Annotated in this window: 48 protein-coding genes and 1 pseudogene (1 of these 49 cut by a window edge); 17 read left to right on the plus strand and 32 right to left on the minus strand. The window is 71.5% G+C overall.

The features are described from left to right. Window positions 1-561: 561 nt before the first annotated feature. From AC07CM_RS22150 to AC07CM_RS22210, 13 genes are all read right to left on the minus strand, one after another. Complete coding sequence (locus AC07CM_RS22150) at window positions 562-1,308, minus strand: 2OG-Fe dioxygenase family protein (protein WP_478878141.1); 747 nt, start codon at window positions 1,306-1,308, stop codon at window positions 562-564. Between the two features lie 270 nt (window positions 1,309-1,578). Next, entirely contained in the window at window positions 1,579-2,847 is a 1,269-nt protein-coding gene (locus tag AC07CM_RS22155; protein ID WP_478878142.1) for an ATP-grasp domain-containing protein, read from the minus strand. A gap of 219 nt (window positions 2,848-3,066) precedes the next feature. Then, entirely contained in the window at window positions 3,067-4,899 is a 1,833-nt protein-coding gene (locus tag AC07CM_RS22160; RefSeq protein ID WP_478878143.1) for an AfsR/SARP family transcriptional regulator, read from the minus strand. Between the two features lie 111 nt (window positions 4,900-5,010). Beyond that, the gene (locus AC07CM_RS22165; protein WP_478878144.1) at window positions 5,011-6,036 is read right to left on the minus strand and encodes an isopenicillin N synthase family dioxygenase; all 1,026 of its coding nucleotides are present in this window, start codon (window positions 6,034-6,036) and stop codon (window positions 5,011-5,013) included. Then, on the minus strand, window positions 6,033-6,722 hold the full coding sequence (locus AC07CM_RS22170; RefSeq protein WP_478878145.1) for a 7-cyano-7-deazaguanine synthase: 690 nt from the start codon (window positions 6,720-6,722) through the stop codon (window positions 6,033-6,035). The genes AC07CM_RS22165 and AC07CM_RS22170 overlap by 4 nt, the downstream gene beginning before the upstream one ends. Window positions 6,723-6,824: 102 nt before the next feature. Beyond that, window positions 6,825-7,805, minus strand: a complete 981-nt coding sequence (locus AC07CM_RS22175) for an aspartyl/asparaginyl beta-hydroxylase domain-containing protein (protein ID WP_478878146.1) — start codon at window positions 7,803-7,805, stop codon at window positions 6,825-6,827. A 494-nt stretch (window positions 7,806-8,299) separates the two neighbouring features. Beyond that, entirely contained in the window at window positions 8,300-8,890 is a 591-nt protein-coding gene (folE, locus tag AC07CM_RS22180; protein WP_478878147.1) for a GTP cyclohydrolase I, read from the minus strand. A gap of 37 nt (window positions 8,891-8,927) precedes the next feature. After that, entirely contained in the window at window positions 8,928-9,290 is a 363-nt protein-coding gene (locus AC07CM_RS22185) for a 6-pyruvoyl trahydropterin synthase family protein (RefSeq protein ID WP_478878148.1), read from the minus strand. Window positions 9,291-9,325: 35 nt separating this feature from the next. Beyond that, window positions 9,326-10,039: a 7-carboxy-7-deazaguanine synthase QueE gene (locus AC07CM_RS22190; RefSeq protein WP_478878149.1), complete on the minus strand. Its 714-nt coding sequence runs from the start codon at window positions 10,037-10,039 to the stop codon at window positions 9,326-9,328. Between the two features lie 13 nt (window positions 10,040-10,052). Next, a complete protein-coding gene (locus AC07CM_RS22195; RefSeq protein ID WP_478878150.1) occupies window positions 10,053-10,835 on the minus strand; it encodes a class I SAM-dependent methyltransferase in 783 nt (260 codons plus the stop codon). Next, window positions 10,835-10,975, minus strand: coding sequence for a hypothetical protein (locus tag AC07CM_RS22200; RefSeq protein ID WP_478878151.1), 141 nt, complete (start codon window positions 10,973-10,975; stop codon window positions 10,835-10,837). Before AC07CM_RS22200 ends, AC07CM_RS22195 begins: the two co-directional genes overlap by 1 nt. A 311-nt stretch (window positions 10,976-11,286) precedes the next feature. Further along, complete coding sequence (locus AC07CM_RS22205) at window positions 11,287-14,202, minus strand: AfsR/SARP family transcriptional regulator (protein WP_478878152.1); 2,916 nt, start codon at window positions 14,200-14,202, stop codon at window positions 11,287-11,289. Between the two features lie 402 nt (window positions 14,203-14,604). Continuing rightward, complete coding sequence (locus tag AC07CM_RS22210) at window positions 14,605-15,573, minus strand: GlxA family transcriptional regulator (RefSeq protein WP_478878153.1); 969 nt, start codon at window positions 15,571-15,573, stop codon at window positions 14,605-14,607. A 723-nt stretch (window positions 15,574-16,296) separates the two neighbouring features. On the opposite strand from AC07CM_RS22210, the gene AC07CM_RS22215 reads away from it, so the two are divergent. Then, entirely contained in the window at window positions 16,297-19,056 is a 2,760-nt protein-coding gene (locus tag AC07CM_RS22215; RefSeq protein ID WP_478878154.1) for a helix-turn-helix transcriptional regulator, read from the plus strand. Window positions 19,057-19,526: 470 nt separating this feature from the next. Here the strand turns inward: AC07CM_RS22215 and AC07CM_RS22220 are convergent. The 6 genes and pseudogenes from AC07CM_RS22220 to AC07CM_RS22245 all read right to left on the minus strand — a co-directional run. Then, window positions 19,527-19,691, minus strand: a pseudogene (locus AC07CM_RS22220) (response regulator transcription factor); the annotation flags it as partial. A 1,093-nt stretch (window positions 19,692-20,784) separates the two neighbouring features. Continuing rightward, on the minus strand, window positions 20,785-21,750 hold the full coding sequence (locus AC07CM_RS22225) for a pirin family protein (RefSeq protein ID WP_478878155.1): 966 nt from the start codon (window positions 21,748-21,750) through the stop codon (window positions 20,785-20,787). A gap of 90 nt (window positions 21,751-21,840) precedes the next feature. Then, the gene (locus tag AC07CM_RS22230; RefSeq protein WP_478878156.1) at window positions 21,841-22,182 is read right to left on the minus strand and encodes a hypothetical protein; all 342 of its coding nucleotides are present in this window, start codon (window positions 22,180-22,182) and stop codon (window positions 21,841-21,843) included. Further along, window positions 22,179-22,682 (minus strand): RNA polymerase sigma factor, encoded by a 504-nt coding sequence (locus AC07CM_RS22235; protein ID WP_478878311.1) that lies wholly within the window; start codon window positions 22,680-22,682, stop codon window positions 22,179-22,181. Before AC07CM_RS22235 ends, AC07CM_RS22230 begins: the two co-directional genes overlap by 4 nt. A gap of 241 nt (window positions 22,683-22,923) precedes the next feature. Continuing rightward, on the minus strand, window positions 22,924-23,412 hold the full coding sequence (locus AC07CM_RS22240; RefSeq protein WP_478878157.1) for a hypothetical protein: 489 nt from the start codon (window positions 23,410-23,412) through the stop codon (window positions 22,924-22,926). A 199-nt stretch (window positions 23,413-23,611) separates the two neighbouring features. Further along, the gene (locus AC07CM_RS22245) at window positions 23,612-24,307 is read right to left on the minus strand and encodes a type 1 glutamine amidotransferase domain-containing protein (RefSeq protein WP_478878158.1); all 696 of its coding nucleotides are present in this window, start codon (window positions 24,305-24,307) and stop codon (window positions 23,612-23,614) included. 139 nt (window positions 24,308-24,446) lie between these two features. Here AC07CM_RS22245 and AC07CM_RS22250 point away from each other — a divergent pair, with 139 nt between their 5' ends. Continuing rightward, on the plus strand, window positions 24,447-25,352 hold the full coding sequence (locus AC07CM_RS22250) for a LysR family transcriptional regulator (RefSeq protein ID WP_478878159.1): 906 nt from the start codon (window positions 24,447-24,449) through the stop codon (window positions 25,350-25,352). A 9-nt stretch (window positions 25,353-25,361) separates the two neighbouring features. On the opposite strand, the gene AC07CM_RS22255 is transcribed toward AC07CM_RS22250, so the two are convergent. Both AC07CM_RS22255 and AC07CM_RS22260 read right to left on the minus strand, forming a co-directional pair. Continuing rightward, window positions 25,362-25,541 (minus strand): hypothetical protein, encoded by a 180-nt coding sequence (locus AC07CM_RS22255; RefSeq protein ID WP_478878160.1) that lies wholly within the window; start codon window positions 25,539-25,541, stop codon window positions 25,362-25,364. Between the two features lie 65 nt (window positions 25,542-25,606). Beyond that, window positions 25,607-27,481: a glycoside hydrolase family 47 protein gene (locus AC07CM_RS22260; protein WP_478878161.1), complete on the minus strand. Its 1,875-nt coding sequence runs from the start codon at window positions 27,479-27,481 to the stop codon at window positions 25,607-25,609. A gap of 395 nt (window positions 27,482-27,876) precedes the next feature. Between AC07CM_RS22260 and AC07CM_RS22265 the strand changes: the two genes are divergently transcribed. Continuing rightward, window positions 27,877-28,236, plus strand: coding sequence for a cupin domain-containing protein (locus AC07CM_RS22265; protein WP_478878162.1), 360 nt, complete (start codon window positions 27,877-27,879; stop codon window positions 28,234-28,236). Between the two features lie 79 nt (window positions 28,237-28,315). On the opposite strand, the gene AC07CM_RS22270 is transcribed toward AC07CM_RS22265, so the two are convergent. From AC07CM_RS22270 to AC07CM_RS22280, 3 genes are all read right to left on the minus strand, one after another. Continuing rightward, window positions 28,316-29,290 (minus strand): pyridoxal-phosphate dependent enzyme, encoded by a 975-nt coding sequence (locus AC07CM_RS22270; protein ID WP_478878163.1) that lies wholly within the window; start codon window positions 29,288-29,290, stop codon window positions 28,316-28,318. A gap of 82 nt (window positions 29,291-29,372) precedes the next feature. Continuing rightward, a complete protein-coding gene (locus AC07CM_RS22275; protein WP_478878164.1) occupies window positions 29,373-30,722 on the minus strand; it encodes a VWA domain-containing protein in 1,350 nt (449 codons plus the stop codon). Then, complete coding sequence (locus AC07CM_RS22280; RefSeq protein WP_478878165.1) at window positions 30,719-31,576, minus strand: AAA family ATPase; 858 nt, start codon at window positions 31,574-31,576, stop codon at window positions 30,719-30,721. Before AC07CM_RS22280 ends, AC07CM_RS22275 begins: the two co-directional genes overlap by 4 nt. A gap of 151 nt (window positions 31,577-31,727) precedes the next feature. On the opposite strand from AC07CM_RS22280, the gene AC07CM_RS22285 reads away from it, so the two are divergent. From AC07CM_RS22285 to AC07CM_RS22300, 4 genes are all read left to right on the plus strand, one after another. Continuing rightward, window positions 31,728-32,309, plus strand: coding sequence for a TetR/AcrR family transcriptional regulator (locus AC07CM_RS22285; protein WP_478878166.1), 582 nt, complete (start codon window positions 31,728-31,730; stop codon window positions 32,307-32,309). A 95-nt stretch (window positions 32,310-32,404) separates the two neighbouring features. After that, window positions 32,405-33,085, plus strand: coding sequence for an ABC transporter permease (locus AC07CM_RS22290; protein ID WP_478878167.1), 681 nt, complete (start codon window positions 32,405-32,407; stop codon window positions 33,083-33,085). Continuing rightward, the gene (locus tag AC07CM_RS22295; RefSeq protein WP_478878168.1) at window positions 33,082-33,753 is read left to right on the plus strand and encodes an ABC transporter permease; all 672 of its coding nucleotides are present in this window, start codon (window positions 33,082-33,084) and stop codon (window positions 33,751-33,753) included. Before AC07CM_RS22290 ends, AC07CM_RS22295 begins: the two co-directional genes overlap by 4 nt. After that, on the plus strand, window positions 33,750-34,691 hold the full coding sequence (locus AC07CM_RS22300; protein ID WP_478878169.1) for an ABC transporter substrate-binding protein: 942 nt from the start codon (window positions 33,750-33,752) through the stop codon (window positions 34,689-34,691). The genes AC07CM_RS22295 and AC07CM_RS22300 overlap by 4 nt, the downstream gene beginning before the upstream one ends. A gap of 21 nt (window positions 34,692-34,712) precedes the next feature. Here the strand turns inward: AC07CM_RS22300 and AC07CM_RS22305 are convergent, their stop codons facing one another. From AC07CM_RS22305 to rhaI, 7 genes are all read right to left on the minus strand, one after another. Continuing rightward, window positions 34,713-35,867 (minus strand): ABC transporter ATP-binding protein, encoded by a 1,155-nt coding sequence (locus tag AC07CM_RS22305; protein WP_478878170.1) that lies wholly within the window; start codon window positions 35,865-35,867, stop codon window positions 34,713-34,715. Between the two features lie 67 nt (window positions 35,868-35,934). Then, entirely contained in the window at window positions 35,935-36,585 is a 651-nt protein-coding gene (locus tag AC07CM_RS22310; RefSeq protein WP_478878171.1) for a LutC/YkgG family protein, read from the minus strand. Next, a complete protein-coding gene (locus AC07CM_RS22315) occupies window positions 36,582-38,069 on the minus strand; it encodes a LutB/LldF family L-lactate oxidation iron-sulfur protein (protein ID WP_478878172.1) in 1,488 nt (495 codons plus the stop codon). Before AC07CM_RS22315 ends, AC07CM_RS22310 begins: the two co-directional genes overlap by 4 nt. Next, a complete protein-coding gene (locus AC07CM_RS22320; RefSeq protein ID WP_478878173.1) occupies window positions 38,066-38,821 on the minus strand; it encodes a (Fe-S)-binding protein in 756 nt (251 codons plus the stop codon). Before AC07CM_RS22320 ends, AC07CM_RS22315 begins: the two co-directional genes overlap by 4 nt. 72 nt (window positions 38,822-38,893) lie before the next feature. Continuing rightward, window positions 38,894-40,342 (minus strand): rhamnulokinase, encoded by a 1,449-nt coding sequence (locus tag AC07CM_RS22325; RefSeq protein WP_478878174.1) that lies wholly within the window; start codon window positions 40,340-40,342, stop codon window positions 38,894-38,896. Further along, the gene (locus AC07CM_RS22330; RefSeq protein ID WP_478878175.1) at window positions 40,339-42,378 is read right to left on the minus strand and encodes a bifunctional aldolase/short-chain dehydrogenase; all 2,040 of its coding nucleotides are present in this window, start codon (window positions 42,376-42,378) and stop codon (window positions 40,339-40,341) included. Before AC07CM_RS22330 ends, AC07CM_RS22325 begins: the two co-directional genes overlap by 4 nt. 131 nt (window positions 42,379-42,509) lie before the next feature. Continuing rightward, window positions 42,510-43,670, minus strand: coding sequence for an L-rhamnose isomerase (gene rhaI, locus AC07CM_RS22335; RefSeq protein ID WP_478878176.1), 1,161 nt, complete (start codon window positions 43,668-43,670; stop codon window positions 42,510-42,512). 262 nt (window positions 43,671-43,932) lie between these two features. On the opposite strand from rhaI, the gene AC07CM_RS22340 reads away from it, so the two are divergent. From AC07CM_RS22340 to AC07CM_RS22385, 10 genes are all read left to right on the plus strand, one after another. Beyond that, on the plus strand, window positions 43,933-45,450 hold the full coding sequence (locus AC07CM_RS22340) for a sugar ABC transporter ATP-binding protein (protein WP_478878177.1): 1,518 nt from the start codon (window positions 43,933-43,935) through the stop codon (window positions 45,448-45,450). Next, window positions 45,447-46,517: an ABC transporter permease gene (locus AC07CM_RS22345; protein ID WP_478878178.1), complete on the plus strand. Its 1,071-nt coding sequence runs from the start codon at window positions 45,447-45,449 to the stop codon at window positions 46,515-46,517. Before AC07CM_RS22340 ends, AC07CM_RS22345 begins: the two co-directional genes overlap by 4 nt. Then, window positions 46,510-47,484, plus strand: a complete 975-nt coding sequence (locus AC07CM_RS22350; RefSeq protein WP_478878179.1) for an ABC transporter permease — start codon at window positions 46,510-46,512, stop codon at window positions 47,482-47,484. Before AC07CM_RS22345 ends, AC07CM_RS22350 begins: the two co-directional genes overlap by 8 nt. 95 nt (window positions 47,485-47,579) lie before the next feature. Further along, window positions 47,580-48,659 (plus strand): rhamnose ABC transporter substrate-binding protein, encoded by a 1,080-nt coding sequence (rhaS, locus tag AC07CM_RS22355; RefSeq protein ID WP_478878180.1) that lies wholly within the window; start codon window positions 47,580-47,582, stop codon window positions 48,657-48,659. Between the two features lie 17 nt (window positions 48,660-48,676). After that, window positions 48,677-48,997 carry an L-rhamnose mutarotase gene (locus tag AC07CM_RS22360; RefSeq protein ID WP_478878181.1) on the plus strand — a complete coding sequence of 107 codons (321 nt, stop codon included), beginning with the start codon at window positions 48,677-48,679 and terminating at the stop codon, window positions 48,995-48,997. Between the two features lie 29 nt (window positions 48,998-49,026). After that, window positions 49,027-50,427 carry a BNR repeat-containing protein gene (locus AC07CM_RS22365; protein WP_478878182.1) on the plus strand — a complete coding sequence of 467 codons (1,401 nt, stop codon included), beginning with the start codon at window positions 49,027-49,029 and terminating at the stop codon, window positions 50,425-50,427. Window positions 50,428-50,504: 77 nt separating this feature from the next. Further along, window positions 50,505-51,530: a LacI family DNA-binding transcriptional regulator gene (locus tag AC07CM_RS22370; RefSeq protein ID WP_478878183.1), complete on the plus strand. Its 1,026-nt coding sequence runs from the start codon at window positions 50,505-50,507 to the stop codon at window positions 51,528-51,530. A gap of 98 nt (window positions 51,531-51,628) precedes the next feature. Then, complete coding sequence (locus AC07CM_RS22375; protein ID WP_478878184.1) at window positions 51,629-52,930, plus strand: alpha/beta fold hydrolase; 1,302 nt, start codon at window positions 51,629-51,631, stop codon at window positions 52,928-52,930. A 366-nt stretch (window positions 52,931-53,296) separates the two neighbouring features. Continuing rightward, complete coding sequence (gene sigJ, locus AC07CM_RS22380) at window positions 53,297-54,190, plus strand: RNA polymerase sigma factor SigJ (protein ID WP_478878185.1); 894 nt, start codon at window positions 53,297-53,299, stop codon at window positions 54,188-54,190. Between the two features lie 50 nt (window positions 54,191-54,240). Then, complete coding sequence (locus tag AC07CM_RS22385; protein WP_478878186.1) at window positions 54,241-55,089, plus strand: pentapeptide repeat-containing protein; 849 nt, start codon at window positions 54,241-54,243, stop codon at window positions 55,087-55,089. Here the strand turns inward: AC07CM_RS22385 and AC07CM_RS22390 are convergent. Further along, on the minus strand, window positions 55,051-56,484 hold the 3' portion of the coding sequence (locus AC07CM_RS22390; protein WP_478878187.1) for a cytochrome P450. The gene runs 93 nt beyond the window's last position; only the last 1,434 of its 1,527 coding nucleotides appear in the window; the start codon falls outside the window, past its right edge; it ends in the stop codon at window positions 55,051-55,053. The genes AC07CM_RS22385 and AC07CM_RS22390 overlap by 39 nt on opposite strands.

A 56,484-nucleotide genomic window follows, 5' to 3' on the forward strand; every position in this document is an offset into this window, starting at 1 on the left:
AGGCGGGGGGAGGCGTGGGTGGGGGGATATGGATGGGGGCGGGCGGCGGGCGTGGAGGGGGGTGCGTTCTCGCGAGGGTGCGGGGTGTTTCTCCTCCGGGAGAACACACCCACCCCCCCCCCCCGGGTCCATGGAAGTGGCACCACTTCCATCTCGTGGTGCTCATGGCCGCGTCCGTGTACGAGCTCGCCGTTGGTTTCAGACCGCCGGAGAAGGCCGCCGCCGACACCGGTATTGCCGGGAAGGCTCCGGCGTACTGGTGTCGGCGGCGAGTACGTGGTGCGCACGGTCCGTGTTCTGGAGTGCTTCGGCGGCGTTCTGGAGAGCTTCGGCGGCATGGAGAGGTTCGTCCGGCCCGGCGACACTGACGTCAGGGGAACTCCGTCATCTCGCTCTCGCTCGGCACCTGGCACCGGCGCGCGACCGCCGAGCATCCCAGGAGCTCCGGCTCGAGGACCTCATCGCCCCGGCCCTGGACGCGTTGCTCGCCTGGGGCCTGCCGGGCGAGCGGTGGCGCACCCTGTCGCGTCTCAGCGCCAGTGTGGCGCCCGGTCCGCGGGCTCAGGCCATCGGGTTCATGTCGATGATGAGCATGTCGCGCACTCCCGAGGCACCCTCGGGGACGATCGGCGAGACCTCGTGGGTGATCATGTTGTCGTCGATGAACATCGTGTCGAGCGGCTGGACCAGGGTGGTCTGCACGATGTCGCCGCCGTCGTTGGGGTGGATGGTGGAGAGGCCGCCGGTGACGCCCTCGCGGCGCATCAGGTGCATCCCGACGTAGGAGTGCCCGTCGCGGTGGCGGCCCTCGGGAGTGGGGAGGCCGTCGGCGTCGGCGCGGGCGACGACGCGGACCAGGTGGACCCCGGTCCGCCACGAGTTGTTGCCGCCCGCCGCGGTCGCCATCCGGGCGTTGAAACCGACCAGGGCGCGCATGGTGGGGCTGAGCAGGAGGTCCTTGTCGACCGGTTCGAAGAGCCGGTCCTTGCCCTCCCACAGCGGGATGGAATCCTGACGGAAGACGGCGTGGGGCAGGACCTCGTATGTGACGGTGTCGCCGTCGACGACGACGCACAGCCGGCTGTAGCGGCGCTCGCGGTACACGCCGACGCCGTCGACCTGGGTGTCGACCGGCAGGTCCTCCCAGGCGCCGCGGAGTTCTTCGAGGTCGGCGTCGCTGATCAGCCCGGCGAGTTCCTCCTTGGGTATGACGACGAAGCCGGTGCGGCGGACCTGTTCCGCGAAGGCGGGTACGCCGTCATGGAGCTGCCGTCCGGTGGTCGGCGTGTCGCTGGTACTGGCGGTCATGGTGTTTCCCCTTCGCACGGGTGTCCCGGTGGCGCCGGCGTGTACGGCCCGGCCGGGTGCGGTTGATGTCGGGTGCGACCGATGGTCCGGTCACGCCCGGTGACGGCGGTCGCCGAATCGGCCGTCTCGGGTCTTGCCGACCGGGAGATCGCCGGTCGACTGCACATCTCGGTACGTACGGCGGCCGGCCATCTGTACCGGAGGTTCGACAGGATCGGAGCGAGGTCCTGCGCCCGGCTGCCGTGGCCGGCCGCCTTGCCACGCTCCAGGTCAGTCCCGCTCCTCGTACTCGACGTGCAGCGTCCGTGCGAGGTGGGCGAGGTAGGCCGCGGCCTCCGCATCCGACTCGTGGTGCGAGAGCACGACCGCCGGGTTTCCGGTCCAGTCCGGGTAGGGGCGCAACAGTGCTCCGGGACCCGCGGTCTCCACCACGTAGTCCACCCGCGGGTCGGCACGCACCGCCTCCAGGCCGCGTATCCGCTTGACCCGTCCGCCGCTGCCGATCGGCACCAGATAGGCCGCCGCGTGGCCAGCCGGGGCCGGCTCCTCGCGCCAGCAGAGCGGCTCCTGGCCGAGGTGGATGCGCAGCGCCTCGGCGGCCAGGTCGATCCCGCTGCTGACGTGGGTGAGGTGGTGCATGTTGCCTCCGCCTCCGAGGCGGGCGGTCATCTCCAGCAGCACCGGCCGTACTCCGCCCACCAGCCGCAGTTCGGTGTGCGTGGTGCCTTCTGTGACGCCGAAGGCGCGGTGGGCGCCGATCACCTCCGCCTCGATCGCGGCGAGTATCTCGGCCGGCAGCTGGGCGGGGGCCCGCAGCGTGGTCTCCTCGAAGTAGGGCCCCGTCAGTTCTCCCTTCCAGCTGATGGCGCAGACCCGCACCTGACCGTGGAACACGAGGGATTCCGCGGCGATCTCCGGCCCGTCCAGGTATTCCTCGACCAGCACACCGGTGTCCGAGTTCGAGCCGTCGGCGGCGCCCATGTGGGTCTCGACGAGACTCCAGGTGCGGGCCACGGCCTGCTCCAGGCTGTCCCTGTCGTCCGCACGGATGACTGCGAAACTGGAGTGGCCGTTCGCCGGCTTGACCACGACAGGGAAGTGCAGGGTCAGCGCGTCGGTCCAGTTGTCCGGATCCTTGACGACCACGAAACCGGGCACGCCCAGCCCCACTTCCAGGAGGCGTTGACGCATGCTGCGCTTGTCGCGCACCACGGCCGCCGCCTCCTCGGTCAGCCCGGGGAAGCCCAGCTCCCGCGCGGCGCGCGCCACGAAGGGAATGACCCTTTCGTTGCCCGACATGATGCCGTCGAAGGGCTCTTGCCGGTAGCGGTCGGCGAGCGCCGACAACGCACCGTCCGGGTCGTCGTCGATGTCCAGTGGCAGCAGTTCGACCACCGCGTCGGGTCGCCCGGCGGACTCCAACGTGTCGTCCCCCCTGGGGACGAGGATCAGGTCGATACCGGCACGCTCGGCGGCTTCGAATGCCCAGGGAAACACGGACAACTGACCGACGAGGACGAGTTTCGGGCGCTTCGACATGACGGTTCTCCAAGGATCGGCTGTGTGGAAGGGTCTGAAAGGGCCGCGCCGGTCGGAGCGGTTCTGTGTGAGGTCATCCCGGCGATCACGAGACCGAGGAGGCTGATCAGCCTGTGGAGGGAGTCACACGCGGCTGAAGCGTCTGCCGCGCACCGCGTGCAGAAGACGCGCGATACGAGAGGCCGGATGGCACCGGCATCGGCATCGGCACCGGGGCCGTCAGGCGGAGCGCATGACGGGCGCGCTGCCCGGCCGTGCCGCGAACGGGCTTGCACCAGGCTCCCATTCGTAGGAGAACCGGCCGTTCACACCCGGACGTTGCGGGCGCAGCAGGTAGTTCTCCGCCAGTTCCTCCAGCAGGTCCTCGGCGCGCTGGTCGCTGACCCCGAGGGTCGCGGCGGCAAGCGTCGGCGTGAGCCGGTCGGCGGTGACGGATGACGACAGCGCGTGGGCCAGGGACCGCGACTCGGCGGACAGTGTTGCGAGCGTCCGGTCGAATCCGGCCCACACGCCCAGCGGATCGCTGTCGGCGCCGCCGGACGCGAGGACCCAGGCGGTGGCCTGCCGAGCCGTCCAGTGCGGACGGCGGCGCAACTGCGCGGCGATCGCGAAGAGCGCGCCCGGCAGCCCCCGGCACAACCGGGCGAGCTGTCGCAGTCCTTCGGGGTCCAGGGCGATGGGGTGTCCCGGCAGGGAGGATCCCAGCAGTCGCAGACAGTCGTCGAAGGGCAGTCCGGCGAGATCGACGTGGACCGCCGTCGAAGACACGAACAGCCGTCTACGACTGCCGATCACCACGCCGCAGTCGGCACCTGACGGCAGCAGCGGCGTCAGCTCCCTCACGTCGCACACGTCGTCGAGCACCACCAGAACGCGGAGGTCGGCGGTCCAGGTACGGAACAGCAGGCTCAGATCGGTCGTGCTCAGCCGCAACTGCTCCTCTGTCGCGCCGAGTCCGCGCAGGAAGGAACGGAGGATCTCGGCGGGCCGCACCCGCCGGCCGGCGCCGTCACGCAGACGTGCGTGGAGTCGCCCGTCCGGGTAGTGACCGCTCACCTGATGCGCGGCGTGCAGACACAGTTCGCTCTTCCCCGTGCCGGGGGCACCGCCCACGACCACGAGCGGCCGGTCCTCCCGGGCCCGGCCGGCCAGTACCTCTGTGAGGCGCGCCAGCTGGTCGGCGCGTCCGGTCAGACGCTCGCGCGGGGCCGGCAGATGGCAGGGGGCCCGGGTGGCCGCGGTCACGACCGTGAGCCGCCCGCCGGGACGCAGCAGCGCCTCGTCCGACGTGAGCACGGCCGTGTGCAGGGCCTGGAGTTGGGGGGAAGGATCGAGTCCGAGCTCGGTGGCGATCCGCTCGCGTGCCCGCCGGTAGACCTGAAGCGCTTCCGCCCGTCGGTCCATGCGGTAGAGCGCCGTCATCAGATTGCCTTGGGCCCGCTCGTCCGTCGGTTCCTGCACGGCCATCGAGGTGAGTTCGCCGAGCACTTCGTGGTGCCGACCGAGGTGCAGGTCGGATTCGATGCGCAGATGGTGCGCGCTGGTGCGCAGTTCCTTCAGCCGGATGGCCTCGGCCTTCAGCATGGGCCCCTTGCGTACGTCCACCAGGGCGTCGTCCCGCCACAGCCGCAGCGCCGCGGTGGCCGTGTCACGGGCCCGTGCGAAGTCTTCGTCGTAGAACTCCGCTCGGGCACGGGCGAGCAACGGCTCGCAACGGAAGACGTCTACGTGGTCGGCGGGCAGCGACAGCTGATAGCCGCCGTCGACCGTGCCGAGCAGGGGCCCGGCCGCACGTACCGCGCCGCCGCTCCTCGGATTGCCGAGAGAGAACCGCTTCCTGAGCTGGTACACATACGTCTGCAACGCGGTGGGCGCGCTGGCCGGCGGGTTGTCGTTCCACAGCTCGTCCATGAGGTGCTCGAAGGGCACCACCCGGCCCGCGTTCAGTACGAGCACCGCCAGTGTCTGACGTACTTTCTGGGCGGCCGGCGCCATGTCGACGTGGTGATCGTCCCCATAGGCCTGAAGCGGCCCGAGAAGGTTGATTCTCATTAATTTCGCCTTGCCTCAGGTTCGTGCGGTCCCCGTCGGACCGGCCGGCGGCGCCACCGCCGGGCCCGACCACTCGGGCCAAACGGTGAGGGTGTGCTCTGCCCCCCGGTGTCAGGAGTTCCTGGACCCGGCCACCGCGGCCAGGTGGGGATGGTGTCGGGCGACGATGTCGGGGAAGGAGCGGACCAGCCCCTTCATGACGTTGTCGCCGTAGAGGGCGAACAGCGGGTTGCCGACGACGTCGATGACTCCGTTGGCGCCCTCGACATACGGGCTGGGCAGCGGCTGCATCGTGGCGTCCAGCCGGGGGTTGTAGAAGAAGGGAATGGAGTAGCGGTTGACGCCCGGGGCGGGCCGGACTACCCGGTGGAGGGTGGCGCGCACATAGCCCCGCGTCGCCACCTCCAGGAGTTCTCCCAGATTGACCACGAACGCCCCCGGGATCACCGGTACGTCGGCGAACCGGCCGTCCTCGACCGCGACTTGGAGGCCGCCGTTGTCGTCCTGGACGAGCAGAGTGAGCAGCCCGAGGTCGTTGTGAATGCCGGTCCCCTGGTCGGAGCCGGTGTCCTTGCTCGTCTGCGTGGGACCGGGGTAGTGCAGGAGCTTGAGGTGGATCTGTGGATCCGGATCGACCACGTCGTCCAGGAACTCGGCGGGGGCGTCGAGCGACTCGAGCAGGAGCCGCAGCAGTCGATGTGAAAGATCGGTCAGCCGGGTGATCCATGACTCGGCAGCCGGGCGCAGCTCGGGCATCGCGGCGGGCCACTCGTTCGGGCCGATCAGGCACCGGTAGGTGGGATCCCCGGGCTCGGACGGCCTCGCGGGCTGCTCCGGGCCGATGTCGAGCTGCTGGCGCTGGTCGGGCACGCCTCGTGTGTGTTCGCGGCCGAGTTCGGAGTAGCCGCGGAACAGTGGCGAGTCGAGGATGTTCAGCGCGAGCCGGTCGGCCTCGGGCAGCTCGAAGAACCGGCGGGTGAGGTCGAGCATGTCGTCGGCGTCCTCGATGCCGTGGCCGACGAGCTGGAAGAAGCCGATCTCGTGCACGGCCCTGCGCAACCGGTGCAGGAACTCTGCCCGGGCTTCTTGCGAACCGGCGGCGTCCCGGAGATCGAGCACGGGAAACGGGTCGGTCATGACAGCTCCTTCGAATCGCTGTTCTGGTAGGTCGTCGGGTCGGTCACGCCGGCGTCCCGGAACGCTTGCCGGCGCTCCTCGCAGGCGGCGCACCGCCCGCACTGGAGCGCGTCGCCGCGAAAGCAGCTCCAGGTCTCGGTCCAGGGGACGCCGAGTTCCTTGCCGAGCGACACCACGTCGCTCTTGCGCAGCTTGACCAGCGGTGCTGTCAGGGTCAGGTCGGGGTGCGCGTATCCGTGGGTCGCGATCCGCTCCATGGCGAGGAAGGAATCGATGAAGGCGGCATTGCTGTCGGGTGCGGCCTGCAGGTCGTCGACCACTCCGACGGCCACCGCTTGCGCCTGCTGGGCGACGGCGATGGCGAAGGCGACGGACAGCAGGAGGGCGTTGCGGTTGGGTACGACGTTCGGGCTGCCGCCGGACGAGCCGCTCCGGTGATCCGGCACGTCGACGGTCGGGTCGGTGAGCGAGGAGCCGCTCAGGAGCTTGCCGACGGGGCTGAGATCGACGACGTCGTGGGGTACCCCGAGGGTTCGAGCCGCCTTCGCGGCGAACTTGTGCTCGATGAGATGACGCTGTCCGTAGTTCACGGACAGCAGGTGGAGTGTGTGTCCTTGCGCCTGGAGGTGGTAGGCCATGGTGACCGAGTCCAGGCCGCCGGACACGATTGCGACGGTTTTCGGCATGTGTCGACTTCCGGCAGACGGAAAGGGATGGAGGATCAGTACGTGAGGGTCAGGACAGCGGTGTGCTGTGCGCCGGAACAGCGGCGGACGCAGGGGCGTCCGTCACGGCGCCGGCGTGGCCGGGACGACAAGGCGGGTCGTCTCCCGGCCCTTGCGGTAAGTCAGTTCGACCTCGGGCCGCGGACCGTCCAGCCTCGTGGTGATGGTTCGCTCCTCGCTCCACCCGACCAGGCGGTATTCGTTTCCGCCGAGGGCCACCAGCGGGAAGAGGTGGTCCTGGGGCGAGCGAACGGCCAGTTCCATGGCGGTGTCGACGATGCTGAAGCCGGCCTGCGGCTGCGCGCCGGTGAGCGACCCGAACACCTCTATCTCCAGCAGGTGATCCGGCGCGTCGAACGAACACCGCGCGGCATTGCGCTCCTGGTCGGTCGTGGCCAGGCCCGGACGGTTGTAGAGCACATCCGGGCCGTTGAAGTAGTCGGCCCAGTCGGCCGGGAACAGTCGCGCGAGCTCCGGTGTGACGAGCACGTCCACGACGAGATGCACCCGATGCTCGGGTCCGAGGTTCTGGATCTGGTGCTTGCGGCTGAAGTCACCGAACCAGAACTCACCGGGCTGCCAGCGATGAATTTTTCCGTCGAGGTCGAGCGAGGCTTCCTCGTGGGTGATGACGGGGATGTGAAGCCGGGCCAGACCCCAGTCCGGGGCGAACTTGGCGTCGCAATGGCGGTATCCGACGACTCCGGGGCCGAGGTCCAGGAACCGGGCGGCGTAGAGGGGGCCGGGAATCGAGTGCAGGACCTCCTGCACGTACGGCATGTGGTCCAGCCACTCGGTGTCGGCGAACTCCGCGCTGCCGGGGCCGCCTGGGTCGGTGCGTGTCTTGTCACCACCGGGGCTGCGCACCGGGAGACAGCGCCAGTCCTGTTCGGCCCACCTGGAGACTCGCCCGTTCTCGTGCGAGCTTTGTTCGTCCCACAGGTGGTCGCGTGCGGTCATGAGGTCGGCCAGCAGCCGCTCGGCGTCCAGCTCGGGAAGCAGCCGGGCCGCTTCCGCAGGCGTGGAGGAATCAATGGTGTTCATCGTTGTCCTTTCATGTCGACCGGACCGGATTCGCGGATGTGTCGAAGAGAGCGGCCTGTTGTTCGCCGCTCCGCGACCGGGATGCGGCCGACGGCCGCCGCGCTCGCGGCACGGCGGGCAAGGCGAATGCGGGGGCCGGCGTGGAGGCGATCAACGTGCCGGGGGATGACCCGATGGCGAAGCCGGCGGGAACCACGTTTCGACAAGGAACGCCTGAAGCGGCAGCCGGTGCCGAGACCCTCCTGCGGAGCGCGCTCGCCGGAACTACGAAGCCCGTCGCCGGTGGGCGGCGGAACGGCGGGAGCGCGGTGAGAGTCCGGTACGGCGCTGCCGGGAAGTGTGGTCACCCGCCGCCGGCGTCTTGCCGGGGCCGATGATCCGGCAGCCGCTGGACCACGCGATCCGAGCGACACGACGACGTCCGCGGTCGGCCCCGGTCGGTGGGCCGGAAACCGGGCACCGACCAGCTCTCACTTGCGGAGTCGGACGGCTCGTCAGGCCCGGAGCAGGTCGAACAGCTCGCCCCGGAGCCCGGGGTCCGTGCTGAATTCCCCGCGATACGCGGTCGATGTCATCTGCGCGGGAGCCTTGATGCCGCGCATCGACATGCAGAGGTGCTCGCCCTTCGCTATCACCGCGACGTCAGGGGTGCCGCTCAGGGTGCTGATCTCCAGCGCGATCTGGTCCACGAGACGCTCCTGGACCTGCAGCTTGTGCGCGTACTGATGGGCGACCCTGGCGAACTTCGACAGGCCGAGCAGTTGCCCCGTCGGGCGGTACGCGATCGTCACGGAGCAGTTGAACGGCAGGAGGTGGTGCTCGCACAGCGACCAGACCTGAATGTCCGAGACGGCCACGAGCTGGCTCGTGCCGATGGACTCGAAAAGCGTGCCCAGGGAACCTGGGTCGTAGTTGATGAACTCTCGCCACCAGCGGGCGAACCGCGCGGGGGTGTCGCGCAGTCCGTCGCGATTGGGGTCCTCGCCGATTTCCTCCAGCAACTGGCGGGCGATCCCGACCAGTGGGTCCTCGGTCGTCCTGGTGGCCGACGGGTCATCATCGAGGGCCACGTTTGTCACCGACATGCGGCTGCCTTTCGTCCGGGCTTTGTCGTCACTGGCCTCACGGCCGGTACTCGGCCCACGTCTTGGGAGTTTCTGAGATACGGACACAGGTCAACTCGGGAAACTCCATCACCCATGTCTTGTAGACCCAGGCGGCCATGTTCTCAGCCGTCGGGTTTTCGTCCATCACATCGTTCAGATGCCGGTGATCAAGTTGCTTGTCCATCCATTCCTTGAACGAGGACAGATCTCCGTAGTCTCGAACGAAGCCCACGGGCAGCAGACTCGTGTCATCGGCTTCGAGTTCCAGCTCGATCACATAATTGTGCCCATGCATCCGGGCGCACTGGTGTTCCGGAGCAAGGCCGGAGAGCCGATGGCTGGCCGAAAATTCAAATTTCTTCGTGATCCGAAATGTCATCGATCGAGTTCCCTTCTTCTTGTGCGGGCCGTGGGTCACACGCCGCGCTTTTCGCCCCACAGCAGGGTGTGGAGTCTCGTCGTCAGGTTCCAGCCGCGCTCCACCACCGCGTCGGCCAACTCGCTCATGTGTTTGGTGACGTCGTCGGCGGTACGCCCGATCGGCATGATCCATACCGAGGGCAGGTCGAAGTCGGCGACCAGCTGGGCCACTTCGTCCAGGTCGCGGGTGTTCTGGCAGACGAACTTGAACGTGCTGCCCGGCAGGGCCGAAAGACTGGCGAGTGCGGTGGGGACGATCCTGCGCCGCAGGGGGTCACCCGAGTGCGACAGCTTCGGCGAGACGTTGAACCTGACGCCGGCGGCGACGAGTTCGGGGTGCGCGGAATGCGTTCCGTTCGTCTCGATCTCGATCTCTTTACCGCGTTCGGTCAGCGCTGCCACCACAGGGATCAGCCGTTCCTGCTGGCCCAGGGGCTCACCGCCCGAGATCACGATCAGCTCGGTGTCGAAGGCGAGCAACTCTTCGACGACGTCTCCGACCGGGCGGCGGTGCAGCTCCTGGCGCGGATCGTGGGCGATCCCGCCGTCGGCGGCTCCGACCCAGTCCCACGTGTATGGCGTATCGCACCACGAGCACGACAGATTGCACCCGCCTAGTCGCAGGAACGCGCACCTGCGTCCCATGGACCGACCCTCACCCTGGACGGTCGGACCGAAGATTTCGTTGACTACGAGATCCTGTTCCATGGCGCACCGCCTCCTATGGGTGGGACGGCTCGACGGCCGCCGGCTTCTGCGCCTGCACGATGAACCAATGCCGGCTCAGCCGGACGCCCTGATCGACGGAGACCGCGGCGATATATCGATCGAACGCCTCCTTGTCCGCCGCGGAATCGTAGTTGTCGACGATCGGCACTTGGTGCAGAAATGTGTTCAGGTCGTCCGGCGAGTGGTAGTACTCCTCGAACCGGAACGCCTGGTTTCGTGTCACGACGAAGCCCGCGTCGGAGAGTTCTCGGGCAACCTCGTCCGCCAAGGGCCTGCCGTTCCAGCTGTCGAAATTCTGGCCGCGGCCGAACGTCTCCTTCAGTTCGCGCGCGTCCTGCTCGCCGATCCCCATGTAGATCACGACCCCACCGGGGCGCAGCACCCGCTCGAACTCGCCGGCGATCAGCGGACCGCGGCGGGACGTGACCACATCGGCGTATCCGTCGGGCAGCCCCGTATGTGCGGCGTCGCGCAGCTCGAACGTGACATGCGACAAACCTGCCTCGGCTCGATACCGCCCGGCGCAGTCCAGCATCGACGGCGACAGGTCGATCCCGGTCACGGCGCCGTATGGTCGTGAGATGCGCAACAGGCTGCGCCCGTCGGCACAGCCGACATCCAGCAGTCGGGCCTGTGGCGTTCCCAGTGCGGTCGCCAGTTCGTCGAAGACGGCGTCCGGGCGGCCGTCCGCGAACACGTCGGTGCTGCGCGCATCGCTGAAGTAGCCGCCGAACTGCTCGGCCACCCGGGAGTAGAACTCCGCGTCCATCGTCATCAGTCGTGCACCTCCTCCTGGGACACGGTCAAGAAGAGGCTCTGGTGCGCACGCACCGCTTCTCTCGTGCCGCGCCGCGATTCGGTATTCGGGACGCCGAACGCGGCAGGTGTCACCGCGTCCCGGGTCACTACGGTCATTCGGACCACTCCTTGAGGGCTGTCCCCCCGAAGGGGCGCCGAGGTCGGCAGGACCCACTTTCCGGTGTCGCCCTATCGGCACGGCATCACGGCGCATCCACGGCACGGACAGGGCCGGGATAGGGCGGTGATAGCGCGGTCATGCGGCCGCGATGGGCACCTGGTTCACGCTGGTGTCAGTGACGCCCGGACGGACTGCCGAAGGGGTCGCGGAGGAAGGAGAACCGAGATGGCCATCAGGAAGTCGCCGGCCGATGAGACACCCGCCCTCAACACGCCGTGGACGTGACGGACCTGTCTGCCTCCTGGTGTCAGCCGACAGACGTCATGGGCCTGCCCAGGATGGCAACGATGTCGGACCGCACGGCGGCGGCCCCGCTGTGGTCCAGGATCCGCTCCCGGATCTTGGCCGATCGCGAGTAGTACTGGACGGCCTGTTCCCTTCGGTGCAGGTAGGCATTGACTCGGCCGAGGTCGTGCAGCACATACCCCTCGCCGACCAGGTCGCCGCTCGCCCTCACCATGGCGAGGACCTCGAGCAGGGTTTGTTCCGCGGTCTCGTAGCGTTGCTGGTACGTCAGCATCTGGCCCAGCCGCCGCAGTACGAGGGCCTGTCCCCGGACGAAGCCGGCCGACCGGCAGATGCCGAGGGCTTCGTCGAGATGGGAACGGGTTCGCGTGAAGTCCGCTCGCCGCATCGTGATGTGTGCCATCTCGCCGAGCACGTACGCCCGTCCGATCACGTCCCGCGCCCGCAGGAAGCCGCGCTCGGCGCTCGTGTAGAGGGCCAGTGCCCGATCGTCGTCTCCACGGTGTCGCTCGATGCGCGCCAGGTCACGCAGGCACAGCGCCTGACCGCGTACCTCACCGATCCGCTTGAAGATCTCCAGAGCGGTGCTGAGGTAGGGGCCCGCAGCCTCGTGTTCGCCCCGGTACAGGTGCAGGGTCCCGAGCGAGCCGAGTACCGCCGCCCGGCCCCGTTCGTTGCCCGCCTCTTGCACCGCGGTCAGCGCCACCTGATGGGTGCGCTCCCAGAGTTCGGGATAGCCGCGGGCCTCGAAGAGTGTCACCAGGGTTGTGGCCAGCTCCCAGCAGAATTCGTCCAGGCCCGACCTTGCCGCCAGCTCGACCGCGTTCAACAGGTTGGTCTGCTCGCTCTCCAGCCACCCGAGCGGGTCGCGCACGCACCGCTGGACATGGCTTTGCGACGGATGCCATCGCTCGCCCCGGCCCGCCACGATGGTGTACGTACCGCCGTAGACCTCTCTGTGCGCCCTCTCCGCGAGCGCCATCCAGCCACCGACCATGCGCCGCACCGCTCCGGCGCGATCCGCCTCGGAAATCTCTGCGGGCAGCCGTTCGTGCGCGAACATCCTGACGATCTGCGACAGTCCGCATCGGAACTCCCCGCCCTGATCCATGGCGGTGATGTCGAGGAGCCGCATATCGATGAGGGGTTCCAGCAGGTCGGTGGAGTGCGGCGTGCGGTCGTCGACGAGGGCGGCACCCAGCCAGCTCGGGATCTCGGTCCCCTCGGCCAGGCTGAGCAGACACAACAGGCGGCGGTCGGCCGCCGCCAGGCCGTCGTAGCTGAGCGAAAGACTTGCCCGGATCGACAGTTCGCCGTGCGCCAGCTCGTCCAGCCGGCGGTGCTCGTTCTCCAGCCGGTGTCCCATGGAGGCCAGCGACCAGTGCGGGCGCGCGGCCAGGCGCGCGCCGATGATCCGCAGAGCGAGGGGTAGCCCGCCCACCAGATGTACGAGGACCCGCGCCGCCTCCGGTTCGCTCTCCACCCGGTGTTCTCCGATGATCCGCCCCAGGAACTGGACGGCCTGTTCCGAGCTCAGCGGTTCCACGCCGAATCGGCGTGTGCCCGGCAACGCCGTGAGCTGGCCGCGACTGGTGACCAGCACGCCGCTGCTGCTGGTTCCGGGCAGCAGCGGCATCACCTGCGACTCGCTCACCGCGTCGTCCAGCAGCACCAGGGTCCGGCGACCGGCCAGCAGACTTCGGTACATCTCCGCGCGCTCGTCGAGCGCGTCGGGTATGGCCTGGCCCGGCACGCCCAGCGCCCGGAGGAAGCGCCCCAACGCCTCTGCGGGGCCGACCGGTTGTCCGCTCGGCCCGCGGAGGTCGCAGTAGAGCTGTCCGTCCGGGAAGTGCTCGGTCGCCACTCGGTGCGCCACATGCCTGGCCAACGTGCTTTTGCCGACACCAGGTCCGCCGAGCACCAGGACCACGTTCAGTTGCCCCTTGTCCTGGCCCTCGGTGACGGCGTCGCAGACCGCTGAAATGAACCGGCCGTCGGCCACCAGGTCGCCGGTGTCTGCGGGAAGTTGCCTCGGGGTCACGACCGGGTCGGGATCGGCGCTTCGTTCTTGAGCCGCCTCGGAGAACGGCGTCGCCACGACAGGACGTGGTTCGGCCGGCTCGGCCAGGGCCAGGTCGGGGTCGTGGGTCAGGATCGCCTGTGCCAGGTCGCGCAGTTCCCGCCCCGGGTCCAGGCCCAGTTCCTCGGTGAGTATCGCGCGGCCCTGGTGGTAGACGTCCAGCGCCTCCGCCTGCCGGCCCGAACGGTACAACGCCACCATGAGGTGACTCCGCAGCCGCTCACGCAACGGATGGCAGGCGACAAGCTGCATCAGTTCGCCGACCAGGTGCTCGTGGCGACCGAGTTCCAGCAACAGCCCCATGCAGGTTTCCACCGCCTCCAGGCGCCTCTCGTCCCACTGCGCCGCCGTGCCGGCCAGGACCTCGCTGGGTACACCGGCCAGGCACCGCCCCCGCCACAGGCCTGTTGCCGAGCGAAGCTTTTCCACCGCGGGCACCTTCAGACCGTCACGGGCCAGGGCATGCGCCTCTGCCACCAGGCGACGGAAATCGCCGATGTCGGTCGCGTCCTCCGGCGCCCTCAGTACGTATCCGCGAGGGCGGGTCTCGATGGTGGCGTCGACTCCTCCTTCCGCAAGTGCCTTCCGGAGCCGGGAGATGCAGATCTGCACCTGGGCCCGTGCGGTCTTCGGCGGACCGTGATCCCAGATGAAGTCGACCAGACGGGTCGTTTCCACCACCCGGTTCAGTTCGAGCACCAGCGCCCCGAGGACGATCTCCTGACGCCCCGGAGCCACGGGCACGATCCCCCGCTCGCCGCTCACCTCGATCGGACCGAGCACACGGAAGGGAGCTGCCGCCCCGACGGTGCTGTTGTTATCTGACGAGAGTGCCATACATATCCTGCTTCTGTGGTATCAGCCAGGCGGTGCGTCCGGCTTCCAAGTGGGACGGAACTCGTACCGGCCTGGCTGCTCAGGCGTATCCGTCGGCTGCGTCGCCGAGCACCTTCGAGGGCTCGACCGAGCACGTGGATGACGGGAGAAAGGGTGCGGTGTGCGCGGCTGAACGGCACCGGGGCCGTGGTGTGCCGCGTCGCTGATTCGGAACGTGCGCTCCAGGTGCTGTTGTCTCGTGCCGGTGCCTGCCGTGGATGTGCCGTCACACGACCAGGGCGGTGTCCGGGGCGGCGATCGACTGGGACGATTCTCGCCAACCCGCGATGCCTGAAGGCGTCCAAGGAGACGCGCCGGTTGTACTCGGGCTTGTCACTACGACGGCCAGGCGCGGGCGCTTCTTCACCCTGTTCTGGAGAAGTGGTGGCGGTACTGCCCCGGTGTGACGCCCAGGGTGTGCTTGAAGCGGCGGTGCAGGGTCTCGGCGAAGCCGAAGCCGCAGAGCCGGGCGATCGCGTCGATGGTGGTGTCCGTCGTCTCCAGAAGAGCCCGGGCGGCCTCGATGCGTACGGTCTCCACATAGGCGGCCGGGGTGAGTCCGGTCTCGGCGCGGAAGACCCGGGTGAAGTTGCGCTCGCTCATACCGGCCCGATCGGCGAGCATGCGGACGGTCAGATCGTCGGCGAGGTGGTCGGCGACCCACGCCTGCACGTCCCGCAGCGGCTTGCGCGTGGGCCGCTGCGCGGCGAGCTGGGTGCTGAACTGTGCTTGACCGCCCGCACGTTGGACGAACATCACCAGCATGCGCGCCACGGCTCGGGAGACCTCGGGCCCGTGGTCCTCCTCGGCCATGGCGAGCGCCAGGTCCATCCCCGCCGTGATGCCGGCCGAGGTCCACACCGGCCCGTCGTGTACGAAGATCTGGTCCGGGGTGACCGTGACGTCCGGGTGCTCCCGGGCCAGCCTTTCGCAGGCCGCCCAGTGCGTCACCGCGCGCCGCCCGTCGAGCAGCCCGGCCCGCGCGAGCAGGAACGCGCCCGTACACACGGAGGCGACCCGCCGGGCCCGGCCGGCCGCGTCCCTGAGCCAGCCGACGAGCTCTTCGTCGTCCGCCGCCTCCCGATCGCCCGGTCCGCCGACGACCACGAGCGTGTCCAGCGGACCCTCGCACTGCTGGACGCCGCTGGCGGCCGCGACGTCGATTCCGTTACAGGCGCGCACCGTTCCGGCCCGGCCCGCGACGATCTCGACGGCGTAGCCCTCACCCTCGGGCACCCACCGTTCCGTCTGCGCGAACACCTCATGCGGTCCCGCCAGGTCGAGCACCTGAAACTGCGGAAAGACAAGGAAGACGACGCGCCGTTGTGTCATCCGATCATCCTTGTCCGCTCTGCCGTTTGGCGGCAAGGACACAAAGCTGATGATCTCCGCCATGTGGCCGGTTCCAGGTTTCGCCTTCGGCGGGTACGGCTGCCGGCGGCGGGGCGGGTGCGCCGCTCCGGGACAGGCGCCGGCCGGTCCCGGCGGGAGGGGCATGTCGTGGACAGCGCATCGCTGTCCTGCACGGGTCACCGCTATGCGGTCAGGGGCATCGCCCAGCGCCTGTGTCTGCGCCTCCGGTTCCCGCAGTTCGTCGTCAGCCTGCGTCGTCCACGCCGCCTGGAGGTACGACACATTTGTCCGGCATCTCGGCTGACGCGCTTTCACCACTCGGGCGTGCCCCGTCACGGGAACCCGAGCCCGCGGCACGGCCGTGCCGTGTGCCGTACCGGCGTGTGTCATCCGGATTGAGTTGAGCACCCTGTCTCCCTGTCTGCGAACCCGCTACTTCTGTGGGGTCAGAGGCGGGTGGCGCCTGTTCACCTTCTTGCGACCCTCGTGACCAGCGCAATCGTGGAGCACCACGACACAGACCACGAGATCGGCAGGCCAGATCCACGACACTGGGAACGTGATGGCGGATGCGACATTCCGGTTCCGTTGCATCAGTGCGCGATCATGGTGGTTCTTCTCACGGCGCAGGTCACGCCACCAATGCCGGGCGTACGCCGTCCTCGTCCATGAGGACGCTCACGTCCACACAAGGAGGCAGGGATGTCCCGAACGGCATGTGCACCACGGGAAGCGGCACGGCTGCTGGCCGCCGCGGCCGAGCGCGCTCGTGCGGGCACCGGTCGTCTGGTCCTGCTGCGCGGTGCCACCGGCACGGGCCGCACCACCGTTCTGGAGGCCGCCGCCGAGGACGCCGCCGCCCGTGGTATGCAGGTGATGCGTGCCCGTTGCTCCGCCGGCGACTCCGCGTTCCCCTTCGCCACGATCCTTCAACTCTTCTGCTTCGGTGCCGAGTTACCCGATCCCGCAAGGGACGGCGATGAACGCAGGACCGGCGCCGGGCTGCGGAAGGTGCTGCGCTCGCACGCCGAGCGGTCGCCGCTGCTGATCACAGTGGACGATGTACACCTGGCTGACGCGGCGTCCCGCCGCTGGCTGGTGGAGTCCGCCCGGCTCATGGACCGTCTGCCGATCATTCTGGCGGTCACCGAGCGCAGCCAGTACGACGTCGACCCGCCCGCACAGAGCCTAGCCCACGGTCTCTCTCCTGCCCTGGTCACCACTCACACCCTGGCCCCGCTGTCCCACAGTTCGGCTGTGGCAGAGGTCCGTTCGGCTTTCCCCGACGCGGACGACTCCTGGATCGAGGACTGTGCACGGGCCGGGGCGGGCAACCCCCTGCTGCTGCGCGCCCTGCTGGACGACCTCTCCGACGGCACTCACCCGGTCGTGCCGGACACCTCGGCCGCGCTGTACCCCGGAGCATTCTCGGCGGCCGTCCAATGGTGGCTGGACTGCGCCGGGCCAGGTACCGCGGAGGTGGCACGGACACTGGCGATCCTGGACGAGGGCTGGGACCACGGCCCCGCCCCCAGCACGGGGTTCCCGGTCCTCCACATCCCCTCGTTCCTCTCCGAACTCACCGGCGCCGACCCGACCCGGGTCTCGGGCTGGATTACCGCGATGACCGGCCTCGGCCTGCTTCGCCTCGATGGCATGGGCCGCGCCCGCTACACCCATCCGCTGCTGAGGGACGCGATACTCACCGGCGTGCCCGCGGCCCGGCGGCGCGCCGCGCACCGGACAACCGCCGAGTCGATGCTGCACCGTGGTGTCGCGAGCGAGATCGTCGCCCGTCAACTGCTGCTCACCGACGCGGTGGACGCGCCCTGGGTGCTGCCGGTGTTCCAGGAGGCCGCGTCGCTGGCATTGCGTGAGGGGCAGATCGAGGACGCGGTGGCCTTCCTGCGCCGCGCTCTGGACGAACCTCTCTCCGATGAGGGCAGACAACGCCTGCTGACCGAACTGGGGTCACTGGAGTACGCGGTACCCGGCCCCTCGGCCGCGATCCTGAGGCTCACCGAGGCGCTGCGGCTGCCGGGGCCGCCACAGGAACGAGTGCGCGCCGCAGTCGCTCTCGGGACGGCGCTGACCGGCCGTGGCAGGACCCGTGCGGGCGTCGAGGTGCTGCGCTCGCTGTACGACGCGCTCGCCGACCGACCAGACCTGATACGCATCCTGCGGCAGGCGTTTCTGCAACTGTCCGACAAGGAACTGCTGGTGCGGCAGGAGGCGTACAAACGGCTGGTGGAGACTGCCGAACGCTCGCCGGAGTCGATCAGCCCGGCCGGTCACGCGTTCCTGGTCAAATACGCGGTCATGGCGGGTCTGAGCTCGGCGAAGGACGCGATGCTGCGCCTGCGGGGTCTGCTGGCGGAGCCGGCCGACCCGCTGTCCGAGCCTTACCTGCTGGGGTCGGCCGCCGCGGTCGCCCAGTGGGCCGACGAACTCGACGAAGCCGAACGGCTGGTGGAGCGCGGCCTGGCCGGGCAGCGCCCCGACGTCCTGCACCCCATGCAGGAGGCGCTCCTCGACACCCGTTTGGACATCATCGCGGCACGAGGCGACTTCACGCGCCTTCTGGCCGACCCGCTGCCCGCTACCGCGACGCCGAGGAACGCCCATGCCCACGCGTTGACGGCACTCGTGGAGACGGGCCGTGTCACCGACGCCGAACGTCTTGCCGAAGCCTTCGACCTGCGGACGGCGCCGGAGTCCTGGGAGCTGAACCGGTTCCTGTACGCGCGCGGGCGACTGCGCGCCGCGAACGGTGACCTGGCGGGAGCCCTGCACGACTTCCTGGAGTGCGGCCGCCGCCAGTCGGCCCGGGAGGTGTTCAGCCCGGTCGTCACCCCCTGGCGCACTGCCGCCGCCGAGTGCCATCTGGCCCTGGGGGTGCCGCGAGAGGCGCTCGCCCTGGCGGAGGAGGAGCTGCGCCTGGCTCGGGTGTGGAACACACCCCGCACGGTGGGCCGGGCCCTGCGTGTCCTCGGCACCGCGACCGGTGGACGCCAGGGCCTGGACCTGGCTGAGGAGGCCGTACGGCTGCTGCGCGTCGGCCCGGCCGTCCCGGAGCTCGTGGCAGCGCTGCTGGCCGTGGGCCGCCAGTTGACCGTCTCGGGCGAGTCCTCGCGCGCTCGAGGCATCCTGCGGGAGGCGGCCGGGCTCGCCGAACGCCTGGGCGCAGTACGGCTGCGGGACCTGGCGGAGGAGGCGCTGCGTGCGAGCGGCGCCCGCCGTCCGACGACACGCATCGGTGCCGCCTCGCTCACCGACAGCGAGCGCCGGATCGCCGAACTGGCCGCGGAGGGGCACACCAACGCGGAGATCGCGGATTTGCTGCATCTGGCCCGCCGCACCGTGGAGACCCATCTGACGCACAGCTACCGCAAGTTGGGCATCCGACGGCGCAGCGCCCTGAGCACGGCCCTGACCGGCGGCACACGGCGTACGGCGTCCTGACAAGCGGCAGGGACACGTAGGGCGAGCACGGACCTTCGCAGCGGAGGACGGGTTTCCGGAATCGGAGGTGCCAAGGGGGACCGCTCACGGCTGAGGCTGCTGGAGTGTTGGCGGCGGGGGCGCCATAGGCATGGGAGCCACGGCCCGAGCAGGTCGCCGGTGCCCTGGGGGGTGAAGCGGCTCAGTGCCGCGTCGATCCGGGCCAAGGTGTCCGGATGCAGCTCGACGCGCGCGGCGGCGAGGTTCTCCGCGATATGAGCCGGGGTGCGGACGGCGGCAGACGGGTCCGCTCAGTAACCAAGTGGATCTTCGAGCCGTACTTGCCCCGGTCCACGGGGTCGTGGCTCCCCCTGCTGCGCGATTCCATCCGGAACACCGCGACCAGTGAATTGGGTGACAGGGGCGAGTGACGCCCAGCGACGACGAGCGTCCGCTCGGCGCGGAAGGCATTGCGCAGGGCGAGCCCACGCTCAGGACGGGCCGGGCGACGGCACCTGATCGACGCGCTGGGCCCGCAGCACGGCGCCCAGGCGGTCGTGGGCGCCCAGCTTGCGGTAGATGTTCTCGACGTGCTCGTGCACAGTGCGGACCGAGATACCGAGCCGGCGGCCGATGGCGTCCGCGGCGAGTTCTTCCTCGTCCGGCAGGCCGAGCTCGCGGTAGCCGGGGACGGTGGCCACGATCGTCGTCTTTGCGCGGTGCACGGTGCCGGCGGTGTCAGTGACGGTCCTGATGTCCCCGATGGGTCGAGCCTGACGATGTCGTAGTCGACCATCTCTGCGCCGAACTTCTCGGCCTGCGTCCGCATGTTGTCATCAGGTCCGGGCCTTCCGATGCCTTTGGACAAGCCACGGAAGTTCTCGACCTCGGTTGTCGTAGTGAGCGCACCGCCCGCGAAGATCTCGCCGCCGAAGACGAGCGGCTTGAGTTCGACGCGGGCGGTGTAGAGGACAGAGGTGCGTGCGGCGTGGCCAGAACCGACGACGAGTAGAGCTTGTCGGTGAGCAGAGTCGCCCACCGTCCCTTCGCCCGGCAGATCCACATGCCGTGCCCGTGAAGCTGCCTCACGGGCAAGATTCGGCGCAGGAGGATGCTTGGCAGGCGGGACGTGACCTGCCCGCTCGTGCGGCCTTTCCGGACACGGTGATGCCGCAGCAGACCCTACTTCCACCCGCCCAGTGCCGAGTCTCGTGGCTCCATGACATGGTCTGCGGCTGGCTCACGCCAGGCTGGGGGCGCATCGGAGTGGGCGAGGCGGCATCTGGTGCCCGGGCTGGGGGCGGACGCAGCACACGATGTCGGCACCGACTGCGACGGAGACGCGGGTGTTGCCCAGTGCCAGGCCGCCAGGACGCGTTACGCGCTGCGTTTGTGGAGACCCGATAACCAGGGGCTGCGGTCAGCATGGTTCCGAAGAGGGTGTGCTTCAGCGCCCGCCGAGGAAGGGCGATCCGTCGGCGACTCACGGCGCGAGCTCGAGGACGCGGTGGTGGGAGGGACACAGGAAGTGCGGGCGGAGCCCCCCCAGAGAACTGACTGCCTGTCAGTAGAGTCAGCATTGGGTCAGCATCAGTCCGACCGAAGCTGACTACGGCTGGCGAAACTTGCACTTCGAGGTGGAGTGGAACGAGTAGCGTGAAGGTGAATTGCTCACGCGATCTGGGTGAACCGGGCGGTGTGTGCTTCTCCTCGCTCGGCTATGTGTGTGCCGGGCTAGAAAATACCAGCTCAGCGAACTCGACCCCGCGCCTTCAGCGGCACAGGCGGCAGCTCTGGCGCTGGCAACGGATCCCCGTCGTACCCCTTCACTTCCCCAAATCTCGACCCGCTCATCCAGTCCTCCTGGGCCTGTTTGATATCGTCCTGCGTACGCCCGACGAAGTTCCACCACATGATCAGCTCCTCGGCGAACGGCTCGCCGCCCAGCAGCATGATCCCGGCGTCCGACTCGGCGCGCAGCGGCAGTTCGGTGCGGCCGCAGCCGAGATAGAGCATAGAACCCGGCAGCACCGGCACCCCGTCCACGTGCACCTCGCCGGACATGGCCAGGACGCCGTACTCGAAGTCCGGTTCGAGGGGCAGGCGGACGTCGGCGCCCCGGGCGAGCGCGAGGTCCGCGCCGACGATCGGGGTGAACGTCGTACCGGGCGAGGATGATCCGTCGAGGTCGCCGAGGATCACGGTCGCGGTGAGGCCCGGTGCGGCGACCGTGGGCAGGTCGGAGTGGTACTCGAACCCGGGGTCGGTGTGACGGTGCTCGTCGGGCAGCGCGACCCACAGCTGGGCACCGTGCAGGAAGCGGGCGTGCGGCCGGGGGCTCTCCTCGGAGTGGCTGATCGCCCGGCCCGAGGTCATCAGGCCCAGCTGCCTGGGACCGATCGTCTGCAGGCTGCCGGTGGAGTCGCGGTGCAGCACCTCTCCCTCGTGCAGCCAGCTGACCGTCTGCAACCCGATGTGCGGATGCGGCGGGACCTGCATGCCGGGCTCGTCGGCGATGTCGTCGGGGCCGTAGTGGTCGACGAAGGCCCAGGCGCCGATCATGCGCCGGCCGAGGTTCGGCAGCAGTCGGCGCACCTCGGTCGACTCGCCGAGCTTCACATGGCGGGGGCTCAGCAACTCGCGGACGGGTTCGGCGACGACGAATCCGCGGCCGCCGCACACACTCGGCACGGGCGCGCGGTCAAGGTTGCTCATGCAGCCCAACTTAGCGGCAGGCCGTCTCCCGTGCCGAGCGTGTGGCCGGGCGTGGTGCCGAAGGGGAACGAAGCCCAGCCCGGTTGGCCGTCAGGGCACCGGAGAACTCGGGGACGGCTCGGCCGTGGACGGGCGGACGGGGCCGGGCACCGGTGACGGAGTGCCGCTCGTCGGCCGCGGCGGGTGGGCCGGCTCGGCGGGGCGGGCGGGGCCGCCGCGAACGGTGAGGAACACCAGGGCGACCACCGCGGCGAGGGCGAGCAGGCCCATCGCGCATCGGCGTACCAGTACCAGGCGGGAGTGGACGGCCCCGGTCGGCGGGCGCAGGGGCCGCAGGTCGGCCGGGCCGACGGACCGCGCACGCGCGGCCAGCGCGGCCCGCAGCCGCTCCTCGACCGGTGTCGGCACCGTCCCGGCAGCGGACTCGTTCATCGCCGGCCCTCCAGACGTCGGCCCAGGGCGTCCAGGGCCCGGCTGGCCGTGGACTTGACGGTGCCCCGGGACAGCCCGAGCGTCGCCGCTATCTGGGCCTCGGTCAGATGCGACCAGTAGCGCAGCACCAGCACCTCGCGCTGACGCGGGGTCAGCGTCCGCAGGGCCGCGAGCACCTCTCGGTGCTCCTCGTGGAGCAGCACGTCCTCCTCCGGCGGGGGTGCGTGCCGCTCGGGTTCGGGGGTGTGCGCCCGTACGGTCCTGCGCCGCCGCAGCACCGAGCGGGCCGCGTTGACGACGCTGGTGCGCAGGTACGCCTCGGGGTCGTCCAGCGAGCCGAGCCGGTGGCCGTGGCGGCGGAACAGCGCCGTGAAGGCGTCCTGTACGACGTCCTCGGCCGTGGGCAGGTCGTCGACCAGCAGCAGCGCCAGACGCACCAGGGACAGCCGGCGGTGGTGGTACAACTCCTCGATTCCGGCGGGGGGTTCGGGTACGTGCAGTGCCTGTGCGCCGGCACCTTCGCCGGGGCCGGACGGTGCCGGGTCGGCCGTCGTGCCGGCGTGCAGGCGCGCGAGGACGCGGGTCCGCAGGGCACGGCCCAACGTGCGTCAGGGCGGGGCGGACTCCGGGGCGCCGGGACGGAGCCAGGGCAGGGCCGCCGGTGGTGTCGCTGTCGTCATGGGTCTCCCGGCCGGCAGTGCGGGGAGCCGCGCCGGACGGCTCCCCGCACACCAGCATGCCTCAGTGGTGCTGCGGAACCGGCGAAGGCGTGGCGTACCCGGTCGCGGGGACCGGGCTCGGCGACGCCGCCCGGTGGCCGTGGTGCCGTGCCGGTGCGGGCGCCGGGCCGGCCGGGGCCCGGCCCTCGGTGGACGGGACCGGTGAGGGCGTGGCCGGCACGGGCTCGGGCGTCCCGGGCACGGGCTTCGGCGTGCCCGGGTGCGTGGGAGAGGGCAGGGGTGCGGGACCGCCCGGGTGCGTGGGCGCCGGCGCGGGGGTGGCCCGGCGGGAGGGCGACGGCACCGGCTTCGGGCTCGCCGTGCGGACCGGGGACGGCACCGGTGACGGCGTGCTGGTGGCGCCGGGCCGGGACGCGGGGTGTGTGTCGCTCTGGACCGCCTGGGCGGTCACGGTGCCGCCGACGGCCAGGGCCGCGCCGACGGCGGAGACCCCCAGGACGGCGCGCAGCCCGCGGATGCGGCGAGGACGGGGGACACGGTGTGCGGACATGGGTTCCTTCGGTCGCTCGGGTCGGACATCGGTCGAAAGTAGGGGGCCTCCACCCCGACAGACGTCCGGCCCCGGGCGAGGTTGCGGGCGGCGGCCGACCAGTTTTCCGCACGGGCGTCCGACCCCGGGCGACCTCACTGGCGACGGCCGGTCGATGTCCCGCACGTGTGACCGGCCGCCGCCCGGCGGTGCCGCCCGGTCAGCCCAGCTGCTTCAGCAGTTCCTCGGCCACCGGCGCCGAGGAGGCCGGGTTCTGGCCGGTGACCAGGTTGCGGTCGACGATCACGTGCGGTGCCCACGGCCCGGCCACGCGCACGTCGACGCCCGCCTCGGTCAGCCGGTCCTGGAGCAGCCACCTGGCCCGGCCGGCGAGCCCGCCCTGCGTCTCCTCCTCGTTGGTGAAGGCGGCCACCCGGCGCCCGGCGAACGCGTTCGAACCGTCGGCCCGCACCGCAGCGAGCAGCGCGGCCGGACCGTGGCAGACCACCGCCAGCGGCTTGCCCGAGTCGACGGCCGCGACCAGCAGCCGTCCCGAGTCGGCGTCCACGGCCAGGTCCTCCATGGGGCCGTGCCCGCCGGGGTAGAACACCGCGGCGAAGTCGCCGACGTCGACCTCCGCGAGCTTCACCGGCTCCCGCAGCTCGGTCATCTCCTCCAGGGCGCGGGCGATCTCGTCGGCCCGCTCCTGGCCGCCGTTGACCTCCGCTGCGAGGCTCGCCCGGTCGACCGGGGGCAGCACGCCACCCGGCGTGGCCACGACGACCTCATGACCGGCGGCCTTGAAGGCGCGGTAGGGGACCACGGCCTCCTCGGCCCAGAAGCCGGTGGGGTGCGGGGTGCCGTCGGCGAGCGTCCAGTGGTCGGCACCGGTCAGTACGAAAAGGATCTTCGACATGGGTCTTCTTCTCCCGGAACTTGCGCTTGTGAGGAGAACGTAGGCGACTCCACCCATAGGGAACCAATGCAGTCACGTATGGCAGACATTGGATCTCCTATGGGTCGCGGGGGCGGCGGTCCGGTGAATACTCGGCCTTGTGGACACCCCTTCCCTCGACCTGAACCTCCTGCGCACCTTCCTCGCGGTCTACCGCTCCGGCTCCTTCACCGGCGCCGCCCGCCTGCTGGGCCTGTCGCAGCCGACGGTGACGACGCAGATGCGCACGCTGGAACGGCTCAGCGGCCGGGAGCTGTTCGAACGGCTGCCGCGCGGGGTCGCCCCGACGCCGGTGGCCGACGAACTGGCCGCACGGATCGCGGTGCCCCTGGACGAGCTGGCCGTCGTCGCCGGTCCCGATCCCCTGGAGGGCGCGCGCCCGGAGCCCGTCCACCTCGCAGGGCCCGCCGAGTTCCTGTGCACGAAGGTGGTGCCCGCCCTGACTCCGCTCGTCGTCGAGGGCGTACGGCTGCGGGTGGCCACCGGACTGACCGATCCGCTGCTGGAGGAACTCCGCGCGGGCCGCCACGACCTGGTGATCGCCACCGCCCGCCCGCGCGGCCGCGCGCTCCACGCCGTGCCGCTCGCCGACGAGGAGTTCGTCCTGGTCGCCGCCCCCGTCTGGGCCGAACGGCTGACCGGCCGGCTGCCCGTCGAGGGACCGGCGGCCCTGCACTCCGTGCCCCTGATCACCTACGCCGAGGACCTGCCCATCGCCCGCCGCTACTGGCGGCACGTCTTCGGCCGGCGCCTGACCCGCACCGCCGCCGTCACCCTGCCCGACCTGCGCGGGGTGCTGGCGACGGTGGTCGCGGGCGCGGGCTTCGGAGTGCTGCCCCGCTACCTGTGCGAGGACCCGCTGGAGTCCGGTGCTCTCGTGGCGCTGCTGGAGCCGGAGGACCCGCCGATCAACACGGGTTTCCTGGTCCAGCGTCCCGGCGCCTCGGACAACCCCGACGTGGCCCGCGTCCGCGAAGCCCTGCTGACGGCGGCACGGGCCTGGTAGGCCCCGCGGTCAGGGCCGGGGGGCCGGTCCAAGCCGCTCCGCCACGTCGTGCACCGCTCCGAGGTGGGCCGCCAGCCGGGGCGGGGCGTCAACTCCGGCCAGCAGTGCGGCGACACGCTCGGGGAGCGGTCGTAGCGGCGGATCGGTGGTGTCGTCCGTCGCGATCGACACCGGGCTCGTGGCTGTCACCGTGCCAGCGTAGTCACCGCGGGACCGGCTCGGTACGTCTCCCCCGCCTTCAGGCGGGGGAGCCTTCAAGCCCCCTCCAGCCGCCACTGCTGGGAGACCGCGTCGCTCACCGTACGCTGCACCACCGCCGCGCCGTTGGCGGTGCCGTCGACGTCCAGGGCCTTGCCGCTGTTGCGGTTGACGAGCCGTTGGTAGCCGTCGCCGGCGGGCTGGAGGGTCCACTGCTGGGTGTCGGTGCCGTTGTGCGTCCACTGGTTCAGGGCGGTGCCGTCGGTGGTGGAGGAGCGCGGCACCTCCAGCACCTTGCCGCTGTGGAGGCAGGTCAGCTTGGAGCGGCCACCCGAAGTCGTGGTGATCCAGCGCTGGTTGGCGCCGGTGTTGGGGGTCCAGGCGATCACCGCGGCGCCGTCCGCGGTCGAGGCGCCGCTCACGTCCATCGCCCTCCCCGTCGCGCGGTTGAGCAGCCGGAAGGTGCCGCTCGGCGAGGGTGCCGCGACCCGCTGCGCGCCGCGCAGCACATTGCCCTCGGTGGTGAGGTAGTTGGTGGTGTAGTCGAAGCGCGGCGAGCCCGACCACAGCAGGTAGAAGTACTTCATGTTCTCCGAGAACCAGTAGCCCGGCGTCAGATCGCCCTTGGTGGTGGGCGTCGTCGTCATGTCCGACACGACCGTGTAGCCGTTCGCGACCTTGCAGTGGGTCTTCTGCGCGTTCCAGAGCCACCCGGCGCGGTCCCGGTAGACCTCCTTGCCGGTCAGCAGCCACAGGAACAGCGCCGAGTCCGCGTACTCGGGACGCAGTTGGTACTGGGTGCTGGTGGCCGCGAGCGTCGTGTAGTCGATCGTCTCCGGCGGCAGTTTGAACCGTCCCAGCGCAGCCGCCCACGAGGAGTGGTACGACTCGCCCTCGCTCATGTTGCCGCCCTGCCCGAGCAACCCCGCGTAGAAGGCGGACAGTTCGGACTGGCCGCGACCGGTCACCGTCCCGCTGTTCATGTCGGCGGACCGGAACCACAGCCGCCCGTCGTAGGTCTCCCCGAGGCGCTGCAGGACGGCCGTGGTCAGGGTGCGGTACCAGCCGCGGATCTCGGTGTCGCCGAAGAACTGGTAGGCGTCCCACAGGTACTCGAAGTAGGAGTCCACGGGCGGGTCGACCCGCGCGGTGGTGTCGGTCCAGGCGCCGGTCTCCACGTTCAGCGTCGTGCCGACGAGGTTCAGCGCCGAGCGCCGGTCGTACGGTGCCTTGAGGGCCTTCTTCGCGGCGTCGAAGTACCTGTGGTCGCCGGTCAGCTGGGACAGCCAGCCCAGTTCGGTGATGTTGCTGCCGATCTCGGCGAGCGGCACCTGGTTGCCGCTGACCGCCCCCGTGCGCAGGTTGACGTACCGGTACGGGGCCCCGGTCGGTGACGAGGTGAAGGCGGGCAGCAGCCGGTCGGCGAGGTCGCGCGCCTTCGTCAGCAGGACGCTGTCGCCGGTGCAGTGGTATCCGGAGAGGAGCCCGCCGACCAGCCGGATGATCGTCTCGAAGACGTGGACGCTCGCGTCGCGGTCGAAGTCCAGGTTGCCGTTGATCCAGGCGACGGCGGCGTCCAGTTCGCCGTCCAGCTCCATCAGGAACAGGGTGTCCAGCGACTCCACGATCGTCAGCCCCAGGGGCACTCCGTTGATGAAGAACTCCGAGCCGGTGCCGCTGACCGGGCGCAGTTCGTCGCGGCCCCAGGTCAGCCGCCGGTAGGCGGTCCACGCGGTGAGGAACTCCTGGCGCACGTCCTCGGCGAGCGCGGGGTCCGCCGGCCCCGGCGCGGCGGCCGCCCGTGCGGCACCGGGTCCGCCGAGCGCGCAGAGGGCGCCGGCCGCCCCGACGGCGGTGCGCAGCAGGGCGCGTCTGGTGAGCCGGGTGCTCGCGAGGCCGGCCGGGGAGCCGGGAGTGGGGGGTGTCGCCATGGCCATGAGAAGGGGGCCTCCGTCCGGGGCGTGTCGACAACGTTGTCTCGACGGGTGGGTGGCTCACGGTGCGGTGCGTTCGGAGCGTGGGGGCGAACGGGCGTCACGGCGGCGGCTGTTGGCGTGCGGACGCGGGTCGGCCGACGGTGCGGGGTCGCGCAGGTGGCAGAGTCTGCAGAGCGAGCATGGGCATGTCAATACCATCAGCGGAACCCGCGGAGCTCACGGCGCGCCCGTGGCCGGCCAGGGTTCACCCGAATGGCGGCACCGGGGGGCTGGGCCGAGGATGGACGCGTGGGGTACGGTCACCGCCGCAGCGCCGGTGCCGTCCGAGGCCGCCGGGGGACGGAGGCCGACCCCGGCCGCGGTGAGCGGCCGGAAGGGAGGACACCGTCATGCTGGAAGTGAAGACGGTCGACAAGCCGGACGAACGGCGCGACTTCCCCCGCGGCCACCTCGAAGCCCTTCACCTGACCGGGCTCGACTTCGCGGTGGGCACGTTCGAACCGGGCTGGCGATGGTCGGAGTCCGTGGCACCGATCGCGGGCACCGCGAGCTGCATGGTCCACCACAACGGCTTTGTGGTGCAGGGGCGGATGCACCTGCGCATGGACGACGGCGGCGAGGGCGAGGTCGGCCCCGGCGACGTCTTCGTGTGCCCGCCCGGCCACGACGCGTGGGTGGTGGGCGACGAGCAGGTCGTGGTGTACGACTTCGCCGGCATCATGGCGAAGGAGTACGCCAGGAAGCCGTAGCGCGGCGAGCCGTCCGTCTCCGCGTGCCACCGGGTCGCACACCGTGCGGCCCGGTGGTGTGTCCGGGCGGCCGAGGTCGTCAGCCGTCGAGGGTGACGGCGCCCTCCTCGGCGTACGCGACGGCCTCCGCGTGCCCGAACAGGCCGGGCAGCCCGCCGGTGTGCACGAACACGGTCTTCTCGCCCCGCCGTACGTCACCGTCGCGGACGGCGGCGATCAGACCGGCCAGCGCCCGGCTGGTGTAGAGGGGGTCGAGGACGATCCCTTCGGTGCGGGCGGCCAGCCGCAGGGCCTCGGCCGCCGCACCGGTCAGTGTCGCGTAGCCGTCGCCCACCTGGTCCCGGCGCACCCGCAGCCGGTCCGCGGTGACCTTCCCGGTGGTGTGCGGGGCCGCGAACTCCTCGACCGCGGCGGCCGGATCGGCCAGCGCGCCCACGTCGACGCCGAGCACCGCCTCCGTGCCGAGCGCGGCGACCAGCCCGGCCATGGTGCCGCCCGAACCGAGCGCGACCACCGCCGTCCGCAGGTCCGGCACCTGCTCGCGCAGTTCGTCCGCGCACCGCACATAGCCGCGCGCGCCCAGCGCGCTGGAGCCGCCGAACGGGATCAGGGCCGGACGGGCGCCCGACTCCCGCAGCCGCGCGCACACCCCGTCCGCCGCCACGTCCAGTCCGGCCCGGTCCACGTCGCCCGCCCAGACCAGCCGCGCCCCCAACAGGCCGTCCAGGGCGAGGTTCCCCGAACGCGACCCGCCCGGTGAGCCGCGCAGCACGAGGACGGCGGACAGACCCAGCCGGGCGGCCGCGGCGGCCGTCAGCCGGGCGTGGTTGCTCTGCGGGGCACCCGTGGTCACGAGGGTGTCCGCGCCCTCGGCCAGCGCCGCGCCGACCGTCCACTCCAGCTTGCGGACCTTGTTGCCGCCGCCTCCCACGCCGGTCAGGTCGTCCCGCTTGATCCACAGGTCCTCCGGGCCGAGGCCCACCGCGGCGGCGAGCCGGGGCGCCGGTTCGACCGGCGTGGGGAAGGCGGCGAGCTGGACGGGCGGGTGGCTCATGTCGTACGTCCTCGGGTGCGGGCGGATGACGGGCGCGGGGCGGCCGGTCGGTGCCCAGTCGACCATGCCCGGCCGCCCAGGGTCACACGGGCAGCAGCCGGGCGACCAGCGCGCCGAGCTGCCGGGCCGTGCGGCACTCGTGCATCTCCACCAGCTCGGCGTAGTCGGGCGCCGCCGAGTCGCCGGTGCCCCACTGGGTGCGCGGCTCCGGGTTCAGCCAGTACACGCGCCGGGCGCGCCGGGCGACCTCGCGGACGGCGGGCAGGTTCGGGTCGCTCATGTTGGTACGGGCGTCCCCGAGCACGAACACCGTCGTGCGGGGGCCGACCGCGGCGCCGTAGCGCTCGGCGAACTCGCCGAGGGCGACGCCGTAGTCGCTGCTGCCGTGCCAGCCGGTGAGCGTGGCCTCGGCGCGGATCCGGGCGCCGAGCCCGTCCGGGTCGGCCCGGCCGTGACCGAGCAGGTCGGTCACCTCGTCGAGGCGGTTGACGAAGGCGAACACCCGGATCTTGCTGAACTCGTCGTGCAGCGCCTGCACCAGCAGCATGGTGAAGTCCGCGAAGCCGGACACCGAGCCCGACACATCGCACAGCAGCACCAGTTCGGGCCGGGCGGGACGGCGTCTGCGCCGCACGGGCCGCATCGGCACCCCGCCCGTCGACAGCGAGGAGCGCAGGGTGCGACGCAGGTCGACCGTGCCGCGCGCGGCCCGGCGGCGGCGCGCGGCCAGCCGGGTCGCGAGCTTGCGCGCCAGCGGCTGAACCGTCCTGCGCAGCTCGGCGAGCTGGTCCCGGCCCGCGTACAGGAAGTCCACCCGGTCGGCGGTCGGGGCGACGGCCCGCCGGGCGATCTCGTCCCGCCCGCGCCGCTCGGCGACCCGGCGCCGCGCCTCCGTCGCGACCAGTCCCCGGAATGCCTCGATACGGCGCCGGATCTCGTCGTCCAGCAGCCGGTCCGCGAACCCCGCGCCGCCGTCCCGGCCCCGGACGTCGGCCCGCACCCGGGCCAGCAGGGTCTGCGGGCGGAGCCGGTCCAGGGTCTGGTACGCCGACCAGCCGTCCGCACCCGGTGAACTCCCGTACCCGCCGAAGCCGTCGACGGCCTCCGCGGCCAACCGGGCCAGCACCGACCGGTCGTCGGCGGCCAGCGCGTCCGCGATCCGGTCGCGCAGCTCCGCCCGGTCCGCGCGGCCGCCGTCCGGGGCACCGACGCCGCGCGGGAAGTACAGGTCGAAGACGGGGTCGAACACCGCCCGCTGTCCCGCGCCGTGCAGCAGGGTCGCGGCCAGCCCCTCGCGCAGCAGCTCCCGGTCGGCGAGCCCCAGCTCCCGCGCCGCCAGGGCGGCGTCGACGGTCTCCCCGGTGCCGATCCGTACGCCGTGCGCGCGCAGTGCGCCCACCAGGCCGGTGATCCGCTCCTCGACACCGCTCACAGCGCGTCCAGATCGAGCTTGGCGGCGGCCTTCTGCACGTCCTCCTGGTGCTTGAGGATCACGCCCAGGGTGTCCCGTACGACCGTCTCGTCCAGCGTGCCGGCGCCGAGGGCCAGCAGGGTGTGCGCCCAGTCGACGGTCTCCGCGATCGAGGGCACCTTCCGCAGGTCCATCGCGCGCAGCGCCCCGACCACCCGCACCACCGATTCGGCCAGGGCCTCGCCGAGCGCGGGCACCTTCAGCCGTACGATCCGGCGCTCCAGCTCCTCCTCGGGGAAGCCGATGTGCAGGAACAGGCAGCGGCGGCGCAGCGCCTCGGACAGCTCGCGTCCGGCGTTGGAGGTGAGCACGACGAAGGGGCGGCGGGTGGCGGTGATCGTGCCCAGTTCCGGGACCGTGACCTGGAAGTCGCTGAGCACCTCCAGCAGCAGTCCCTCCATCTCCACGTCGGCCTTGTCGGTCTCGTCGATCAGGAGCACCGTCGGCTCGTCGCCGCGGATCGCGGTCAGCAGCGGGCGGGGGAGCAGGAACTCCTCGCTGAAGATGTCGGTGCGGGTCTCGTCCCAGTCCTCGTCGCGGCCCGCGCTGATGCGCAGCAGTTGCTTGGCGTGGTTCCACTCGTACAGGGCCCGGGACTCGTCGACGCCCTCGTAGCACTGCAGTCGTACCAGCCGTGCCTCCGCGACCTGGGCCACGGCCTTGGCCAGCTCGGTCTTGCCGACCCCGGCGGGGCCCTCCACCAGCAGCGGCTTGCCCAGCCGCGCGGCGAGGAAGACGGTCGTGGCGACCGCGGGCGAGGCGAGGTATCCGGCTTCGGCGAGGCGGGCGGAGACGTCGTCGACGGATGTGAACACCGGGGCCTCCGGGTGGGTCGTGAGCTGCGTTCGAGCACCTATCTAAGCGCTTGTTCACCCCGCTTGTCACGGGATTCCCGGGGCCCCGAGCAGACCCCGAGCGTGCAAACCGATCGGTTTCCGACCATCCCGGACGCGGTAACCTCGGCGTATGGCCACCACGGACAAGGCGTCCCCCCGCGACCGGCTGCTCGACGCGGCCTCCCGGCTCTTCTACCGCGACGGCGTCTCCATCGGCGTCGAGGCGCTGTGCCGGGCCGCCGGCGTCTCCAAGCGGTCGATGTACCAGCTCTTCGACAGCAAGGACGAGATGCTCGCCGCGAGCCTGGAGCGGCGCATCCCCTGGTACGAGGGCCGGCTGACGCCGGCCGACCCGGACTCCGCCACGCCGCGCGAGTGGATCCTGTACGTCTTCGAGCAGCTGGAGAAGGCCTCCGTCGACCCCGACTACTTCGGCTGCCCCTACCTCGCCGTGCTGGTCGAGCTGAAGGACCCCGAGCACCCGGCGAGCGAGGTCGCCCGCGCGGTCAAGGAACGCCTGGAACTGGGCTTCCGCACACAGGCGGAACGGGGCGGCGCGCGCGACCCGGAACTGCTCGCCCGCCAGCTCATGCTGGTCTTCGACGGCGCCGGCGCCCGCGCCGGCGCCCGCGTGGAGCACCTGGACGACGGACTCGCCACGGCGACCGCGACCGCACTGCTGGACGCGGCCGGACTGCGCCAGGCGCATTGACCTCGAGCGTTGTTGACGCCGGCCCGGCGCCCCCGCACCCCCGGACGGTCCACCACAACGCGCCGCCCCGCTCGGCCGCCCGGTGCAATGGACTCGTGACCGCGCCCCCGGACGACTGCCTCGCGCGCAACGAGTGGATCTGCGGCGCCTATCTGAGCACGCGCCGCCAGATCCTGCTCGACGCGGTCGTCCAGCACCTCCAGCTGACGGCGGTGTCGGTCCTCATCGGCCTCGCGCTCGCCCTGCCGCTGGCCGTGCTGGCCCGCCGCTGGACCTTGGCGGCCGGCCCGGTCCTCGGCGTGACGACGATCCTCTACACCATCCCGTCCCTGGCGATGTTCTCCCTGCTCCTGCCCCTCTACGGCCTCTCGGCCTCCCTGGTCGTCGCCGGGCTCGTGCTCTACTCCCTCACCCTGCTCGTGCGGAACATCCTCGCCGGGCTGCGCGCGGTACCGCAGGAGACCCGGCAGGCCGCGCGCGGCCTCGGCTACGGTCCGGTACGGCTGCTGCTCACCGTCGAACTGCCCCTGGCGGTGCCCGCCGCGATGGCCGGACTGCGCATCGCGACCGTCTCCGCGGTCTCCCTGGTCACGGTCGGCGCGATCGTCGGCTTCGGCGGCCTCGGGAACCTGATCTACGCGGGCATGAACACCTACTTCAAGGCCCAGGTGCTCACCGCCTCCGTGCTGTGCGTACTGATCGCCGTCGCCGCCGACCTGCTCCTGCTGGGCGTGCAGTGGCTGATCACCCCCTGGGCGAGGGCGGCCCGCGCATGAACACCCTCGGCGCCACCTGGGACTGGCTCACCGACCCCGCCCACTGGTCGGGCGACGACGGTGTCCTGCACCGGCTGTTCCAGCACCTGGTGCTCACCGTGGTCTGCCTCGTCATCAGCTGCCTGATCGCGCTGCCCGTCGCGCTGCTCCTCGGCCACCTCGGCAGGGGCGGCGCGCTCGCCGTCAACATCTCCAACGTCGGCCGGGCGGTCCCCACCTTCGCGGTGCTGGTCCTGCTCCTGCTGACCCCGGTCGGCAAGTGGGGCGAGGGCCCCGCGGTGGTCGCCCTGGTGCTGTTCGCCGTGCCGCCCCTGCTCACCAACGCCTACGTCGGCATGCGCGAGGTCGACCGGAGCGTCGTCCGGGCCGCCCGGGGCATGGGGATGACCGGGGCGCAGACGCTGTTCCGTGTGGAACTGCCGCTCGCCCTTCCCATGGTCCTCAACGGGGTGCGGATCGCCGCCGTCCAGCTCGTCGCCACCGCCACCATCGCCGCGCTCGCGGGCGGCGGCGGACTCGGCCGGATCATCACGGCGGGCTTCAACCTGGCCAGCACGCCCCAGGTGGTCGCCGGCGCCCTCCTCGTCGCCGTGTTCGCACTGATCGTCGAGGCCGTCTTCGAGATCGCCGAACGCCTGGCACCGGCCTGGGCCCGGGGCGGCCGGTGAGGGTCCGTGCCGCGGTCGCGGTGTGCGTCCTCGCCGCTCTCACCGGCTGCTCCACCGGACCGTCCCTGGAGAACCGGGGCGAGGTCACCGCGCCCCCCGGTGACAGCCACCACCTGACCATCGGCTCGGCCGGTTTCACCGAGAGCGACCTGCTCGCCCAGATGTACGCGCAGCTGCTGAACCAGGCCGGCTACAAGACGTCCCTGATCACGGTCGCCAACCGGGAGCTGTACGAACCGGCCCTGGAGTCCGGCCAGATCGACGTCGTGCCCGAGTACGCGGCCACCCTCGCCGACTGGCTGAACGCCAAGACCCACGGCGCCGCCGCGCACCCGGTCGGCTCGCCCGACCTCGACACCACGATGAACGCCCTGCGCGGGCTGGCCGCACCCCGCGGGCTCACGGTCCTCCCACCCGGGCGCGCGGTGGACCAGAACGCCTTCGCGGTGAGCGCCTCCTACGCCCGGCAGCACCGGCTGAAGACCCTCGGCGACCTGGGCGCCGCGAAACTGAGGGTACGGCTCGCCGCCGGTGACGAGTGCGTGCAACGGCCGTACTGCGCACCGGGACTGAGGAAGGTGTACGGCATCGACATCACCGGGGTCGACCCGAAGGGCGTGGGAACCACCCAGGCCAAGCGGGCCGTGCAGGACGGCCGGGACCAGATGGTGCTCACCACCACCACGGACGCCACCCTCGACTCCTTCGGCCTGGTCCTGCTCGAGGACGACAGGCACCTGCAGAACGCCGACTACGTCGTCCCGGTCGTCAACCGCTCCCGCGCGGGCGGTCCGGGCGTGGCCAGGGCCCTGGGCAGGCTCAACGACGTCCTCACCACGGCGGACCTGGCGGACCTGAACCGGCAGGTCGACAGCTGGCGCCGACTGCCCGCCGACGTCGCCCGCACCTATCTGAAGGACAAGGGCCTGCTGAAGTGACGCCCCCGGCGACCGGCGGGCTCAGGCGTCCGCCACGGAGTCGAACGGCACCTGCCCCCGTGCCACACCACGCCGGTCCGCGTCCACCGAGCGGCGCAGTGCCTCGTGCAGCTTCGCCGGGGTCAGCACCCCCACGAAGCGCGCCCCGTCCAGCACCGCGACCCATCCGGCGTCGTACTGGAGCATCACCCCGAAGGCCTGCTTCAGCGGGGCGCCCACCGGCACCCACGCCGTCATCCGGTGCGCCAGGTCACCGACCGTGCCGCCGGCGGCCAGCCCGTCGATGCCGACCCAGCCGTGCAGATCGCCGTGCGCGTCGAGGACGACCGCCCACCGGGCGCACTCGGCCCGCAGCCGCTCGGCGGCACGCGCGGCGGGCTCGTCCAGGCGGGCCACCGGCGGCTGTTCGAGATCGTCCGGCTCGATCTCGGTGACCGACAGCCGCTTCAGCCCGCGGTCGGCGCCGACGAACCCGGCGACGTAGTCGGTGGCGGGCGCCCCGAGCACCGCTCCCGGAGTGTCGAACTGCTCGATGCGGCCCTGCCCGTACACCGCGATGCGGTCGCCGAGCCGGACCGCCTCCTCGATGTCGTGCGTGACCAGCAGCACCGTCTTGCGCACCGCGGCCTGCATGCGCAGGAACTCGTCCTGCAACTGCTCGCGCACCACCGGGTCGACCGCGCCGAACGGTTCGTCCATCAGCAGCACCGGTGGATCGGCCGCGAGCGCCCGGGCCACGCCCACCCGCTGCCGCTGGCCGCCCGACAGCTGTTCCGGGTAGCGCGTCCCGTACGTCCTCGGGTCCAGGCCCACCAGATCGAGCAGCTCTGCGGCACGGGCCCGGGCCTTCGACCGCTTCCAGCCGAGCAGGGCCGGCACGGTCGCCGTGTTGTCCAGCACCGTGCGGTGCGGGAAGAGGCCCACCTGCTGGATGACGTAACCGATCCGGCGGCGCAGCCGCACCGGGTCGACCCGGGCGACGTCCTCGCCGTTCACGAAGATCCGGCCGGAGGTCGGCTCGATGAGCCGGTTCACCATCATCATGGTCGTCGTCTTGCCGCAGCCGGAGGGGCCCACGAGCGTGACCAGCTCGCCCTCGGACACCTCGAAGGAGAGTCCGTCCACGGCCGTCGTACCGTCCGGATACCGCTTGGTGACCTGCTCGAACCGGATCATTCCCTCACGCTAGCCGTGCCCGCCCCGGCCCGCCCGCCTCCGAACGGGCGAAGGGACGACCTCCCGGTCACGGCCGCGCCGTCACCAGGACCACCTCCAGCGTGCGCGGCCCGTGCACCCCCTCCACCCGGTCCAGCTCGATGTCACTCGTGGCCGACGGACCGGAGATCCAGGTCAACGGACGGGTGGGAGAGAGCCGTTCCAGGGCCTGGGGCACGGAGGAGACGACCTGCTCCGGGACCCGGACCACGCAGACGTGGTGGTCGGGCACGAGACTGATCCGGCGGCGGCCCTGGTCGGGGCCGCCGTCCAGCACGATCGTGCCGGTCTCGGCGATCGCCACCGCGCAGGCCGTGACCACGCTGTCCACCCGGTCCAGGTCGTGCGCCGTGCGGTCGCTCCGGTCGGCGACCCGGGTCACGTCCACCCGCGCGAGCCAGGCCTCGTCGAGACCGGGCGGCACCAGCACCTGGGCCGCCTTCCGGCCCCTCAGCAACCGGCCGATCAGGGACGGCAGTTCGCCCTCGGAGCAGCGGTGCACGATCGCCCGGTAGTCCGCTAGGTTCTCGGCGAGCAGGTCGACCGTCCGCTCGGCACCCGGGCCTCCGTGCTCGCGCAGATAGTCCCGGGGCACGGCCTCCTCGTACGGCCGCTCGTCCGGGGTCACGTCGGCGAGGGCCCGCCGCACCCGCCCCAGGATCCTTTCCCTGCTGCTCACTTGGCGCCGTCCTTTCCGCCGTTCGTGCGCTGCCACCAGTCGCGGAACGGTTCCGCGGGCACCGGCGGCAGGTCCCGGGTCGCGCTCCACGCCCGGCCCGGACCCGGCAGGGTGCGCGGATGCAGCCGGCGGGTGCGGGAGGCGAGGCGCTGGCCGGCGCGCAGTGCGCCCGGGTGCGCGAACGCCCAGCGTGCCGCCCGCATGGCCGCCCGCTCGGCCGCGTGCCCCTTGGCCGGCTTCAGCACCACCCTGTTGCCCTCCCGGACCGCCGGACCGCCCTCCACGACCCGCTCCCGCAGGTGCACCAGCACCTCGGGGATGTCGATGGCGACGGGGCACACCTCGTAGCAGGCCCCGCACAGGCTCGACGCGTACGGCAGCGAGGCGTCGATCTCGCTACCCGTGCCCCGCAGTTGCGGGCTGAGGATCGCGCCGATCGGGCCCGGGTACACCGATCCGTACGCGTGCCCGCCCGCCCGCTCGTACACGGGGCAGACGTTGAGGCAGGCCGAGCAGCGGATGCAGCGCAGCGCCTGGCGGCCGACCTGGTCGGCGAGGGTGTCCGTGCGGCCGTTGTCGAGCAGGACCAGGTGGAATGTGCCGGGGCCGTCGGCCGTCTCGGAGTCCGTCGTCCCGGTCCACATGCTCGTGTACGGGTTCATCCGCTCGGCGGTGGACGAGCGCGGGAGGGTCTGCAGGAACACCTCCAGGTCCCGCCAGGTGGGCACGATCTTCTCGATGCCGACGACCGAGATCAGCGTCTCGGGGAGCGTGAGGCACATCCGGCCGTTGCCCTCGGACTCGACGACGACGAGGGTGCCGGTCTCGGCCACCATGAAGTTGGCGCCGGAGATGCCGACCTTGGCCCGCAGGAACTTCTCCCGCAGGTGCAGCCGCGCGGCCTCGGCGAGTTCGGCGGGCGTGTCGGTCAGGCCCTCGGGGGCCGGGCGGCCCCACCCGCCCATCTCGGAGCGGAAGATGTCCCGGATCTCACCGCGGTTGCGGTGGATGGCGGGAACGAGGATGTGCGAGGGGCGGTCCTTGCCCAACTGCACGATCAGCTCGGCGAGATCGGTCTCGTAGGCCCGGATGCCCTCCGCCTCGAGGGCCTCGTTGAGCCCGATCTCCTGGGTGGCCATGGACTTGACCTTGACGACCTCCGACTCGCCCGTGGCCTTGACCAGTTCGGCGACGATCCGGTTGGCCTCGTCGGCGTCCGCCGCCCAGTGGACCGTGCCTCCGGCGGCGGTGACGGCCTCCTCCAACTGCACCAGGTAGCGGTCCAGATGGCGCAGGGTGTGGTCCTTGATCCGCCGGCCCGCCTCCCGCAGCGGCGCCCAGTCGGACAGCTCGGCGACCGCCTTGGCCCGTTTGGCGCGGATGGTGTGGGTGGCATGGCGGAGGTTGCCGCGCAGTGTCGGATCGGCGACCGCGTCGTGCGCCGCCTTCGGAAACGCCGGCATGCCGACGAACGTCCCGCTCATACCGCCGGTTCCTCCTCCGTGCTCGCCAGGATCTCGGCGATGTGCACCGGCCGCATGCCCACCGCGAGCCGGGTCATGGTCCCGCCGATGTGCATCAGGCAGGAGTTGTCGGCCGCGCACAGCACCTCCGCGCCGGTCGACTCGGCGTTGCGCACCTTGTCCGCCCCCATCGCCGCCGAGACGTCCGCGTTCTTCAGCGCGAACGTCCCGCCGAACCCGCAGCACTCCTCGGCCCCCGGCAGCTCGACCAGCTCCAGCCCCCGCACCGCCCGCAGCAGCCGCCGGGGACGGTCGCCGAGCCCGAGACCGCGCAGGCCGTGGCAGGTCGGGTGGTAGGTGACCCGGTGCGGGTAGTGGGCGCCCACGTCCGTCACGCCCAGGACGTCGACCAGGAACTCCGTCAGCTCGTACGTCTTGGGCACCACCGGCGCCAGGGCCGTCGCCAGGGTGTCTCCGCGCCCCTCGGCCCGGGCCCGTTCACCCATCCGGGGATACAGCTCCCGCACCATCGCCCCGCACGACCCGGACGGGGTCACGATCGCCTCGTACTCCCCGAAGACATCGGAGAAGTGACGGGCCAGCGGCTCGGCCTCATGCCGGTAGCCCGTGTTGTAGTGGGCCTGTCCGCAACACGTCTGGGCCATCGGGAAGTCGACCTCCACGCCCAGTCTGGTCAGCAGTTTCACCACGGCGCGGCCGGTGTCCGGATAGAGCGTGTCGTTGACACAGGTCAGGAACAGTGCGACACGCATCGCGGCTCCTCGGGGTCGGTCATCGGACGAGTGCAGGGTAATGGGCGGATACCACCGAAGGGAGGGGGCGGCTCACGGCGCGGCGAGCCGGGCCTCCGCCTCCCGCCAGCGCGCGGTGCCGCCCCGCGGCTGATACCGGGTCAGCGGCTGGGTGCGGGTGAGCAGTCCGCGCATGTCGGCGAGGTCGCCGACCAGGCCGTGGGCGCGGGCCTGCACGAGGACGTTGCCGAGCGCGGCCGCCTCCGTCGGTCCCGCCACCACCGGCAGCCCGCATGCGTCGGCGGTGAGCTGGCACAGCAGCGCGTTGCGGGTACCGCCGCCGACGACGTGCACGACCTCCACCGGATGGTCCGCCAGCCGCCGCGCGTCCTCCACCGCCCGGCGGTGGGCGAGGGCCAGGGAGTCGACGATACAGCGGGTGATCTCGGCCGGTGTGGCGGGCACGGGCTGCCCCGAGGCGCGGCACGCCTCGGCGATCCGCTCCGGCATCCGCCCCGGCGCGAGGAACGCCTCGTCCCCGGCGTCCACCACCGAGCGCAGCGCCGGCACCCCGGCCGCCTCGCGCAGCAGCGCGCCCAGGTCGGGGTCGCCCCAGGCCCGCACGCACTCCTGGAGCAGCCAGAGCCCCATGATGTTGCGCAGGTAGCGGACCGTCCCGTCCAGCCCCAGCTCGTTGGTGAAGTTGGCGGCCCGGCTCTCCTCGGTGAGCACGGGTGCGCCCAGTTCCAGGCCGGCGAGGGACCAGGTGCCGGTGCAGATGTAGGCGAAGTTCTCGCCGGTGGCGGGCACGGCGGCCACCGCGGACGCGGTGTCGTGCGAGCCCACCGCCGTCACCGGCACCGGGCCGGTGAGGCCGGTCTCCTCCAGCACCTCGGGCCGCAGCACGCCCGCCGGGTCGCCCGGCAGCCGCAGCGGCGGGAACAGGCCGAGGTCGATGCCCAGCCGCTCGGCGATGTCGTAGGACCACGCGCGCGTGCGGGGGTCGACGAGCTGGGTGGTGGAGGCGTTGGTCAGCTCGGTTCCCTGCTCGCCGGTGAGCCAGTACGTCAGCAGGTCGGGAATGAGCAACAGGCGCCGGGCGCGCGCGAACCGGGCGGTGGAGCGGGCGGCCCTGAGCTGGTACAGGGTGTTGAAGGGGGCGTACTGCAACCCGGTGGCCGCGTACAGCTCGGCGGCGGCCACGCTCGCCCACACCTGGTCCGCGACGCCGTCCGTCCGGGCGTCGCGGTAGTGGACCGGGTTGCCGAGCAGCGCGCCGTCGGCGTCGAGCAGGCCGTAGTCGACGGCCCAGCTGTCGATGCCGACGGAGTCCACCTGCCCCGCCGTCCGGAGTCCGTCGAGCACCCCCGCGTACAGCGCGAGCACGTCCCAGCGCAGCCCCTCCGGCAGCCGCACCGGCCGGTTCGGGAACCGGTGCGCCTCGCTCAGCTCCAGCGTGTCGTGCCCGACCCGGCCGACCATCACCCGCCCGCTGGAGGCGCCCAGATCGACGGCGGCGTACGACTTCGGTCCCGCGCTCATCGCAGGAACGCGGCCGCCACACCCGCGTCGACCGGGATGTGCAGCCCGGTGGTGTGGGTGAGCTCGCCGCCGGTGAGCGCGAACACCGCGTTCGCCACGTGTTCCGGCAGCACCTCCCGCTTCAGGATGGTCCGCTGCGCGTAGAACTCGCCCAGCTTCTCCTCCGGCACGCCGTACACGGCGGCCCGCTGGGCGCCCCAGCCGCCGGCGAAGATGCCCGAGCCGCGGACCACACCGTCGGGGTTGACGCCGTTGACGCGGATGCCGTGCTCGCCCAGCTCGGCGGCCAGCAGCCGGACCTGGTGGGCCTGGTCGGCCTTGGTGGCGGAATAGGCGATGTTGTTCGGTCCCGCGAAGACGGCGTTCTTCGACGCGATGTAGACGATGTCGCCGCCCAGGTTCTGCGCGATCATCACGCGGGCCGCCTCGCGCGAGACGAGGAAGGAGCCCCGGGCCATGATGTCGTGCTGCAGGTCCCAGTCCCGGGCCGACGTCTCCAGCAGGGGCTTGGAGACGGAGATGCCCGCGTTGTTCACGACGAGGTCGACCCCGCCGAAGGCCAGCACCGCGGCCTTGAACGCCGCCGCGATCTGCTCCTCGGAGGTGACGTCCACGGTGACGGCGAGGGCCTTGTCCGGACCGCCGAGCTCCTGCGCCACGGCCGCCGCGTTCGCCGCGTCGAGATCCGCGACGACGACGCACGCGCCCTCGGCCACCAGCCGGCCGGCGATCGCCCTGCCGATGCCGCTGCCCGCCCCCGTCACGAAGGCGACCCGGGTGGCGAGCGGCCTCGGCTTCGGCATCCGCTGGAGCTTGGCCTCCTCCAGGGCCCAGTACTCGATGCGGAACTTCTCCGCCTCCTCGATGGGCGCGTAGGAGGAGACCGCCTCGGCGCCCCGCATCACGTTGACGGCGTTGAGGTAGAACTCGCCGGCCACCCGGGCGGTCTGCTTGTCCTTGCCGAAGGAGAACATGCCGACACCGGGGACGAGCACGATCGCCGGGTCCGCGCCGCGCATGGCGGGGGAGTCGGGCTCGGCGTGCCGCCGGTAGTAGGCGGCGTACTCCTCCCGGTACGCGGCGTGCAGCTCCTTCAGCCGGGCGACGGCGTCCTCGAGGGGAGTGCTCGGGGGCAGGTCGAGGACGAGAGGCCGCACCTTGGTGCGTAGGAAGTGGTCGGGGCAGGAGGTGCCCAGGGCCGCCAGCCGCGGGTGCTCGGCGCGGGCCAGGAAGTCCAGGACGGCCGCGGAGTCGTCGAAGTGGCCGACCTGCGGCCTGTCCTGGGAGGCGAGGGCGCGGACGTGCGGCGCGAGGGCCGCGGCCCGCTCCCTGCGGTCGGCCTCGGGCAGCGCCTCGTACCCCTCGATCACCGGTCCGAACGGCTCGGCCTTCCCGCGCTCGGCGAGGAAGGCCTCGGCGGTGCGGATGATGTGCAGCGAGTTGCCCTCGCACTCCTTGGCGGTGTCGCCCCACGCGGTGATGCCGTGTCCGCCCAGCACGCATCCGACGGCCCGCGGGTTGGCCTCCTTGACGGCGGCGATGTCCAGTCCGAGCTGGAATCCGGGCCGCCGCCAGGGCACCCACACCACGCTGTCGCCGAAGCACTCGGCGGTCAGCTTCTCCCCGTCGGCCGCGCAGGCGAGCGCGATGCCCGAGTCGGGATGCAGATGGTCCACGTGCGGGGCGTTCACGAGCCCGTGCATGGCGGTGTCGATGGAGGGAGCCGCCCCGCCCTTGCCGTGCAGGCAGTAGTCGAACGCGGCGACCATCTCGTCCTCGCGCTCCACCCCCGGGTACACGTCGACGAGTGCCCGCAGCCGGTCCAGCCGCAGCACGGCCAGGCCCGCCTCGGTCAGGGTGCCGAGGTCGCCCCCGGACCCCTTGACCCACATCAGCTCGACGTCACCGCCCGTGACGGGGTCGGTGTCGGTGCCCTTGGCGGAGGCGTTTCCGCCGGCGTAGTTGGTGTTCCGGGGATCGGCGCCGAGCCGGTGGGAGCGGGCCAGAAGGGCGGCGGCTTCGGGATGGGTTGCCATGCGTGTCAGTCCTTCGAAGAAGAGGATGAGCTGTTCAGGGGCGCGGGGCCGTGTCGTTCAGTGGCTCCGCCGCGGGGCGCGGTCAACCACCGGGGACCGGCAGCCCGCGGACGGCGGAACCGCGCGGACGCCTACGCCCCCCACCCGGCCTGCTGACCACCGACACGCTCGGCGACGATCTCCTCGGCCCACCCGGACCGGGCGTACGCGGCGAGCGGCTCGGGGTCCAGCCCCGTCTCCTGCCGCACCTCACGGAGCAGCGGCCGCACATCCGTGTTGTACGCGTCCATCAGCACGGCATTGGCTTCCAGCACGTCGCCGGAGGCCTGCGCGGCGGCCAGCGCCGACCGGTCCACCAGCAGCGCCTTGGCCGTCGCCTCCTGCACGTTCATCACGGACCGGATGATCGCCGGGATCTTCGCCTCGATGTTGTGGCACTGGTCCAGCATGAACGCCACGTCGGAGGTGAAACCGCCCCCGCGTGCGACCTCGTACATGATCCGGAACAGCTGGAAGGGGTCGGCCGCTCCCACCATGAGGTCGTCGTCGGCGTAGAAGCGCGAGTTGAAGTCGAACCCGCCGAGCTTCCCCTCCCGCAGCAGGGTCGCCACGATGAACTCGATGTTGGTCCCCGGCGCGTGGTGCCCGGTGTCGACCACGACCTGCGCCTTCGGACCCAGCTTCAGGCAGTGCGCGTACGCCGTTCCCCAGTCCGGCACGTCCGTCGTGTAGAAGGCCGGCTCGAAGAACTTGTACTCCAGCAGCATCCGCTGCCCGTCCCCGAGCCGCTCGTACACCTCGGCCAGTCCCTCGGCCAGCCGGTCCTGCCGGGCGTGGATGTCGTCCTGTCCGGGATAGTTCGTGCCGTCGGCGAACCACAGCTTCAGATCCCGCGAGCCGGTGGCGTCCATGATGTCGACGCACTCCAGCAGATGAGCGACGGCCTTGCGGCGCACCGCCGCGTCCGGATGACAGATGCTGCCCAGCTTGTAGTCGTCGTCCTGGAAGGTGTTGGAGTTGATCGCCCCCAGCCGGACCCCGCGCTCCTGCGCGAACTTGGCCAGTGCCGCGTAGTCGTCGACCTTGTCCCACGGGATGTGCAGGGCGACGGTCGGCGCCACGCCGGTGAACTCGTGCACCTTCGCGGCGTCGGCCAGCTTCTCCCGAGGGGTGCGCGGCACGCCGGCCTGGGCGAACACCTTGAAACGGGTCCCCGAGTTCCCGTACGCCCACGACGGCGTCTCGACGGCCTGGGACTTGAGCGCGGCCTTCACCGCGGCGAGGTCGGTCACTTCGGGGCTCCTGGGATGTCCGGTGAAACGACGGAACTGGTGAAACGATTCAGAACGGCAAGCTATGAGCCGTCCGCAGGGGTGTCAAGCGCTCCAGGCGACCCGATTTTCCGTGACTCGTCCGTGAACTTCGACTATCGAAACTTTTTCGACACGAACCCATTGACGTGGCAACGCCGGGATGCCTAACGTCCCGGCAATCCAGTTGAAACCTTTCACGACGCCGGGAGGCAGTGCCGCCGGTGTCGTCGAGGAGCCATCCATGACCCACCCGTCCGACACGGGTCCGGCCCCGGTGCTCGCGCTGCGGGACGTCGCCAAGTCCTTCGGCGCCGTACGCGCCCTGCGGGGCGTGTCCCTGGAGCTGTTCCCCGGCGAGGTGCACGCCCTCGCCGGGGAGAACGGCGCGGGCAAGTCGACCCTGATCAAGACGCTCGCGGGGGTGCACCGACCGGACGCCGGCCGGGTGCTGCTCGACGGCGAGCCGGTCGCCTTCCACGGCCCCGGCGACGCGCGTGACGCCGGGATCGCCGTGATCTACCAGGAACCCACGCTCTTCCCGGACCTGTCGATCGCCGAGAACATCTACATGGGCCGCCAGCCCCGGCGGGCCCTCGGCCGGATCGACCACAAGGCCACCCACGCGGCCACCGCCGCCCTGATGAAACGGCTCGGCGTCGAACTCGACCCCGACCGGCCGGCGCGCGGTCTGTCGATCGCCGACCAGCAGATCGTGGAGATCGCCAAGGCGCTCTCCTTCGACGCCCGTGTCCTGATCATGGACGAGCCGACCGCCGCCCTGACCGGCAGCGAGGTCGCCCGGCTCTTCGGTGTGGTGCGCACCCTGCGCGAGCAGGGCGCCGCCGTGCTGTTCATCTCGCACCGGCTGGAGGAGATCTTCGAGATCTGCCAGCGGGTCACCACCCTGCGCGACGGCGCCTGGATCGCCAGCGAACCCCTCGCCGGGATGAACGAGGACGACCTGGTCCGCCGCATGGTCGGCCGCGACCTGGACGAGCTGTACCCCAGGCAGGACGTCACGCCCGGCGAGGTCGCCCTGAGCGTGCGCCGGCTGACCCGCGAGGGCGTCTTCACCGACGTCTCCTTCGAGGTACGGCGAGGTGAGATCGTCGGCCTCGCCGGACTGGTGGGCGCCGGCCGCACCGAGGTGGCCCGGGCCGTCTTCGGCGTCGACCGCTGGGACGCGGGCGAGGTCTTCGTGGACGGCCGCGGGCTGACCAACGGCGCCCCGTCCACCGCCATGGCCGCCGGCCTCGCCCTGGTCCCGGAGGACCGGCGCGCCCAGGGCCTGGTGATGGACATGCCCATCGAACGCAACATCGGCCTGACCGGACTGCGTACGACCGTGAAGGCGGGCCTGATGGACCGGGGCGCCGAGCGCAGCCGCTCCCTCGACTGGGCGGTCAGGCTCCAGGTGAAGTACGCCCGGATCACGGACGCCGTCTCCACGCTCTCCGGCGGCAACCAGCAGAAGGTCGTCCTGGCCAAGTGGCTCGCCACCGGCCCCAAGGTGCTCATCGTGGACGAACCCACCCGGGGCATCGACGTCGGCACCAAGGCCGAGGTGCACCGGCTGCTCAGCGAGCTGGCCGCCGACGGGGTCGCCGTCCTGATGATCTCCTCCGACCTGCCCGAGATCCTCGGCATGGCCGACCGTGTGCTGGTCATGCACGAGGGCCGTCTCACCGCCGAGATCCCCCGCTCCGACGCCACCGAGGAAACCGTGATGGCCGCAGCCACCGGGAGGGCCGCCGCATGACGGTCACGGCCCCCACCCCCGCCCCCGCCGCCGAGGTGCCGGGGTCCAGCGGCACCCGCCTGGTGGACCGGGTGTTCAAGATGCGCGAACTGGCCATCCTGGTCGTGTTCCTGGTGATGATCGCCGTCACCCAGGCGGGCAACAGCGAGTTCCTGTCCGAGCAGGGCATCAAGGACCTGCTGCTGAACGCCACCATCCTGGTGCTGGTCGCCACCGGCCAGTCCCTGGTCGTCATCACCCGCAACGTCGACCTGTCCGTCGGCTCCACCCTCGGCATCAGCGCCTTCGCCGCCGGCACCTATCTGCACGGCGGCGGCAACCCCGTCGTCGCCGTCGTCCTGGCCGTCCTGCTCGGCATCGGCTTCGGCCTGCTCAACGGCCTGCTCGTGAGCCTCGGCCAGGTCCCCGCCCTCGTCGTCACCCTCGGCACCCTCTACATCGTCCGGGGCATCGACTCCATCTGGGTCGGCTCCCGCCAGATCACCGCCGCCGACCTGCCCGGCGGATTCGTCGACTTCGGCTCCGGCGGACTCTCGGCGGTCCCCTGGCTGGCCCTCATCGCGCTCGCCGTCCTCGTCGCCACCGCCTACTACCTCAAGCACTTCGGCAGCGGCCGTGAGCTGTACGCCCTCGGCTCCAACCCCGAGGCGGCCCGCCTGGCCGGCATCCCCGTGCGCAAGCGGATCCTGACCGCCTACACCGTCTGCGGTGCCCTCGCCGGACTCGCCGGCGCGCTGTACCTGGCCAGGTTCGGCAACGTCGACTCCGGCACCGGCAACGGCTACGAGCTCACCGTCGTCAGCGCGGTGGTGGTCGGCGGCGTCGTCTTCACCGGCGGCTCCGGCAGCGTCTACGGCGCCGCGCTCGGCGGCCTGCTGCTCACCTCCGTCAACAGCGTGCTGCCCGCCCTCGGCGTCAGCTCGGTGTGGGTGCTGGCGATCAACGGTGTCCTGCTGCTGCTCGCCATCGCCGTGGACCGGATCGTCGCCCTCCGGGTGGCCGCCGCCCTGAAGAAGAAGTCGGCCATGAGGAAGCCCGCCGTCACGAAGGAGAACACCGGTGCCTGAGTCCCTCACCCGCGCCATCCGCTGGGACACGGTCGTCGGCGCACTCCTGATCGTCCTGCTGCTGTTCTCCTTCTCCTCCGTGGACGGATTCGGCAACTCCCTCAACCTCTCCTTCCTCATCGGCAACACACTGCCGATCGCCCTGATCGCCCTGCCCATGACCCTGCTGGTGGTCTCCGGGGAGATCGACCTGTCCGTCGCCTCCACCGCCGGCCTGTGCGGCGCGGTGATGGGCAGGCTGTGGAACGAGGGCATGGCGATCGAGACGATCGTTCCCGTGTGCCTGCTGCTGGGCGTGGTCTGCGGGCTGGTCAACGGCCTGCTGGTGACCCGCCTCGGACTGCCCTCGCTGGCCGTCACCATCGGCACGCTCGCCGCCTACCGGGGCATCGCACAGATCGTGCTCGGCTCGGACGCGGTGACCGACTTCCCCACGCAGTACCTGGACTTCGCGGCCGGGCGGATCGGCGACACGTTCGTGCCCCAGACCCTGCCGCCCTTCCTCGTGCTGCTCGCCATCGCCGTGGTCGTCCTGCACGCCACCCCGTTCGGGCGGTCGCTGTTCGCGATCGGCGCGAGTGAGGAGGCCGCGCGGTTCGCCGGGATCCGGGTCAGGCGGAACAAACTGATCCTGTTCACGGCGACCGGGCTGATGGCCTCGCTCACCGGGATCTTCTGGGCGCTGCACTACGCCAGCGCCCGGTACGACAACGCCACCGGGCTCGAACTCTCCGTCGTCGCCGCCGTGCTGCTCGGCGGGATCGACTTCGACGGCGGCAAGGGCACGCTGGGCGGGGCGATCGCCGGGGTGTTCCTGCTCGGCGTGCTGCAGAACGTGATGAGTCTGTCGAACGTCTCCGCGCAGTCGCAGATCGTCGTCACCGGTGTACTGCTCGTCGTGTCCGTGCTCGGCCCGCGGGTCGCACGACAGATCTCCGTCGCCAGGGCGGCTCGCTCCGCCGGTTAGGCCGTATCGAAGCCGCGGGCCCTCCGTGGCCGGCCGCGCGGTTCCCCGCGCCCCTTCGGGCGCGCCGTACTCACCCTCGTCAAAAGGACCCTGCCATGCGTAAGTCAAGCCTTCGCCGCACCTGCGCCGCCCTCACCGCGGCCACCTCCCTCGCCCTCGCCGTCACCGCATGCGGCGGCACCACCAAGAACGACGTCAAGGACGACTCCGGGGCGGCCTCGTCGGCCGGCAAGGCCGACCCGAACGCGGCGACCAAGAAGGGCCTGACCGTCGGCTTCCTGCCCAAGCAGGTCAACAACCCGTACTTCACCTCCGCGGACAAGGGCGGCGAGAAGGCCGTCGCCGAACTGGGCTCCAAGTACAAGGAGGTGGGCCCGAGCAGCGCCACGGACACCTCGGGGCAGGTCTCGTACGTCAACACGCTCACCCAGCAGCAGGTCAACGCGATCGCCGTCTCCGCACAGGACCCGGGCGCCCTGTGCACCGCGCTCAAGCAGGCCATGAGCAACGGCATCAAGGTCGTCACCTACGACTCCGACACCAACCCGGGCTGCCGCAACGCCTTCGTCTCGCAGGCGTCGGCCGAGGACCTGGGCCGCACCGAGGTGCAGCTGCTCGCCGAGCAGATCGGCTACAAGGGCGAGATCGCGGTCCTTTCCGCCGCCCAGACGGCCACGAACCAGAACACCTGGATCGGCTACATGAAGGACGAGCTGAAGGACCCCAAGTACAAGGACATCAAGCTCGTCAAGATCGCCTACGGCAACGACGACGCCCAGCAGTCCTTCCAGCAGACCCAGGGCCTGCTCCAGGAGCACCCCGACCTGAAGGGGATCATCTCCCCGACCACCGTCGGCATCAAGGCCGCCGCGCAGTACCTGTCCGGCTCCAAGTACAAGGGCAAGGTCAAGCTGACCGGCCTCGGCACCCCCAACGACATGCGCAAGTACGTCAAGAACGGCACCGTCGACGCCTTCGAGCTGTGGGACCCGGCGAAGCTCGGCGACCTGGCCGCCCGCACCGCCGTGGCCCTCGCCTCCGGGCAGATCACCGGCAAGGAGGGCGAGACCTTCAAGGCCGGTTCCACCACCTACACCATCGGCAAGGACGGCGTGATCAGCCTGGGCAAGCCGACGGTGTTCGACACCAAGAACATCGACCAGTTCAACTTCTAGGGACCAAGGGGCTGTTGATGCAGCGCGTGTGCTTCCTGCTGAAGGTCCGGGCGGACCGCCTCGACGAGTACCGCGAGCGGCACGCCGCCGTGTGGCCCGAGATGCTCGACGCACTCAGGGCGACCGGCTGGCACAACTACTCGCTGTTCCTGCGCGAGGACGGCCTGCTCGTCGGCTACCTGGAGACCGAGGACTTCGCCACGGCCCAGTCGGACATGGAGGCCACCGGGGTCAACGCCCGCTGGCAGGCGGAGATGGCGCCGTTCTTCGAGTCGCCGGACGGCGCCCGGCCCGACGAGGCCATGAAACCGCTCACCGAAGTGTTCCACCTGGCCTGAGCACCGGCCCGACCCCTGGAGTGTCGCCGATGACAAGACGCACCGTGCGGGCGGCCGCCGTGGCGGCGCCCGGCGCCGCGAGCGCGGCCGGCCCAGGCCCGTCCGTCACCTGGACGGGCACCACCCGGCTCGACGCCCGGGCGCTCTGCTTCGTCTCCTACGACGGTCTGGTCGACAACAACTCCTGCCAGAAGAACGGCCTGTTGACCCACCGGGGCCACCAGTACGCCGCCTGGTACACCTCCACGCGCGACGCCGTCATCGCCCGCCGGGCCCTGGGCGGCTCCACCTGGTCGGCCGTCACCCTGTCCCACACCCTCAAGAGCGACGACTCCCACAACGTCATCTCGATGGGTGTCTCCGGCGTCGACGGCCGTCTCCGCATCGCCATGGACTCCCACAGCGACGGCTTCTTCTACGTCAGGTCCGTCGCCGGGCTCATGGACGACCCCGTGTGCACGCCCTGGACCGTGTCCGCCCTCGGCGCCGTACGCACGACGCTCGCCGGGCTCGCGCTCACCCCGCGGTTCACCTATCCCCAGTTCGTCTCCACGCCCGAGGGCAGGCTCCAGCTCGGCTACCGGGCCGGCGTCTCCGGCGACGGACGCAACGCCCTTGCCGGGTACGACGGTTCGGCGTGGACCGAGCTGGGGGAGTGGACCAGCTCCACCGGCACCCACACCAGCCCGCACGGCTCGAGAACGGCCCGCAACATGTACCTGCACGGCATCGACTACGGCGTCGACGGCCGCCTCCATGCCTTCTTCACGTGGCGCGAGCGGGATGCCGCCGTGCTGCGCGGCGGTGGCGGCATCACCAACCACGACACCGGCTACGTCCACTCCACCGACCGCGGCCGCACCTGGCGCAACGACGCGGGCACGGTCGTGGGCACCACCGGAGGCCCGGACCCGGTCGCCGTCACCGCTCACGGACTGGTCGTCGACCCCCTCGGCCCCGGCCACTGCCTGATGAACCAGGAGAGCCAGGCCATCGACTCGGCCGGCCTGCCGCACGCGATCATCAGCCATGTGCCCACCCGCCTCGGCCCGTGCACCTCCGACTACGTAAGCGACCGCGTCGCGAACGGCCGCGCCTTCCACGTCCGCAAGAACCCCTCCGGCACCTGGCAGAAGACGGAGATCCCCGTGGCACTGAACTCCAGCGGGCGCACGAAGCTGGTCCTGGACCGGTACGACAACGCCTACGCGATCCTCCCGTACGGACGGATCGCCGGTGCGTCGAGATCCTCCGGTCACTCGGACTGGACGCTGCTCCACGACGGCGGCGACCTGAACGCGTTCGGGGAGGTCGTGGTCGACGAGACGCGGGTGAAGGCGGACAGCGTGCTGTCGTTCATGTACCAGGAGAAGCCGAGCGGCACGACCCCCTCGGCACTCCATGTCGTGGACTTCGCACTCCCTGCTTGACCGGTCTGTTCTGGGCAGCGATGACGGTAATGTGAAGGCCTTCCCGCCGCCCCTGTTCCCCTGGAGGTCCCCGCTCGATGGCCCAGTCGGTGGGTATCAAGGACGTCGCCCGCGCCGCCGGTGTGTCGGTGGGCACGGTGTCGAACGTCATCAACCGCCCGGACACGGTCGCCAGTGAGACCCGCGCGCGGGTGCTGTCGGCGATCGACCGGCTCGGTTACGTCCGCAGCGAGTCCGCGCGCCAGCTGCGCGCCGGCCGCAGCAGGATCATGGGGCTGCTCGTCCTGGACATGGGCAACCCCTTCTTCGTGGACGTTGCGCGCGGCGCCGAGCGCGCCGCGCGCGAGGCCGGCCTCGGCGTGATGGTCTGCAACAGCGCGCAGAACGCGGCCGAGGAGGCCGAGTACCTGTCCCTCTTCGCCGAGCAGCGGGTGCGCGGCGTGCTGCTCACCCCGGCCGACGCCACCGGCCGGAACATCGCGGGCTTCCGCCGGCACGGCATACCGTTCGTGCTGGTCGACCGCGTCGCCGAGGGCACGACGGAGTGCTCGGTCTCCGTGGACGACGTCGCGGGCGGCGCGCTCGCCGTACGGCACCTCGTGGACGCCGGGCACCGCTCGATCGCCTATGTCAGCGGCCCGCCCGGGCTCAACCAGGTCCGCGACCGGCGCACCGGCGCCCTGAACGCCCTCGCCGAGGCCGGGCTCGGCCCGGACGCGCTGCGTGAACTGCCCACCGAACGCCTCGACGTGGCGGCAGGCCGCGACGCGGGCGCCCGGCTCCTCGGTCTCGCCGACCGCCCCACCGCCGTCTTCTGCGCCAACGACCTGCTCGCCCTCGGCGTTCTGCAGGCCCTGTACGCGGCCGGCGTCACCGTCCCCGACGACCTCGCCATCGTCGGCTACGACGACATCGAGTTCGCCGCGGCGGCGGCCGTCCCGCTCACCTCGGTCCGCCAGCCCGCCGTCACCATGGGCGCCCTCGCCGCGGAGCTGCTGCTGGAGGAGACCGAGGCCGAGGCAGGATCCCGCGCCCATGAGCACCGGCGTGTGGTGCTCCAGCCGGAACTGGTGGTACGGCGCTCCAGCCTCGCCGCCCGCTGACCACCTGTTCAGTAACAATCCATGATCCCGGGGCTCTGCCCGAGGCCGTCCGTGTGCTGAACTGGGACGCGTCCGTGCCCACCGTCCCGGGAGACCCGTTGAGCCTCAGTTACCGCCAGCCCGGTGTCGTTCTCACCGACCGCCACTTCACCGTGCCCCTCGACCACGGCGACCCGGGCGGCGAGACCATCGAGCTGTACGCCCGGGAGGCCGTCGCCAGTGACAGGGCGGGGCAGGACCTGCCGTGGCTGCTGTATCTGCAGGGCGGCCCCGGCTTCGGGGCGAACCGTTTCGTCGGACGGCAGGCCTGGCTCGACCGCGCCCTGAAGGACTACCGCGTCCTCCTCCTCGACCAGCGCGGCACCGGCCGCTCCACGCCCGCCACCCGGCAGACGCTCCCGCTGCGTGGCGGCCCCGCCGAGCAGGCCCGCTACCTCACCCGCTTCCGCGCCGACTCCATCGTCCGCGACTGCGAGGCCATCCGCTCCGAGGTGACGGGCGGCGCCCCCTGGACCGTGCTCGGCCAGAGTTTCGGCGGTTTCTGCACGGTGTCGTACCTCTCCCTCGCCCCCGAGGGGCTGAGCACCGCCGTCGTCACGGGCGGTCTGCCCTCCCTCGACGCCCACGCCGACGACGTCTACCGGGCCGCCTACCCGCGCGTCGAACGCAAGGTCGCAGCCCACTACGCCCGTTATCCCCAGGACGTCGAGCGGGCCCGGCACATCGCCGACCACCTTCTCACCCACGACGTCGTCCTGCCCGGTGGCTACCGGCTCACCGTGGAGGCGTTCCAGTCCCTCGGCCTGATGCTGGGCACGAGCGACGGCAGCCACCGCCTGCACCACCTGCTGGAGGACGCGTTCGTCCGCACTCCGGGCGGCCCCGAGCTGTCGGACTCCTTCCAGGAACAGGCCCAGAGCCTGCTGTCGTACTCGGGGCACCCGCTGTACGCCCTGGTGCACGAGTCGATCTACGGCCAGGACACCCGCCCCACCGCCTGGGCCGCCGAGCGCGTCCGCGCCGAGTTCCCGCAGTTCGACGCGGCCAAGGCGCTCGCGGGCGACTCCCCGGTGCTGTTCACCGGCGAGACGGTCCACCCCTGGATGTTCGACACCGACCCGGCCCTGCGGCCGCTGCGCGAGACCGCCGAACTGCTCGCCGCCGGCACCGACTGGCAACCCCTGTACGACCCCGCCCGGCTCGCCGCCAACGAGGTCCCCGTCGCCGCGGCGATCTACCACGACGACATGTACGTGGACACCGCCCACTCCCTGCGGACCGCCCGCGCCGTCCGCGGTCTGCGCACCTGGGTCACCGACGAGTTCGAGCACGACGGCCTGCGCGCCGGGGCGCCCCGGGTCCTCGACCGGCTCCTCGCGCTGACCCGCGACGAGGCGTGAGGCCCGACAGGGCGCCGGCGGCCGCCCGAACGCCTCTTCGGTGACGCCGGTAAATCGGGGTGCGGGAGGGGCGCGGCGGCATAGTCTGCGGCCATGAGCGAGCCGACGATCACCAGGTGGTCGGTGGGTCGCGGACGTACGTCCGCGGGGCCCGGTCGGGCAACGCCTGGACGCGGTTCGGTGTTCGAGCGGGGAGCGCCCCGCGCGCTCCAGGCCGGGCGGGCGTCCACCGCGTGCGTGGGCCCGTCCGCCCACGCCGCGGCGACCCGTCGGCCACCGTCCCGGGCCGGTCCGGGCCCGCGGTCGGCTTCGCAGTGTTCGGCAGACAGCCCGGCCGACGGCCGGCCACACCGTACGGGGGATCACATGAACGACACGGAACTTCTCGCCGTCCGCTTCGAGGAGCATCGCGGGCAACTGCGCGCGGTGGCCTACCGGATGCTCGGCTCGCTCGCCGAGGCGGAGGACGCGGTCCAGGAGGCGTGGCTGCGGCTCGGCCGCACCGACGCCGACGGGATCAGGAACCTCGGCGGCTGGCTGACCACGGTCGTCGGACGGGTCTGCCTCGACATGCTGCGCTCGCGCACCGCGCGCCGCGAGGAGCCCATGGACGACGCGTTCGTCCCGGACCCGGTGGTACGGCCCCTGGCCTCGGTGGACCCGGAGGCGGAGGTGCTGGAGGCGGACTCGGTCGGGCTCGCGCTGCTCGTCGTCCTGGAGACGCTGGAGCCCGCCGAGCGGCTGGCGTTCGTCCTGCACGACATGTTCGCCGTGCCCTTCGACGACATCGCCGCGATCGTGGAGCGCACCCCGGCCGCCACCCGGCAGCTGGCCAGCCGGGCCCGCCGCCGGGTGCAGGGCGCCACCCCGGCGGCCGATCCCGACCTCGGCCGGCAGCGCCAGGTGGTCGACGCCTTTCTGGCAGCCTCCCGGGCCGGCGACTTCGAGGCCCTGCTCGCGCTGCTCCACCCGGACGTCGAACTGCGCGCCGACGCCGGCGCCCTGGTCCGGGGCGCGGGCGCCTCCAAGGCCGTACGCGGGGCGCGGACGGTGGCCCAGCAGGCGGCGATGTTCTCGCGGTTCGCGGTGTTCGCACGGCTCGCGCTGGTCAACGGCATGGTGGGGGTGGTCACCGCGCCCGAGGGGAAGCCGCTGTCGGTCACCGCGTTCACGGTCGCCGACGGCCGGATCACCGGCATGTACATCCTGGCCGACACCGACCGCCTCGCCCGCCTCGGGCTGCCCGCGCTCGATGGGTGAGAGGTCGGTCAGGGGCGGGCCGATTCCCGCAGGCCAGTAGGCTTGTCGTCATGCCGGACCAGATGACCGACCGCTCCGCCCTGCGCGGCGACTGCGCCCAGTGCTTCGGGCTGTGCTGCGTCGCCCTGCCGTTCGCCGCCTCCGCCGACTTCGCGGTCTCCAAGCCCGCCGGCAAACCGTGTGCGAACCTGGGCAGCGACCACCGCTGCGGCATCCATGCCGACCTGCGCGGGAAGGGTTTCTCCGGCTGCACGGTCTACGACTGCTTCGGCGCAGGGCAGAAGGTCTCGCAGATCACCTTCGGCGGGCAGGACTGGCGGACGGGGCCGAAGGAGCACGGCCGTCGGATGTTCGACGTGTTCCCGGTCGTCCGCCAACTGCATGAACTGCTCTGGTATCTCGGCGAGGCGCTGCGCCTGGACGCCGCCCGGCCCGTCCACGCCGACCTGCGCCGGGCCCTGGAGCAGACCGAAGGACTCAGCCTGCTGACCCCGGAGGAGCTGGCCGCCCTGGACGTCGCGGCACACCGGCAGGAGGTCAATGTGCTCCTGCTGCGCACCAGCGAGCTGGCCCGGGCGGGCGTCGCCGGCAGCCGGGGCAGGAAGGGCAGGGCCAAGGACCGCCGGGGCGCCGACCTCATCGGGGCGCGGCTGCGCGGCGCGGACCTGCGCGGTGCCAGCCTGCGCGGCGCCTACCTCATCGCCGCCGACCTCACCGGCGCCGACCTGCGCGAAGCCGACATGATCGGCGCGGACCTGCGCGACGCAGACCTGACCGACGCGGACCTCACCGGTGCCTTCTTCCTCACCCAGCCGCAGCTGAACGCGGCCCGGGGCAGCGCCGGCACCCGGCTGCCCCGGTCAGTCACCCGCCCCGTGCACTGGGCAGCGCGCGACTGAGTCGGAGCCGTCGTCCGGAACGGTCACCGGCACCGGCGTGGGTGCGGATGCGGGGCGTCGCTCCAGACGGAGCCGCAGCCCCTCCGGCATCACCGTCAGGCGTTCGGTGACCCGGAGCCGGTAGCCCGGCTCGGGCGTGAGGTCGTAACGGCGCAGCAGCAGACCGAGGACGAGCGTCGCTTCGTGCAGGGCGAACTGACGGCCGATGCAGGCCCGTGCGCCGGTGCCGAACGGCTTGAAGGTGTGCGGGGGACGGCCCCGTACGGCGCCCGCCTCGAACCGGCCCGGGTCGAACCGCTCCGCGTCCTCGCCCCACACCTCGGGGTCGCGGTGCAGCATGGGCAGCAGCACGAGCGCCCACGCTCCGCGCCGCATCGGATGCTCCCCGGCGAGCACCGTGTCCTGGCTGGCCTCGCGGGCGTAGGCGGGCGCGGTCGGCCACAGCCGCAGTGACTCGTCCAGCACCCGGCGGACGTAGCGCAGCTTGGCGACCTGGTCGTACCCGGGTTCCGGGGTGTCGCCCCAGACCCGGTCCACCTCGGCGCGGGCCCGGGCGGCGACCTCCGGGTGCCGGGCCAGGTAGTACAGGGCGAAGGAGAGCGCGCCCGAGGTGGTCTCGTGGCCCGCCACCAGGAACGTGATCACCTGCTTGCGGACGTTCCGGGCGGACAGCCGCTCCCCGGTCTCGGGGTGGGCCGTGTCCAGCATGCGGTCCAGCAGGTCACCGTCCCCGCCGTCGGAGCGGCGCCGGGCCGCGACCAGGGCGTCGACCGTGCGGTTCAGGTAGGTGATGTCGGCCGCGTTGCGCCGGGCGGGGCCGCGCAGCAGCAGCGGCGCCAGCGGCACGGGCACGCTGTTCAGCCGCTGCGCGTAGGTCAGCGTGCCCACCATCGCCGTCACGAAGGGGTGCGGGCGGTCCCGCTCGAAGGAGCCGAAGTCGTGTCCGAACCCGGTGCGCGCGATGGTCTCCAGGGTCAGCTTGGTCATGTCGCCGGGCACGTCCACCGCCCGCCCGGCCGCGAGCTCCCGGTCCCAGTGGCCGGTCAGCCGCTCGGCCACCGCCAGCATCATGCCGTGGTAGCCCTCCATGGCGTCCCGGCTGAAGCCCGGCGCCAGGACGTCGTGCGCCAGCTGCCAGTTGGGCTCGTGGTTGTACGCCGTGAACAGTCCGTCCCCGGCCACCGGACGCAGATTGGCGACCCCGAGGCCGACGTGCTTGGCGAACCGCGACTCGTCGGACAGGTCGGCGACCAGGCGTGAGCCCCACAGGAACACGAACTCGTTGCCGAAGGCCCGGCGCCGGAAGATCGGGCCCAGGTCGCGCCCGAAGCGCATCGAGTCCTGCAGGGGCCGGCGCCGGTCGACGCCGAGCACATCGCCGAGCAGTGGCACCCG

The organism is Streptomyces sp. NPDC044061, from assembly GCF_056434305.1.

What these genes read in the sequence shown, in the direction of transcription:
- AC07CM_RS22150 (WP_478878141.1), bottom strand. Translation starts at nt 1,308, where the DNA reads ATGACCGCCAGTACCAGCGACACGCCGACCACCGGACGGCAGCTCCAT.
- AC07CM_RS22155 (WP_478878142.1), bottom strand. Translation starts at nt 2,847, where the DNA reads ATGTCGAAGCGCCCGAAACTCGTCCTCGTCGGTCAGTTGTCCGTGTTT.
- AC07CM_RS22160 (WP_478878143.1), bottom strand. Translation starts at nt 4,899, where the DNA reads ATGAGAATCAACCTTCTCGGGCCGCTTCAGGCCTATGGGGACGATCAC.
- AC07CM_RS22165 (WP_478878144.1), bottom strand. Translation starts at nt 6,036, where the DNA reads ATGACCGACCCGTTTCCCGTGCTCGATCTCCGGGACGCCGCCGGTTCG.
- AC07CM_RS22170 (WP_478878145.1), bottom strand. Translation starts at nt 6,722, where the DNA reads ATGCCGAAAACCGTCGCAATCGTGTCCGGCGGCCTGGACTCGGTCACC.
- AC07CM_RS22175 (WP_478878146.1), bottom strand. Translation starts at nt 7,805, where the DNA reads ATGAACACCATTGATTCCTCCACGCCTGCGGAAGCGGCCCGGCTGCTT.
- folE (WP_478878147.1), bottom strand. Translation starts at nt 8,890, where the DNA reads ATGTCGGTGACAAACGTGGCCCTCGATGATGACCCGTCGGCCACCAGG.
- AC07CM_RS22185 (WP_478878148.1), bottom strand. Translation starts at nt 9,290, where the DNA reads ATGACATTTCGGATCACGAAGAAATTTGAATTTTCGGCCAGCCATCGG.
- AC07CM_RS22190 (WP_478878149.1), bottom strand. Translation starts at nt 10,039, where the DNA reads ATGGAACAGGATCTCGTAGTCAACGAAATCTTCGGTCCGACCGTCCAG.
- AC07CM_RS22195 (WP_478878150.1), bottom strand. Translation starts at nt 10,835, where the DNA reads ATGACGATGGACGCGGAGTTCTACTCCCGGGTGGCCGAGCAGTTCGGC.
- AC07CM_RS22200 (WP_478878151.1), bottom strand. Translation starts at nt 10,975, where the DNA reads ATGACCGTAGTGACCCGGGACGCGGTGACACCTGCCGCGTTCGGCGTC.
- AC07CM_RS22205 (WP_478878152.1), bottom strand. Translation starts at nt 14,202, where the DNA reads ATGGCACTCTCGTCAGATAACAACAGCACCGTCGGGGCGGCAGCTCCC.
- AC07CM_RS22210 (WP_478878153.1), bottom strand. Translation starts at nt 15,573, where the DNA reads ATGACACAACGGCGCGTCGTCTTCCTTGTCTTTCCGCAGTTTCAGGTG.
- AC07CM_RS22215 (WP_478878154.1), top strand. Translation starts at nt 16,297, where the DNA reads ATGTCCCGAACGGCATGTGCACCACGGGAAGCGGCACGGCTGCTGGCC.
- AC07CM_RS22225 (WP_478878155.1), bottom strand. Translation starts at nt 21,750, where the DNA reads ATGAGCAACCTTGACCGCGCGCCCGTGCCGAGTGTGTGCGGCGGCCGC.
- AC07CM_RS22230 (WP_478878156.1), bottom strand. Translation starts at nt 22,182, where the DNA reads ATGAACGAGTCCGCTGCCGGGACGGTGCCGACACCGGTCGAGGAGCGG.
- AC07CM_RS22240 (WP_478878157.1), bottom strand. Translation starts at nt 23,412, where the DNA reads ATGTCCGCACACCGTGTCCCCCGTCCTCGCCGCATCCGCGGGCTGCGC.
- AC07CM_RS22245 (WP_478878158.1), bottom strand. Translation starts at nt 24,307, where the DNA reads ATGTCGAAGATCCTTTTCGTACTGACCGGTGCCGACCACTGGACGCTC.
- AC07CM_RS22260 (WP_478878161.1), bottom strand. Translation starts at nt 27,481, where the DNA reads ATGGCGACACCCCCCACTCCCGGCTCCCCGGCCGGCCTCGCGAGCACC.
- AC07CM_RS22265 (WP_478878162.1), top strand. Translation starts at nt 27,877, where the DNA reads ATGCTGGAAGTGAAGACGGTCGACAAGCCGGACGAACGGCGCGACTTC.
- AC07CM_RS22270 (WP_478878163.1), bottom strand. Translation starts at nt 29,290, where the DNA reads ATGAGCCACCCGCCCGTCCAGCTCGCCGCCTTCCCCACGCCGGTCGAA.
- AC07CM_RS22285 (WP_478878166.1), top strand. Translation starts at nt 31,728, where the DNA reads ATGGCCACCACGGACAAGGCGTCCCCCCGCGACCGGCTGCTCGACGCG.
- AC07CM_RS22295 (WP_478878168.1), top strand. Translation starts at nt 33,082, where the DNA reads ATGAACACCCTCGGCGCCACCTGGGACTGGCTCACCGACCCCGCCCAC.
- AC07CM_RS22305 (WP_478878170.1), bottom strand. Translation starts at nt 35,867, where the DNA reads ATGATCCGGTTCGAGCAGGTCACCAAGCGGTATCCGGACGGTACGACG.
- AC07CM_RS22315 (WP_478878172.1), bottom strand. Translation starts at nt 38,069, where the DNA reads ATGAGCGGGACGTTCGTCGGCATGCCGGCGTTTCCGAAGGCGGCGCAC.
- AC07CM_RS22320 (WP_478878173.1), bottom strand. Translation starts at nt 38,821, where the DNA reads ATGCGTGTCGCACTGTTCCTGACCTGTGTCAACGACACGCTCTATCCG.
- AC07CM_RS22325 (WP_478878174.1), bottom strand. Translation starts at nt 40,342, where the DNA reads ATGAGCGCGGGACCGAAGTCGTACGCCGCCGTCGATCTGGGCGCCTCC.
- AC07CM_RS22330 (WP_478878175.1), bottom strand. Translation starts at nt 42,378, where the DNA reads ATGGCAACCCATCCCGAAGCCGCCGCCCTTCTGGCCCGCTCCCACCGG.
- AC07CM_RS22340 (WP_478878177.1), top strand. Translation starts at nt 43,933, where the DNA reads ATGACCCACCCGTCCGACACGGGTCCGGCCCCGGTGCTCGCGCTGCGG.
- AC07CM_RS22345 (WP_478878178.1), top strand. Translation starts at nt 45,447, where the DNA reads ATGACGGTCACGGCCCCCACCCCCGCCCCCGCCGCCGAGGTGCCGGGG.
- rhaS (WP_478878180.1), top strand. Translation starts at nt 47,580, where the DNA reads ATGCGTAAGTCAAGCCTTCGCCGCACCTGCGCCGCCCTCACCGCGGCC.
- AC07CM_RS22360 (WP_478878181.1), top strand. Translation starts at nt 48,677, where the DNA reads ATGCAGCGCGTGTGCTTCCTGCTGAAGGTCCGGGCGGACCGCCTCGAC.
- AC07CM_RS22365 (WP_478878182.1), top strand. Translation starts at nt 49,027, where the DNA reads ATGACAAGACGCACCGTGCGGGCGGCCGCCGTGGCGGCGCCCGGCGCC.
- AC07CM_RS22370 (WP_478878183.1), top strand. Translation starts at nt 50,505, where the DNA reads ATGGCCCAGTCGGTGGGTATCAAGGACGTCGCCCGCGCCGCCGGTGTG.
- sigJ (WP_478878185.1), top strand. Translation starts at nt 53,297, where the DNA reads ATGAACGACACGGAACTTCTCGCCGTCCGCTTCGAGGAGCATCGCGGG.
- AC07CM_RS22385 (WP_478878186.1), top strand. Translation starts at nt 54,241, where the DNA reads ATGCCGGACCAGATGACCGACCGCTCCGCCCTGCGCGGCGACTGCGCC.